This window comes from Clostridium brassicae (assembly GCF_026738875.1).
Classification (GTDB): domain Bacteria; phylum Bacillota; class Clostridia; order Clostridiales; family Clostridiaceae; genus Clostridium_H; species Clostridium_H brassicae.
Genome location: NZ_JAPQFJ010000008.1, coordinates 1 through 57,671, shown reverse-complemented (window position 1 = coordinate 57,671; position 57,671 = coordinate 1). Strand labels below are relative to the sequence as shown.

Annotated in this window: 53 protein-coding genes and 1 pseudogene; 8 read left to right on the top strand and 46 right to left on the bottom strand. The window is 28.7% G+C overall.

Annotated elements, in window-relative coordinates:
* Positions 1 to 13 precede the first annotated feature (13 nt).
* From prmC to OW729_RS09110, 3 genes are all read right to left on the bottom strand, one after another.
* Positions 14 to 871, bottom strand: a complete 858-nt coding sequence (prmC, locus tag OW729_RS09120; RefSeq protein ID WP_268061184.1) for a peptide chain release factor N(5)-glutamine methyltransferase — start codon at positions 869 to 871, stop codon at positions 14 to 16.
* A 15-nt stretch (positions 872 to 886) separates the two neighbouring features.
* Positions 887 to 1,882 (bottom strand): DUF1385 domain-containing protein, encoded by a 996-nt coding sequence (locus OW729_RS09115; protein ID WP_268061183.1) that lies wholly within the window; start codon positions 1,880 to 1,882, stop codon positions 887 to 889.
* Positions 1,883 to 2,079: 197 nt separating this feature from the next.
* On the bottom strand, positions 2,080 to 2,688 hold the full coding sequence (locus tag OW729_RS09110) for a thymidine kinase (protein ID WP_268061182.1): 609 nt from the start codon (positions 2,686 to 2,688) through the stop codon (positions 2,080 to 2,082).
* 220 nt (positions 2,689 to 2,908) lie between these two features.
* Between OW729_RS09110 and rpmE the strand changes: the two genes are divergently transcribed.
* Complete coding sequence (gene rpmE, locus OW729_RS09105) at positions 2,909 to 3,115, top strand: 50S ribosomal protein L31 (RefSeq protein WP_268061181.1); 207 nt, start codon at positions 2,909 to 2,911, stop codon at positions 3,113 to 3,115.
* Positions 3,116 to 3,145: 30 nt separating this feature from the next.
* Here the strand turns inward: rpmE and rho are convergent, their stop codons facing one another.
* The 10 genes from rho to ilvA form a co-directional block, all read right to left on the bottom strand.
* Positions 3,146 to 4,546, bottom strand: a complete 1,401-nt coding sequence (gene rho, locus OW729_RS09100) for a transcription termination factor Rho (RefSeq protein WP_268061180.1) — start codon at positions 4,544 to 4,546, stop codon at positions 3,146 to 3,148.
* A gap of 170 nt (positions 4,547 to 4,716) precedes the next feature.
* Complete coding sequence (locus OW729_RS09095; RefSeq protein WP_268061179.1) at positions 4,717 to 5,061, bottom strand: hypothetical protein; 345 nt, start codon at positions 5,059 to 5,061, stop codon at positions 4,717 to 4,719.
* 690 nt (positions 5,062 to 5,751) lie between these two features.
* On the bottom strand, positions 5,752 to 7,365 hold the full coding sequence (locus OW729_RS09090; protein WP_268061178.1) for a CTP synthase: 1,614 nt from the start codon (positions 7,363 to 7,365) through the stop codon (positions 5,752 to 5,754).
* 180 nt (positions 7,366 to 7,545) lie between these two features.
* Positions 7,546 to 7,839, bottom strand: a complete 294-nt coding sequence (locus tag OW729_RS09085) for a ribose-5-phosphate isomerase (protein ID WP_268061177.1) — start codon at positions 7,837 to 7,839, stop codon at positions 7,546 to 7,548.
* Positions 7,840 to 7,898: 59 nt separating this feature from the next.
* On the bottom strand, positions 7,899 to 8,315 hold the full coding sequence (locus OW729_RS09080) for a DUF1934 domain-containing protein (protein WP_268061176.1): 417 nt from the start codon (positions 8,313 to 8,315) through the stop codon (positions 7,899 to 7,901).
* An 18-nt stretch (positions 8,316 to 8,333) separates the two neighbouring features.
* Complete coding sequence (locus tag OW729_RS09075) at positions 8,334 to 9,317, bottom strand: tRNA 4-thiouridine(8) synthase ThiI (protein WP_268061175.1); 984 nt, start codon at positions 9,315 to 9,317, stop codon at positions 8,334 to 8,336.
* Positions 9,318 to 9,347: 30 nt separating this feature from the next.
* Positions 9,348 to 10,379 carry a D-alanine--D-alanine ligase family protein gene (locus tag OW729_RS09070; RefSeq protein ID WP_268061174.1) on the bottom strand — a complete coding sequence of 344 codons (1,032 nt, stop codon included), beginning with the start codon at positions 10,377 to 10,379 and terminating at the stop codon, positions 9,348 to 9,350.
* A 1,189-nt stretch (positions 10,380 to 11,568) separates the two neighbouring features.
* Positions 11,569 to 12,930: a germination protein YpeB gene (gene ypeB / locus OW729_RS09065; RefSeq protein WP_268061323.1), complete on the bottom strand. Its 1,362-nt coding sequence runs from the start codon at positions 12,928 to 12,930 to the stop codon at positions 11,569 to 11,571.
* 96 nt (positions 12,931 to 13,026) lie between these two features.
* Positions 13,027 to 13,674, bottom strand: a complete 648-nt coding sequence (gene spoIIR, locus OW729_RS09060; protein ID WP_407647657.1) for a stage II sporulation protein R — start codon at positions 13,672 to 13,674, stop codon at positions 13,027 to 13,029.
* A 282-nt stretch (positions 13,675 to 13,956) separates the two neighbouring features.
* Positions 13,957 to 15,174: a threonine ammonia-lyase gene (ilvA, locus tag OW729_RS09055; protein ID WP_268061173.1), complete on the bottom strand. Its 1,218-nt coding sequence runs from the start codon at positions 15,172 to 15,174 to the stop codon at positions 13,957 to 13,959.
* Positions 15,175 to 15,819: 645 nt separating this feature from the next.
* Here ilvA and OW729_RS09050 point away from each other — a divergent pair.
* Positions 15,820 to 16,992 carry a dicarboxylate/amino acid:cation symporter gene (locus OW729_RS09050; protein WP_268061172.1) on the top strand — a complete coding sequence of 391 codons (1,173 nt, stop codon included), beginning with the start codon at positions 15,820 to 15,822 and terminating at the stop codon, positions 16,990 to 16,992.
* Positions 16,993 to 17,053: 61 nt separating this feature from the next.
* Here OW729_RS09050 and OW729_RS09045 read toward each other — a convergent pair whose 3' ends face one another.
* The 10 genes from OW729_RS09045 to OW729_RS09000 all read right to left on the bottom strand — a co-directional run bounded on the left by OW729_RS09045 (position 17,054) and on the right by OW729_RS09000 (position 27,646).
* Complete coding sequence (locus OW729_RS09045) at positions 17,054 to 18,247, bottom strand: Ger(x)C family spore germination protein (protein ID WP_268061171.1); 1,194 nt, start codon at positions 18,245 to 18,247, stop codon at positions 17,054 to 17,056.
* Positions 18,237 to 19,337, bottom strand: coding sequence for a GerAB/ArcD/ProY family transporter (locus OW729_RS09040; RefSeq protein WP_268061170.1), 1,101 nt, complete (start codon positions 19,335 to 19,337; stop codon positions 18,237 to 18,239). Before OW729_RS09040 ends, OW729_RS09045 begins: the two co-directional genes overlap by 11 nt.
* A 25-nt stretch (positions 19,338 to 19,362) precedes the next feature.
* Positions 19,363 to 20,823, bottom strand: a complete 1,461-nt coding sequence (locus OW729_RS09035; protein ID WP_268061169.1) for a spore germination protein — start codon at positions 20,821 to 20,823, stop codon at positions 19,363 to 19,365.
* Positions 20,824 to 20,998: 175 nt separating this feature from the next.
* On the bottom strand, positions 20,999 to 21,190 hold the full coding sequence (locus tag OW729_RS09030; protein WP_268061168.1) for a CLC_0170 family protein: 192 nt from the start codon (positions 21,188 to 21,190) through the stop codon (positions 20,999 to 21,001).
* Between the two features lie 244 nt (positions 21,191 to 21,434).
* The gene (ispE, locus tag OW729_RS09025) at positions 21,435 to 22,277 is read right to left on the bottom strand and encodes a 4-(cytidine 5'-diphospho)-2-C-methyl-D-erythritol kinase (RefSeq protein WP_268061167.1); all 843 of its coding nucleotides are present in this window, start codon (positions 22,275 to 22,277) and stop codon (positions 21,435 to 21,437) included.
* A gap of 104 nt (positions 22,278 to 22,381) precedes the next feature.
* Complete coding sequence (locus OW729_RS09020) at positions 22,382 to 23,944, bottom strand: DUF3794 and LysM peptidoglycan-binding domain-containing protein (protein WP_268061321.1); 1,563 nt, start codon at positions 23,942 to 23,944, stop codon at positions 22,382 to 22,384.
* A 124-nt stretch (positions 23,945 to 24,068) separates the two neighbouring features.
* Positions 24,069 to 24,305 carry a Veg family protein gene (locus OW729_RS09015; protein ID WP_268061166.1) on the bottom strand — a complete coding sequence of 79 codons (237 nt, stop codon included), beginning with the start codon at positions 24,303 to 24,305 and terminating at the stop codon, positions 24,069 to 24,071.
* A 252-nt stretch (positions 24,306 to 24,557) separates the two neighbouring features.
* The gene (gene yabG / locus OW729_RS09010; RefSeq protein WP_268061165.1) at positions 24,558 to 25,466 is read right to left on the bottom strand and encodes a sporulation peptidase YabG; all 909 of its coding nucleotides are present in this window, start codon (positions 25,464 to 25,466) and stop codon (positions 24,558 to 24,560) included.
* 111 nt (positions 25,467 to 25,577) lie between these two features.
* Positions 25,578 to 26,465 carry a DUF975 family protein gene (locus OW729_RS09005; protein WP_268061164.1) on the bottom strand — a complete coding sequence of 296 codons (888 nt, stop codon included), beginning with the start codon at positions 26,463 to 26,465 and terminating at the stop codon, positions 25,578 to 25,580.
* 176 nt (positions 26,466 to 26,641) lie between these two features.
* The gene (locus OW729_RS09000; protein ID WP_268061163.1) at positions 26,642 to 27,646 is read right to left on the bottom strand and encodes a CotS family spore coat protein; all 1,005 of its coding nucleotides are present in this window, start codon (positions 27,644 to 27,646) and stop codon (positions 26,642 to 26,644) included.
* Between the two features lie 141 nt (positions 27,647 to 27,787).
* On the opposite strand from OW729_RS09000, the gene OW729_RS08995 reads away from it, so the two are divergent.
* Positions 27,788 to 28,912 carry a glycosyltransferase family 4 protein gene (locus OW729_RS08995; RefSeq protein WP_268061162.1) on the top strand — a complete coding sequence of 375 codons (1,125 nt, stop codon included), beginning with the start codon at positions 27,788 to 27,790 and terminating at the stop codon, positions 28,910 to 28,912.
* A 75-nt stretch (positions 28,913 to 28,987) separates the two neighbouring features.
* Here the strand turns inward: OW729_RS08995 and mnmA are convergent, their stop codons facing one another.
* From mnmA to OW729_RS08955, 8 genes are all read right to left on the bottom strand, one after another.
* Positions 28,988 to 30,073, bottom strand: a complete 1,086-nt coding sequence (gene mnmA / locus OW729_RS08990; protein ID WP_268061161.1) for a tRNA 2-thiouridine(34) synthase MnmA — start codon at positions 30,071 to 30,073, stop codon at positions 28,988 to 28,990.
* A 20-nt stretch (positions 30,074 to 30,093) separates the two neighbouring features.
* The gene (nifS, locus tag OW729_RS08985; RefSeq protein WP_268061320.1) at positions 30,094 to 31,242 is read right to left on the bottom strand and encodes a cysteine desulfurase NifS; all 1,149 of its coding nucleotides are present in this window, start codon (positions 31,240 to 31,242) and stop codon (positions 30,094 to 30,096) included.
* Between the two features lie 72 nt (positions 31,243 to 31,314).
* Positions 31,315 to 32,244 (bottom strand): cysteine synthase A, encoded by a 930-nt coding sequence (gene cysK, locus OW729_RS08980; RefSeq protein ID WP_268061160.1) that lies wholly within the window; start codon positions 32,242 to 32,244, stop codon positions 31,315 to 31,317.
* Between the two features lie 173 nt (positions 32,245 to 32,417).
* Positions 32,418 to 32,855, bottom strand: coding sequence for an RrF2 family transcriptional regulator (locus OW729_RS08975; protein ID WP_268061159.1), 438 nt, complete (start codon positions 32,853 to 32,855; stop codon positions 32,418 to 32,420).
* A 311-nt stretch (positions 32,856 to 33,166) separates the two neighbouring features.
* Positions 33,167 to 34,195, bottom strand: a complete 1,029-nt coding sequence (locus tag OW729_RS08970) for a CotS family spore coat protein (protein WP_268061158.1) — start codon at positions 34,193 to 34,195, stop codon at positions 33,167 to 33,169.
* 4 nt (positions 34,196 to 34,199) lie between these two features.
* The gene (locus tag OW729_RS08965) at positions 34,200 to 34,970 is read right to left on the bottom strand and encodes a spore coat protein (protein WP_268061157.1); all 771 of its coding nucleotides are present in this window, start codon (positions 34,968 to 34,970) and stop codon (positions 34,200 to 34,202) included.
* A gap of 9 nt (positions 34,971 to 34,979) precedes the next feature.
* The gene (locus OW729_RS08960) at positions 34,980 to 35,177 is read right to left on the bottom strand and encodes a hypothetical protein (protein ID WP_268061156.1); all 198 of its coding nucleotides are present in this window, start codon (positions 35,175 to 35,177) and stop codon (positions 34,980 to 34,982) included.
* 1 nt (position 35,178) lies between these two features.
* Positions 35,179 to 36,180, bottom strand: a complete 1,002-nt coding sequence (locus tag OW729_RS08955; protein WP_268061155.1) for a CotS family spore coat protein — start codon at positions 36,178 to 36,180, stop codon at positions 35,179 to 35,181.
* Between the two features lie 125 nt (positions 36,181 to 36,305).
* Here OW729_RS08955 and OW729_RS08950 point away from each other — a divergent pair, with 125 nt between their 5' ends.
* On the top strand, positions 36,306 to 37,415 hold the full coding sequence (locus OW729_RS08950; RefSeq protein ID WP_268061154.1) for a glycosyltransferase family 4 protein: 1,110 nt from the start codon (positions 36,306 to 36,308) through the stop codon (positions 37,413 to 37,415).
* A 140-nt stretch (positions 37,416 to 37,555) separates the two neighbouring features.
* Here OW729_RS08950 and OW729_RS08945 read toward each other — a convergent pair whose 3' ends face one another.
* Positions 37,556 to 38,938 carry a radical SAM protein gene (locus tag OW729_RS08945; RefSeq protein ID WP_268061153.1) on the bottom strand — a complete coding sequence of 461 codons (1,383 nt, stop codon included), beginning with the start codon at positions 38,936 to 38,938 and terminating at the stop codon, positions 37,556 to 37,558.
* A gap of 284 nt (positions 38,939 to 39,222) precedes the next feature.
* Positions 39,223 to 39,969 (bottom strand): ATP-binding protein, encoded by a 747-nt coding sequence (locus tag OW729_RS08940; RefSeq protein WP_268061152.1) that lies wholly within the window; start codon positions 39,967 to 39,969, stop codon positions 39,223 to 39,225.
* A gap of 129 nt (positions 39,970 to 40,098) precedes the next feature.
* Between OW729_RS08940 and OW729_RS08935 the strand changes: the two genes are divergently transcribed.
* Both OW729_RS08935 and OW729_RS08930 read left to right on the top strand, forming a co-directional pair.
* The gene (locus tag OW729_RS08935; RefSeq protein WP_268061151.1) at positions 40,099 to 40,776 is read left to right on the top strand and encodes a Crp/Fnr family transcriptional regulator; all 678 of its coding nucleotides are present in this window, start codon (positions 40,099 to 40,101) and stop codon (positions 40,774 to 40,776) included.
* Positions 40,777 to 40,907: 131 nt separating this feature from the next.
* Positions 40,908 to 43,676: a calcium-translocating P-type ATPase, PMCA-type gene (locus OW729_RS08930; protein ID WP_268061150.1), complete on the top strand. Its 2,769-nt coding sequence runs from the start codon at positions 40,908 to 40,910 to the stop codon at positions 43,674 to 43,676.
* 1,006 nt (positions 43,677 to 44,682) lie between these two features.
* Here OW729_RS08930 and OW729_RS08925 read toward each other — a convergent pair.
* On the bottom strand, positions 44,683 to 45,531 hold the full coding sequence (locus tag OW729_RS08925; RefSeq protein ID WP_268061319.1) for a 3-hydroxybutyryl-CoA dehydrogenase: 849 nt from the start codon (positions 45,529 to 45,531) through the stop codon (positions 44,683 to 44,685).
* A 503-nt stretch (positions 45,532 to 46,034) separates the two neighbouring features.
* Between OW729_RS08925 and OW729_RS08920 the strand changes: the two genes are divergently transcribed.
* Positions 46,035 to 47,462, top strand: a complete 1,428-nt coding sequence (locus OW729_RS08920) for a hypothetical protein (protein WP_268061149.1) — start codon at positions 46,035 to 46,037, stop codon at positions 47,460 to 47,462.
* Between the two features lie 84 nt (positions 47,463 to 47,546).
* Positions 47,547 to 48,299, top strand: coding sequence for a polysaccharide deacetylase family protein (locus tag OW729_RS08915; protein WP_268061148.1), 753 nt, complete (start codon positions 47,547 to 47,549; stop codon positions 48,297 to 48,299).
* Between the two features lie 112 nt (positions 48,300 to 48,411).
* Here OW729_RS08915 and OW729_RS08910 read toward each other — a convergent pair whose 3' ends face one another.
* The 12 genes and pseudogenes from OW729_RS08910 to OW729_RS08855 form a co-directional block, all read right to left on the bottom strand.
* The gene (locus OW729_RS08910) at positions 48,412 to 48,567 is read right to left on the bottom strand and encodes a hypothetical protein (protein WP_268061147.1); all 156 of its coding nucleotides are present in this window, start codon (positions 48,565 to 48,567) and stop codon (positions 48,412 to 48,414) included.
* Positions 48,568 to 48,779: 212 nt separating this feature from the next.
* The gene (moaC, locus tag OW729_RS08905; protein WP_268061146.1) at positions 48,780 to 49,262 is read right to left on the bottom strand and encodes a cyclic pyranopterin monophosphate synthase MoaC; all 483 of its coding nucleotides are present in this window, start codon (positions 49,260 to 49,262) and stop codon (positions 48,780 to 48,782) included.
* Positions 49,263 to 49,269: 7 nt separating this feature from the next.
* Positions 49,270 to 50,232, bottom strand: a complete 963-nt coding sequence (gene moaA, locus OW729_RS08900) for a GTP 3',8-cyclase MoaA (protein ID WP_268061145.1) — start codon at positions 50,230 to 50,232, stop codon at positions 49,270 to 49,272.
* 36 nt (positions 50,233 to 50,268) lie between these two features.
* Complete coding sequence (locus OW729_RS08895; protein ID WP_268061144.1) at positions 50,269 to 50,757, bottom strand: MogA/MoaB family molybdenum cofactor biosynthesis protein; 489 nt, start codon at positions 50,755 to 50,757, stop codon at positions 50,269 to 50,271.
* 42 nt (positions 50,758 to 50,799) lie between these two features.
* Positions 50,800 to 51,534, bottom strand: a complete 735-nt coding sequence (locus tag OW729_RS08890; protein WP_268061143.1) for a Rossmann-like domain-containing protein — start codon at positions 51,532 to 51,534, stop codon at positions 50,800 to 50,802.
* Positions 51,535 to 51,590: 56 nt separating this feature from the next.
* Positions 51,591 to 52,328, bottom strand: a complete 738-nt coding sequence (locus OW729_RS08885; protein WP_268061142.1) for an ABC transporter ATP-binding protein — start codon at positions 52,326 to 52,328, stop codon at positions 51,591 to 51,593.
* Positions 52,329 to 52,359: 31 nt separating this feature from the next.
* Positions 52,360 to 53,163, bottom strand: a complete 804-nt coding sequence (locus OW729_RS08880) for an ABC transporter permease (protein ID WP_268061141.1) — start codon at positions 53,161 to 53,163, stop codon at positions 52,360 to 52,362.
* Positions 53,164 to 53,185: 22 nt separating this feature from the next.
* Entirely contained in the window at positions 53,186 to 54,016 is an 831-nt protein-coding gene (modA, locus tag OW729_RS08875; protein WP_268061139.1) for a molybdate ABC transporter substrate-binding protein, read from the bottom strand.
* A gap of 85 nt (positions 54,017 to 54,101) precedes the next feature.
* Positions 54,102 to 55,121, bottom strand: coding sequence for a molybdopterin-binding protein (locus tag OW729_RS08870; RefSeq protein ID WP_268061138.1), 1,020 nt, complete (start codon positions 55,119 to 55,121; stop codon positions 54,102 to 54,104).
* A gap of 223 nt (positions 55,122 to 55,344) precedes the next feature.
* Positions 55,345 to 56,256, bottom strand: a complete 912-nt coding sequence (locus OW729_RS08865) for a DMT family transporter (RefSeq protein WP_268061137.1) — start codon at positions 56,254 to 56,256, stop codon at positions 55,345 to 55,347.
* A gap of 190 nt (positions 56,257 to 56,446) precedes the next feature.
* Positions 56,447 to 57,397, bottom strand: a complete 951-nt coding sequence (gene arcC / locus OW729_RS08860) for a carbamate kinase (protein WP_268061136.1) — start codon at positions 57,395 to 57,397, stop codon at positions 56,447 to 56,449.
* 63 nt (positions 57,398 to 57,460) lie between these two features.
* Positions 57,461 to 57,671 (bottom strand): annotated as a pseudogene (locus tag OW729_RS08855) (ornithine carbamoyltransferase); the annotation flags it as partial.

Genomic DNA, 57,671 nt, shown 5'->3' with positions numbered 1-57,671 from the left:
TAACAGTCCTACTCTATTCAATTTTTAATTTTGCCATAATAACTCTATCAAATCCTGCTAAATCCTTACGGCATGTTATTTTTTCAAAACCATTGTTAATTAAAATATTTTCAACTGAATCTTTTTGGTCATGCCCTATTTCAAAACCTATCATTCCACCTTTTTTTAAAACATCTAAGCTCTGCTCCACAATCTTTATATAAAAATCCAAACCATTTTCTCCACCACAAAGAGCTATATATGGCTCATAGTTTTTAACATCATCCATAAGAGTTGGAATTACATCCTTTTTGATATAAGGTGGATTAGATAGTATCAAATCAAATTTTCTTTCTTCTTGTATAGCCTGTGTTAATAAATCATTCTTATATACTTCAACTCTTTTTCCAAGGTTAAACTTGTTTATATTGTCTAAAGTAACCTCATAAGCAATATCTGATATATCATAACAACATATTTTTGTATTATCTAAAATTTCCCCTATAGAAACCCCAATAGCTCCACTACCGCAACAAACATCGCATATTTCTGTATATCCATTTTCTTTTATATTCTCTATAGCCATTTCTACTAAAATTTCCGTGTCTCCTCTTGGTATAAGAACGCCTTCTTTTATGTTAAATTCTATCCCCATAAATTCACACTGCCCTAATATATATTTTACAGGCATCTTATTCTTCCTCATATCTATAAGGCTAAAATACTTATCTACTTTTTCCTTATCAACTTCAACATCTCTATTTAAAATTATATATAATTTATCTTTTTGCAAAACTTTTTGAAGCAAAAGCTGAGAATCTAGCATATAAGTATCTATATTTGCGGATTTTAAAATATCATAAGCTTTCAGCAACAATTGTCCTATTTTCAAAATAACACTCCTCTTTTAAATTTCCAGGTTTAAATCTTTATCTAAAATATCTCTATCTTCACTCTTCTTATAATTTAATTTATCTTTTATACTTTCTACCGTTTCTATACCTTCTGCCACTTTCAGAGATATTATAGCTACCTCTAGCTGCTGTAAATCAGGTTCTTCAGTAGTAAGATTTTGTAACTTTAGTCCTGGATAAGATAATATTTTAGAACATTTACCAGAATTTTTTCCCATCCATTTTATAATCTCATAGGTAACACCTGAAACAACAGGCAAAAGGACTACCCTGTACAAAACTCTTTCTCCTATAGAATTCCATGGAGTTAATGAAAATAATATTATACTAACTATCATAACTAAAAATAAAAAATTAGTACCACATCTTGGATGCAACCTCTCCTGTTTTTGAGCATTTTTAGGAATTAGCTCCATATCCCTTTCATAACAAAATATAGTCTTGTGTTCAGCTCCATGATATTGAAATACCCTTTTGATGTCTTCCATTCTTCCTATAAGATAGATATATGTTAAAAATATACTTACTCTTATAATACCTTCGAAAATGTTTAATACTAAACTGTTATATATACTTACCTTTTTAAGCGCATTAGCTACAAAGGTTGGAAGAATAAAAAATAGTAAAACTGAAAATATCAAAGATAATACAAGAGAAAAACCAATTACCACATCATTAGTCTTATCTTTAAATATTCCTTCAATAAACTCATCAAACTTAGATGTTTCTACGTCATCATCGTCTTCAAAAAATGAAGCTGAATAGTTTAATGTTTTAATTCCTATTATTAAAGAATCGACCAAATTTATAAAACCTCTTATTATAGGAAGAGAAAAAAATTTATACCTCTTAGAAAGAGGAATATTTTCTTCTAAGTTCACTTCTATTTCTCCATTAGATTTTCTTACTGCGGTAGCAGTCCCTTTACTTCCTCTCATCATTACTCCCTCAATTACAGCTTGCCCGCCTACAGAACAATTTTTTTTCATAAACCCACCTCTTTCTATTCACAAGAAAGTTAATTTATATTTTTACATATATTTTAAAATCATATAGCCTTATAATTATATAAATTCAACAATATCTTAAAAATATATTCATATATTTATGTATCTTTTAATGATACAATAATTATTTGTATTTTTCAAAATAATTTATAAATAATATTATTAAGTAACTGTAAACTTTAAAAATCTAGTTTTTTCTTTTTATATTCCCTTTCGTATTTAAAATAACAGTTTGCGCAAAGAGATTGATATTCCACATTATCTTGTTTATCTATAGCAATTTGTTCTCCCTCAAATACAAACTCTCCATTTATCATTCTTCCATTTAAGATAGCTTTTTTACCACATTTACAAATAGTCTTTAGTTCCTCTATACTATGCGCTAAAAGTAATAATCTTGAACTTCCTTCAAAGCCATTCATCTGAAAATCCGTACGAAGGCCATAACAAATTATAGGAATATTCATTGTTACCGCTATTTTAAACAATTGATCAATTTGTTCTTTTTTCATAAATTGTGCTTCATCTACTAAAATACAGTCTATCCTCCCTTTTTTATCAACCCAATCTTTTACTGATATATAAACATTCCTTTCTTTTTCTATAAGCATGTCCACTTTTTTACTTATCCCTAGCCTAGAAATTACTTTATCTCCACCTTTGGTGTCCGTTTTTGGCTTAATTACTATAGCCTTCATTCCTCTTTCTTTATAATTGTGGGCAACTTGTAATAAATTGGTTGTTTTACCACAATTCATAGCCCCATATCTAAAATATAACTTGCTCATATTTTAATGCCTCCATTATTTTAGTTATCATATTACCTCACTAATTTATTTTACATTTAGATTAATAATAATTTCAAGTTAAATATTTTGCATATTATTTAACCAAAAGTCCCTTATATTATTGATATTTTATAAACCCTATGTTATAATCGTAAGAGTTGACAAAGCGGTTTGAATTATTCTGAATAAAAGAATAATGTTGTAAGCGAGGTGAAATGAAATGAAGGAAGGTTTACATCCAGAATATTATCATGATGCAGTAGTTAAATGCGCATGTGGAAATACTTTCACTACAGGTTCTACTAAAAAAGAACTTAAAGTAGATGTATGCTCTCAATGCCACCCATTCTATACAGGAAAACAAAAAATGTTAGATACAGGCGGAAGAGTAGAAAAATTCATGAAGAAATACAACTTAAAGAAATAGTAATTTTCTTTATAAGAAATGGGAAAGATTTTATCTTTCCCATTTTTCTTTACTAAACAAATCTAAAAACTCTCTGTTGTTCTTTGTTTTATTCATTAATGTGATTAGCTTTTCAGTTACATTAGCCACATTTCCTTCATTATATAATACTTTTCTTATTCTGAAGGAAGCTTCTAACTCTTCTTTAGAAAGTAATAGATCCTCTCTTCTTGTTCCAGACTTATATATATCTATAGCTGGGAAAATTCTTCTTTCTTCAAGTTTTCTATTTAAATGAACTTCCATGTTTCCTGTTCCTTTGAATTCTTCAAAAATCATGTCATCCATTCTACTTCCAGTATCTACTAATGCAGTTGCTAATATAGTGAGGCTACCACCTTCTTCAATATTTCTCGCTGCTCCAAAAAACTTTTTAGGCATTATTAACGCCCCTGGATCAAGTCCTCCAGATAAAGTTCTTCCTGTAGGATTAATAGTTAAATTATATGCTCTTGCCAATCTTGTTAAACTATCTAATAATACTATTACATCTTGACCTTGCTCAACCATTCTCTTAGCTCTTTCTAGAACCATGTATGCAACTTTAGTATGATGTTCTGGCTCTTCATCAAAGGTTGAGTATATAACCTCACCATTAATAGACCTTTGCATATCCGTTACTTCCTCAGGTCGTTCATCTATTAATAATACTATTAATTTTGATTCTGGATGATTTCTTTCTATACTATGTGCTACTTTTTTAAGAAGTGTAGTTTTACCCGCTTTAGGTGGAGCAACTATTATACCTCTCTGTCCCTTACCTATTGGTGAAATTATATCCATCAATCTCGAAGATAAGTCTAATTGATCAGTTTCTAATCTAATCCTTTGTGTTGGATAGATAGGCGTCAAAGTTTCAAATTTTTTTCTTCTTACAGCCTTTTCAGGATTTTCTCCATTTATTTTTTGAACATACAAAAGAGCTTGAAATTTTTCTCCTTCTTTAGCCGTTCTTACTTTACCCTCTACTTCATCCCCTGTCTTCAGATTAAATCTTCTTATCTGAGAAGGAGAAACATAAATATCCTTAGGTCCTGTTAAATAATTTTCGCCTCTTAAAAAACCATAATTATTATTTTCTATTATTTCCAAAACACCTTTAGCTGTTTCAGAATCATTTATCATAGTTTTTAAGTTTTTTTCTTTTTCTTCAGTATTATGTTCAAGTTCCTCGTGAGATATATTGTTTTTAACTTCTTCTTTATGTACATTTTTAGGACTAATTTTTTCTGTTAACGTAATACCGTCTTTATTTATAGATTTGGGATATTTTTCCATTATATGTTGAATTAATTCTGCTTTTTTAAGTTTAGAGCTACCTTTAATATCGAGCTCTTTAGCCATCTGCTTCAGCTCGACAACCGTCATGCTCTCTAAGTCTTTATTAGCCAAACATAGCACCTCCATATTAGTTTATATTATTTATATAAAAATTCGGGAAATAATTGACAGAGAAATATCTGAAAGGTATTGCCTCTTAAGATTATAACCTATTTTTTATTTTTTATCTACTTTTTTAATAAAAAACTACCAGTATAATACCATAACATAAAAAATATTTGTTAAAACATAGCATAAATATTTCTATTTATTTCCTTATATTTATTAACTTTTTCCTCTACTTTCTCACTTTTTCCTAAAAAAATTATAGGTAACCCAATTTTTTCACATCCCCCTATCATCATAGTTCCTTGTATTAAATCATTTATTTTATATTCATAATAATGATATTCTCCACATATAGGACATTTTATCCTTAAATGAATTTTATTATTTTCTATATATTTCATATCTATATTGTTGAACAATTTTGATATATCCTTAAGATTAAATACATATAGTCTCTTAATATCATACTGTGCCATAGAATTTTTCACCGCTATACTAACAACAGTATTTATTATCACTAGCTCCCCCCCTACCTATAGTAAATTTACTACTTTTTAAATAAATTCTATTTCTTATTTTTATTTCCTTCAAATTAAACAATAATTTTTATAAATAATACACAAATGAATAATATTACGACTTAATGGATAACGTCAGAGGAGTAGGTTTTCTAAATATATGTAGTTATCCATTAAACCTTCAGTACGCAAAGAAGTACTAAAGGCGTAGCCTTCTAAAAATCCTACACTTTAAGTACTTCTAATTGCTACTTCAAAGTTTAATCTGCTAACTACATATATAAGAAAACCTTGTCCCTCTGCCTTGATTTTTTATAATTAATATAGTTAAAAATGTATATTGGGGAAAAGAGGAAGACTAAAGGATGATTTTCCTCCTAACGTCAGAAAATCTTTAAACTAAAACGTTTTTTCACACTTTCAGTGGTAGTATATATGTTTATTCAGTATTTTATAGCAACTATCTTTTAATCTTAAGTTAAGAGATGACTCCCATAAGCTATCGCTTTTAAGAGCTTACCAGCTCTTTTGTTTAAGTCAAAAACAAAGCTCATAATGAAAAATTAAATTTTCATTATGAGCTTATTCTTTTATTTAATTTAAAGATTTTCTGACACTAGGAGGAAAATCTTCCTTTACTATTCACTATTCTCTGTTCACTCTTCTCTAAAATAATGTTGCGTCGTAATATTATTGTTTTGCGTTCTTTAATGCTGCCTTTATAAAATCTCTAAATAAAGGATGTGGCCTATTTGGTCTTGATTTAAATTCAGGATGATATTGTGTAGCAACAAACCAAGGATGATCTTTAATTTCTACTATTTCTACTAATCTTTCATCAGGACTAACTCCCGTTATACTAAGTCCCGCTTCTAATAATTGTGTTCTATACTCGTTATTAAATTCATATCTATGTCTATGTCTTTCATATATAATTGGTTGACCGTAGGCTTTAAATGCATTAGAATCTTTTTCTAATTTGCAAGGATAAATTCCAAGCCTCATTGTACCACCTTTTTCATCAACATCTTTTTGTTCTGGCATTAAATCTATTACAGGATGCAGTGTTTTTTCATTTAACTCTGAACTATGGGCATCACTATATCCTAATATATTTCTAGCATATTCAATTACTGCGCACTGCATTCCAAGGCATATTCCAAAGAAAGGCACTTTATTATTTCTAGCATACTTTATAGATTCAATCTTTCCTTCAACCCCCCTATCTCCAAATCCTCCAGGGACTAATATACCATCTACGTCTTTTAAATATCTATCTACATTTTCAGAATTTATTTCTTCCGAATTAATCCATTTAACTTCAACATTTGAATCATTTGCAAACCCTCCATGATTTAATGATTCAACTACTGATATATATGCATCATGAAGCTCAACATATTTTCCAACAAGTCCTATTGTCACACTGTTATTTATATTTTTAATTCTATGTACTAATTCTAACCACTCAGAGTTATTTATTTCCTTACATCCCAAATTCAATTTTTCACAAACCAAGGTGTCCAATCCTTCATCATGCAACTTTAATGGGATTTCATATAAATTTTCAGCATCTAAATTTTGTATAACTTCATTAGCACTAATATTGCAGAATAAACCTATCTTTTCTTTAACATCATGTGGTAACGGCTTTTCAGCACGACAAACTAGTATATCTGGTTGAATTCCTATGCTTCTTAATTCTTTAACTGAATGCTGAGTTGGTTTTGTTTTGAGTTCTCCGGCTTTTCCTAAATAAGGCACTAAAGTAACATGAATAAAACAAACATTTTCACGTCCTACTTCATATTTTATTTGTCTTATAGCTTCTAAAAATGGTAATGATTCTATGTCTCCAACAGTTCCACCAATTTCAGTAATAACAACATCTATATCTTTTTCTTTAGATACTCTGTAAACTCTATCTTTTAATTCATTAGTAATATGAGGTATTACTTGTACCGTTCCTCCCAAATAATCGCCTCTTCTTTCCTTAGATAAAACTGACCAATATACTTTTCCTGTTGTTACATTACTACTTTTACTTAAATTCTCATCTATAAATCTCTCATAATGTCCTAAATCTAAATCTGTTTCCGCACCATCATCAGTAACAAAAACTTCCCCATGTTGATATGGGCTCATTGTTCCTGGATCTACATTTAGATATGGATCAAATTTTTGAATTGACACCTTAAGTCCTCTATTTTTTAATAATCTTCCTAATGAAGCTGCTGTTATACCTTTACCTAGTGAAGAAACAACTCCACCAGTTACAAAAACATATTTAGTATTATTGCTCAAAAAAATTCCTCCTTTGAATTATAAAAAATATTTCCAAAAACTATTGACAAATTCGAAAGTTGACATTATAATAAAAATTACCCCATAAATATAATGGGATATTTGTGTCAAAAACATATTAAGTATAATATCATATTTTTTTGTATTATGCTAGTGTTTTTTTATGTTTTTTGTATATTTTTAATTTGTTTTCTCAAGTTTGCTCTTAACTTCAAAATAAATTTCTCTAAATTCTTTATTTATCATAAATTTTTCCTCACCTTTTTTTATATTATACCTAATAATTCTTTTATTATTTATAAAAAAATCTTTATTTATCTTATTAGGGTTGTCACAATTATATTTTTTCAAAAGTAAAAACAGAAGGTATTTGCAATCCCTATCTTTTAATATTTTATATAATTCTTCTTTTTCTATTCCTTTCATCCCACATATTATATCTATTATTTTTTCATATTTGTCCATTTGATACATAAAAATATCACCTCATTTAGATTATTATCCAAATAAGGTGATATTAAACCACATATGCCTTATTTCATTTTTATATCAATATTGAGTATTGTTTTTAGAGATTTCTCCCCCTCTAAATTCATATCATAATCTATATAAACTTTGCCCCCATCTTCATTTACATCTATATTAAGTTTTTTAGTATCTATATATAATTCTAATGTACCATAAGGAGTATCATACATAGACACATTTTTTACATTATTTTTAAATTTCATTTTAGCATTAGTAGTACCCATTCTTATTAAAGAGAACTCACTAGGTTTAATTTTAAGAGTAGTAGTAGTTCCCTTCATTCCAGATAACTCTGATTCTTCATAAACCGCATAATAACAATTCTCTTTTTTATAAAATTCACCTTGTGTAACAATTTCTATAGCTTCACTTTCATTACCTATCTGTTTACTTCCAACAGATATAATGGCCTTCTTACCCATATAACCTTTTCACTTCCTCTACGATATGATATACTTGCTTATTTCATCATCATCCGCTGGCTTCACTTGTAAAAATTTATCATATGGTTTTGTATAATATCCATACATAACTTTTATCATTTCTTCATCTTTACCCTTGGAATACCTACCCGCAACCTTAGAAGCAAACTCTATATCTTCTTCTGACGGGTTTCCTATTATAACAACCATAGAACCTCTGAAATCTTTCACTAAAAATCCAGTATCTTCAATTGTTAAAAACTTTTTAATTTGGTCAGCTTCTGATGCTGTTCTTGATGATATTATCTTACATTCTTTTGTAACCCTAAAATGCCTTCCAAATCTCAATAATTCAAGTTCCCTAATAGATGGATTTTCAACATGTTCTAGAAGTTCCCTTAACCTTACAGAGTAATTTGGTTCTGTTAATTTACATCCTCCTGCTGGCGATGGATAATCCTTTATACCCCATTTTTCAGCAAGTTCCATTTGAATTTTCCTACTTCTCCCCGATATTCCAAGAAGTTTTTCTCTATCTACTAACCCATTTAGCTCCATCTCTGTTGGAGGCAACACTTTGGCACATAAAGGTCTTAAAATTTTTTCTCCAATACCTGACTCTTTTTTTACAACATTTAAAGAAGATTTATTTTGAGACATAGGCCTTTGATTTAAAACCTCACCAGTTATGATGAAATCTGCATTGAACTTTTCCAAAAGATTTCCTGCTTCTTTCATCATCATAGCATGACAATCTATACATGGATTCATATTTTTTCCATGACCATGCTTTGGATTTTTAACAACTTCTAAATGTTCATCAGAGAAATCCACAACTTCCAAAGGAATACCTATCTGTTTAGTCATCTTTTCCGCATTTTTGCTACCAAAAAAATATGACTTGAAACATATTCCTATTACATCTATACCCTGGTCTTTTATAAGTTTGGAAGCCAATATACTATCTAAACCTCCTGATATCAGTGCTAACGCTCTCGTCATAAGTTTCTCCTTTCCAACAACTTTAATATATTATCTATTATTTCTCTCCATAGCTAGTTCTATAAGCTCAGTTATTAAATCTCTATAAGATACTCCTGAGGCTTCCCACATTTTTGGATACATACTTATTTTAGTAAACCCTGGCAAAGTATTTACCTCATTCAAATAAACTTCTTCTGTATCCTTATCTACAAGAAAATCAACCCTGGCCATACCTGCACAATCTAAAAACTTGTATATTCTAATAGCCTCTTGTCTTACCATCTCTAGTTTTTCTTCATTTAAAGCAGCAGGAATTAAAAGTTTTGATTCTGCATTAGAATACTTAGCCTCATAATCATAAAACTCATTAGCTGGAATTATTTCTCCTGGAATAGCAGCCCTCACCTCATCATTTCCAAGAACAGCAACTTCAACTTCTCTAGCATTAATAGTTTCTTCAACTAAAATTTTTCTATCAAATTTAATAGCAAACTCTAACCCTTTGTCCAACTCATTTTTATTATGTGCTTTACTTATTCCTACAGAAGAACCACTATTTGACGGCTTTATAAATACAGGGTATTTTAATTTTTCTTCAACACTCTTTATAGCAATATCTTTATTTTTCAAATACTCGGAGGAATTTACAATCACATAATCCGCTTGTTTTACCCCAAAATTTTCAAGTACATATTTTGTATAAACCTTATCCATACACACAGCAGAAGACATAACTCCAGGTCCTACACAAGGTAAATTCACAAGTCTACACAACCCTTGAATAGTTCCATCTTCTCCATACAATCCATGCATAACAGGGAAAACTACATCAACTTCTCTATTAAAAAGAACTGTCTCACCATTAGCTTCTTTATAAAACTCATCTTTTTCCCATTCTCCACTTTCTATCTTATCTATTGTTCCTGTATATTGAAACCAGTTACCTTCTTTATTTATAGCAATTATATATACTTCAAATTTATCTAAATCAATATTTTTCAAAACAGAGGTTGCTGAAGCACGTGACACCTCATGTTCTGTAGACTGTCCTCCAAATAATATAGCCACTTTCTTTTTCATTTCATTCTCTCCTCATCGATTATATATATTCTTCATAATTTATTATTCCATATTATATCTGTATTGTGAACTACCACTGCCTATAAAAAATAGTAGTTTCGTGGTCAATATCACTAAATAACTCCCCCTTGTTTTTCATCAATTAAAATTATATACCAACCATAAAAATATGTGAATAAAAAAATAATGTTATACAATAGAATAATATACGACGTAATATTTTTCTAGAGACTAGTGAACAGAGAAGAGAGAATAGTAGAGGATGATTTTCCTCCTAGAGTCACAAAATCTTTAAACTAAGTAAAAAAATAAGAGCATAATGAAAAATTAATTTTTCATTATGCTCTTTGTAGTTAGTCTAAATAAAAGAGCTGATAAGCTCTTAAAAGCGTTAGCTTGCGTAAATTATTAGTAAACTTTAGATTAAGAACTTTTATTCATAATATATTCTAGCCATAAAGAGAAAAATTTTTGAATGATTTTCTTTAAAAAAGAGTATGAAATACCCATAGCGATAGCTTGGGGGCTTATACGGAATTTTATCTTTATTTAACTATATAAGAACTTAGCTCATGCAAATTTTAAGCTTACTTTTATAGTTAAGCAATGTCTTATAGTTGTTAAAGCATAAGCTGTAGCACAGACTCTTTTTTACAATTATTAACGTTATAAACATTAATATTATTTGCATCAGTACAGCATTTAAAATATGCCTTATAAACCGTTTAATTTTAAGATTTTGTTTAATACTTATTTTGTAAACAATATTTTAACTTCAATCGTTGAGTGATAGCACCTTATTTTAAAGTAGCTTTTTTACTTAGTTTAAAGATTTTCTGACGTTAGGATGAAAATCATCCTTTATTGCTATCCCTTCTCAATATACATTTATAACTATATTAATCATAAAAAGACAAGGCAGAGGAATTAGTTTTTCTTATATATGTAGTTAGCTGATTAAACTTTGAAGTAGCAATTAGAAGCACTTAAGGTGTAGAATTCTAAAAATACGTAATTGCCGGAATGGACTCCGGCAGCCGAACTGGGACATGGACGTTCCATAGTGAGGGTAGTACTTTTAGAAGGCTACGCCTTTAGTACTTCTTTGCGTACTGAAGGTTTAATAGATAACTACATATATTTAGAAAAAACTTATTTCTCTGCCATTATTCATTATGTCGTAATATTATTACATTGTAAGTGCTCCATTTGGCGTATTGATTATTTGAAGTATTCTCTGCTCAAAACCTGTGTCTGCATTAATATAAACTATAAAACTATCATCTTTATAGTTTCCAATAAACTCATAACAAAGAACTTCTTTATTAGTTTCTGTTGGTATCAATGCAAGATTCATAGAAGTTATATTTAAATTTTTTCCAACTCTTTGTCTTGCTTGTTCTTGAGTTATTCTTGGCTTCTGAATTTGTCTATTTTCGATATGAGAAATAAGATACTTTTCAGATTCTATACCAACTATACTTCCATCTTCTAACGAAATTTTCAACTTTATTTGATCTGGATATACAATAACCTTATCTTGATTATACGCATAACTTATAACAGCTATATTCTCACTTTTTAATGCATATGTAGATTGCATATTCTTATATCCAATATTACTTAAATATTTACTTCCTACGTCAATAGCTTGCTTTAAATTTATTTTAGTTTCTCCAACACTTCTATTATCTAAAAGATATACAATCTTACCACCATTTTTGCTTACTTCTACAGCGATTTCTTCTCCTTTTTCTGTCCCTTTTACTGTAACCCCAAAACTATAAGATGGTATTTTAGTTTTTCCCTCTGTCTGTTTTTTCAATATATTTGATATCTTATCCTTTCCTATAGTTTTTTTCACAACTTCTATAGCTTCCGCTTCTGTAATTTTTTCTTGAGAAATTATTTTAGGTTTTATTTCTAAAATATTATCAGAAAACGGTCCATCATATATAAGAGCTGGATATTGAACAACTTGCTTCTGTATCTCCTTAAATTTATCTGACACAAGCTTACCTTCATTATCCTTTAATGCTTTAGCAGCTTTTTTCCTTACTTCCCCCCATTTTACCTTTCCTTCATTTATCTGACTTTGTACAGTATTCAACTGCACTAATAAATAATCTGCTTGATTCTTTAACTCCTCCATACTTTTGTAATCATCATCATTTAACTCTTTTCCCTGAGATGATACTTTCGCAAGGGAATAAGCAAAATCACCTACCTGGGATAAGAACTTACTAGTACCCTCAATATATTCTTGAGATATTGGTAAAGAATGTATTTTATCATTTGCTATATCCGAATATCTAAAAATATCTCCAAAAATAACTATACTTTGTTCTCTAGATCCTACTATTGCAGATTTACCTAAATCCACTTTTATATTTCTTACAGAATCAATCAATTGATACATATTTTTGCTGTATTCTCCCTGTAAATAATTTCTATAATCCATTCTTTCGAGCGTCATTAAAATAGCAAAAGTAGTTGAAAATACTACAATAAGTACTACACTAATTGTATAAACAACTCTTTTTTTAGTCATTTTCATACTCCTATCCACCTTTCATTTGTACTATAGTATTACTAGTATTCGTTACATTAATTCTTGTTATACAAAAAAAATCCAAGTAAAATAATTTTACTTAGACTTTTTACATATATTTTTCAACACTTCAACCACTTTAAACTTTACTACTAAATTATTTTTGTCTTTATTGGTATTATTCACAAATTTATATTCCTCAGGAGTTAAAACTTGTTTCATATCTCTTTCAGTTTCTGTGTATGCCACTTCCCCTTTTGTTATATCAGTGAAACACAATGGCGGAAACATCACGCACCACCAATTATGTCCCTCCCCCTTACCTATAATTATTCTATACGCTTCATAGTTTCCTTGAGGTAAAGTTATGTTACCATAGCTTTTAACAGGAAAATTCTCATGAGATAGCATAGTTGATATATTGTAGTTATATCCTTTTTCTTTTATAACCCTTTCAGCGATTTTTTTTATTTCTTTATCTTCTTGCTGTATTATACCTCTAGATTCTTCTATATTTTTAGAGTTCTTAAGTTTAGGATATATGTAATCCAAAACCTCATCTCTTACCTTTAACTTTAACGCTTGGTCTTCTGTACTATCACTATTTGCTAAAACATGAAATCTTATAAGCTTTTTAGAGATTTCTTTTTGGCTAATATTATTCTTATCAATACCCATACCACACAAAATACCTACACATAATAATATAGAGAATAAAATAATGGCAATAAATTTATTTTTCAAATGCTTGTCCTCCTGTTATATAAGATTTAAACAACCCTCAATAAATATATTTGCCATTATTTTGAATTTTATACTTACATCTCATTTTTTATAATTTTAAAGTTATACTTTAATCTACATAAAACATAACTATCCAATTGATATAAACATCATTACGTAGCATGTAAAAATATTATTAAAAATAGAAAAACAATAAGACTACTATTATATATTTGTTATACTTAATATATAATAGTAGCCTATATTAAACTGAATTAATTATTCCCCAAATCGCAATTTTATCTAGAATAATTTTATTCCTTCTATACTATATCCACTTTCCTTTAATGTTTTAATTATTTCTCTTGAATGTTCTTTTGATTGAGATTCGATCTCAAAATTTACATTTGCAAATTCAAGTCCTTTTTCATCCCAGTTTTGCTCTTGTCTTACTTTTACAATATTTGCACCTAAAACACTTATTTTAGTGATTAATTTGCCTAATTCTCCCACTTTATCTTGTAACTCTACATTAAAACCTATTCTTCTCTTTTGCATTATTAATTCTCTATTGATTATCTTAGAAACCATTGCTATATCTATATTTCCACCACTTATTAATACTGCTACTTTTTTACCATCAACCTTTATTTTATCTGCTAAAACAGCTGCTAATGGTGTAGCACCAGCTCCTTCAGCAATTAATTTGCTTGTTTCCATAAGCTTAAATTCAGCATATGATATCTCATCTTCTGAAACGGTTACAACTTCATCAACATACTGTTGAATATATTTAAAGCTAATATCTCCTGGTGTTTTTACAGATATTCCATCCGCTAAAGATTTAACTCCATCTACTGTTACAACTTTACCTGCTTTTAAAGATGCTTTTGTTGAAGCTATGATTTCTGCTTGAACTCCTATTACTTTTATATTAGGATTAATTGACTTTGCAGCTACAGCTATTCCAGCTATTAATCCACCTCCACCTATAGGAACAAGTATAGCATCCATATCTGGTATATCTTCTAAAATTTCGAGAGCTATAGTTCCTTGACCAGCCATTACATCTTCATCATTGAATGGATGTACAAAAGTTGCTCCTGTTTCTTTTTGAATTTCTACAGCCTTAGTATAACATTCATCATAAACTTCTCCAAATTGAACTACTTCTGCTCCATATCCTTTTGTTGCATTAACTTTGGACATAGGTGCGGTAGCTGGCATAACTATTGTAGATTTTATACCAAAAGCAGTAGCTGCATAAGCAACTCCTTGAGCGTGATTTCCAGCTGATGATGCGATTACTCCTCTTTCTTTTTCTTCTTGTGTCAAGTTTGCTATTTTATTGTAAGCACCTCTTATTTTGAAAGCACCTGTTTTTTGTTTATTTTCACATTTTAAATAAATTTCATATCCACTTTGTTTTGAAAAAGTACTTGAATAAAATAATGGTGTTCTTCTAGCTACTCCCTTAATATTTTCTTGTGCCTTTTTAACTTTGTTTAAATCAAGACTCATTTTTCTTCCTCCCTCTATCAATTGCATTTTTTTATTCTTTTTAATAATCATTTCAAAGTTTACCTTCAATTAAGTGATAATTGAATTTTAGGTAAATTTATCAACTCAAATTATTCGACTTTTTATAATCTTCAAGAAACAACTCTTTTATCTTTATTATAAGACAAATTTCAAAATTGTCACTACTATTTCTTGAAAAAAAAGTATAAATTTCAACATTTTTTCGCTAGCAATCATCTGTTTTTACAGGGCATACATCACATGTATCATTGTGTGTCGTTTTTGTTAATAGTCGTTTCAAAAGTACATGTGTATTTGATACAAAAACATTTTTAAAAAATTCACTTTTTTTTAATAAGCTAATTGCATTCCACCTATTCATATGCTATACTTTTTATGGAACATTGATTAACAATTTGTTAATTTTATTCTACTTTTGTGAACGGTTACAAAATTGGTTCAATTTTATAGGAAAATTGCAACTTTTTTATATTTTACATTCATATTAATTCTTTATACATATATATTGCCCATATTCATAAAATAATAAAGCTTGACACTATAATCTAGTTTTTAAAAATTAATACTTTTTATTAATTTTTATTATATTTTTATTATACTTTTATTATAGAAGGAGGAATATTAATGAAAAAATTAGGTTTAATTCCCAAGATCATATTAGCTATCATTTTGGGTACTCTTATCGGTAGCTATACTCCTGTACCTTTTATACGTATCTTTAGGACTTTTAGCTCCATATTCGGAGAATTCCTTGGCTTCGTAATACCTCTATTAATCTTAGGATTTATAGTTGCTGGTATTGCCGAACTAGGAGAAGGTGCTGGTAAATTACTAGGAGTTACTGTAGGTTTAGCTTACTGCTTCACATTAATTTCAGGTTTTTCAGCTTTATTTGTTGGAAGAGCATTACTACCATCTATAGTTTCTCATGCTGGAAAAGTAGAAGAAGCTAGAAAAGCTTTAAAGCCTTTCTTCGAGGTTAAGATGCCACCAATAATGGATGTTATGTCTGCACTTATATTTGCTTTTGTTTTAGGATTAGGTATAGCTAAGATACAAAATAAGACACTTAAAGATATGGCTACAGGATTTCAACAAATAATAACAAAGCTTATTGAAAATGTTGTTATTCCACTACTTCCACTTCACATACTAGGTATTTTTGCTAACTTAGCTTATACTGGTGAAGTAAGAAATGTTATTTCAGTATTCTGGAAAGTTTTCATAATAATTATTGCTATGCATTGGATAATCATGCTTATCCAATTTACAGTAGGAGGATCTATATCAGGTAAAAATCCTTTAAGATCTTTAAAAATTCAAATTAAAGGCTATCTTACAGCTTTAGGAACACAATCTTCTGCTGCAACTATACCAGTTAACTTACAATGTGCAGAAGAAATCGGAACTACAAAAGGTGTAAGAGATTTCGTTATTCCGTTATGCGCAACTGTTCACTTATCTGGAAGTACAATAACTTTAACAACTTGTGCAATGGCTGTTATGTTATTAAATGGTATGCCTATAGATATGAGTGCAATGGCTGGATTTATAGCTATGCTAGGTGTAACTATGGTTGCCGCTCCTGGAGTACCTGGAGGAGCAGTAATGGCAGCTCTTGGAATACTTAAATCAATATTAGGATTTAATGAAGCATTCCTTGGATTAATGATAGCATTATATATAGCTCAAGATAGTTTCGGAACAGCTTGTAACGTATCTGGCGACCAAGCAGTTGCTATGGTAGTTGATGCAATACAAAAAAAATGGAACAAAAAAGCAGGTAAAGTAAGTTAATTCTAAATAATTAAATAAAAAAGAGCCTATTAATTGGGATAAACCAATTAATAGGCTCTTTTTATTTAGTGATTCCGATTCTTCTTATTTTAGTATCTACCTCTACATCTATGTTAGCATTTTTATATACTTCATCCCATTTATCTTTTACTTCTTTATATAAATAGGGATGGAACTTCTCAATATATTCCCTAAAGCCTATCGGATCGATAGAAAATTTTTCTTGAGTTATCCTAGCTACTTTTTCACATTGTTTTTCAATAGAATCATTGAAATTTTTTTCCATTTCCTTTATTTTGCTATCCGAAAACACTTCCTCTTGTATCGTGTACCCTTCTAGTGACCCCTCTAATTTTAGATTAACTTTAAACTTTAATTTTTTCACATCCTTATCCACTAATGCTATTTTTCTATTAATATCACTTATTTCAAAATCCACTGGATGCCCCTCTCTAACTATAGTATATTTTCCCCCTTTTAGTTTTCCTCTCAATAATTCTAATCCAGCAGTTTCTATTTCATTCAAATATCCATCTAACTTGAATTTTTTTATCATCGCTACTCCAGATAGATTCACTTCATTTTTAGCTTTATTATAATAAATGCTTGGTATTATAGCATTTCCATTTTGATGAAGTAAACTTAACAATTCATTCAAAGTAATTGGAAGAATACTGGCATTTCTATTGCTATTTTCCATGAGTCCTGTTATATAGGTTTCTATATTTTTCTCCATTATAGGCTTATATTTCACATAATGCTCAGCTTTCCCTTTTGACACTATCACCTTCATTGTTTTGTTGATAGATGGTTTTCTTTCCAAATAATCAAGTACTTCCTTAAATGTTTCTGGATAATACAATAATTCTTCACTTAGTATTAGAAGTTTTGTATGTCCAAAGTGTATACTCCTGCTTGTTCTTGCAGTCATTTCTTCTAATGCATCATCCATAGAATAAGCACCTACAGTCACAAACTCCTCTTTAGCCGTTCCTCCTTTGCCTGGTCCGAGCTCACTTATATCCGGGAATCCATAAGTTATACTTAATTTTTTTAATTCTTCTTCCTGAATTTGCTCATTAGGCTTAATTTTTTTAAATTCCTTTTCTTTATCAATATCTTTTCCAGTATCTATCGCAATAGTAGATATAAAACTTTTTCTGTCTATTTCAACCTTATCCCAACACCCACTCATTAAACAACATATTAAACAACATATTAATAGTAAAAGTATTATTTTCTTATTAGCCTTCATTTTTAACTCTCCTTGTCTTAAAAAGAGCCATAATCAGCAAGAATATCGGAATGACTCCTACTATAAAAATATCTATGTATGGGAAAATTTTTTTCTGAATCATATAAACTTCAGCTACATTTTCAGGATACAAAGTAATTATATAAATGAGAGGTATTATAAACATTAAAGATATCTTAACATCCTCTAAATGGAAAATATCTCTTATTATTTCACTGCTAAAATAATACAGATTAATAAACGTAGTAAAATAAAATATAATCCAAAATATCATAGCCAACCCCTCCCATCTTTCAATAAATGTGCCTGGTATATCTACTACAGAAATCATGGAAATGGAGGACCATAATTGCTCAGAATTATATTCCTTAGAAAACATAATTAATGATGCCATGTTTATAATTATATAAAATACAACAATAAAAGCTAAACTTCTAAAAGTAATCTTATATATATCTTTTTTATCCTTAACATAAGGAAACAACATATAACTTATTGCTAACCCCAAAAATCCAAACAATCCCGTTTTACAAGCTTTTAAGTACTGCAAAGGTTCATGGTTAAATACAGGTAATATATTAGTATAATTTCCTCCATTTAGTACAAATGGAACCACTAATAAAAGTGGTATAAACATAAGCCAAAATGCTATTTCATTGAATCTTATAATACTTTCTAGTTCTCCTCTTATTAAAAATGTTCCCGTTAATATCATTAATATTAATATAAATTCTGTTGGAGTTTTTTCTAAAAGATACATCTTTGTAACCTCAATAAATATTCTCATCTGAAGCGAAATTGATGTAATTGCAGCACAAACAAATATAAGTGCTATAATAGCTCCAAATAAGTTTCCAAAATTATCATACAGCACATCTAATAATCTATTATAATTATTTGCTTTTAAAGCCTTATTTAATAGATAAAGAAGGATTCCTACAAAAATTGAAGTAATTAAAATTACAATCCAACCATCTGTGCCTATAACTTTGCTTAATTCTCCAGGGTATGAAAAAATAGATGTTCCTATAACAGTAACTACCATACTAACAAATAAATCATAACTACTTATAATTCTTCTATTGTCCATATAAAACTCGGCTCCTTCCTAATTCCTACTTTTGTCTTATTTTATCTTTAGTATTCATATATTTAGGTCTTTCTTTAAAAAACATAAATGGTAATCTTACAAACATATCTTTAAAATCTTTAATATTAGGATTAACAATAGGAGCTAAATACGGTATACCAAAACTTTTTAATCTAATTAGATGTATTAGAAATAATAATACTACAATCATTATGCCATAGAGTCCCATAATTGCCGAAGCGATAATCGCCATAAATCTTGCTATTCTCAATGCAAACGATAAGGAATAGTTAGGTGTAATAAACTCTGTAATAGCTGTAATTCCAACTATTATAATCATAATAGGACTTACTATTCCAGCACTCACAGCAGCCTGCCCTATAATAAGTCCACCTACAATTCCTATAGTTGCCCCTACAGGCTTAGGAAGGCGCACAATAGCCTCTAACAGTAATGCTAGACTAATATCCATAATCAATGCCTCTACATAAGCAGGAAAAGGTACTCCTTCTCTTGACCCCGCTATAGAATACGCAAGTTCAGTAGGAATAATAGATGTATGAAAAGATGTTACCGCAACATATAATGCCGGAAGTAAAACAGCTAAAAAAATAGCAATAAACCTTATACATCTAACAACAGACGAATTTAACCATCTTTGATAATAATCATCTGGAGATTGAAGTAAATTAGGTAATGTTGCAGGTACTATGATAGCAAAAGGAGAATTATCTACAAGCATAGCAATTCTACCTTCATATAATGCAGCAGCTACAACATCAGGTCTTTCTGTACTTTGAATTTGTGGGAAAGGAGATAGCTTATTATCCTCTATCATTTGTTCTATATATCCACTATCTAATATCGCATCTATTTCTATTCTCTCTAGACGAGTCTTTAATTCATTAAGTACCTCTTGATTTACAATGTCATTTATATACATTATTGCAGTATCTGTCTTTGACCTTTTTCCCATTGATTTTGGAATTACTTTAAGTTCTGTATCCCTTATTCTCCTTCTTATAAGAACAGTATTAAATCGTATAGTCTCTGTAAATCCTTCTCTTGCACCTCTTACAACAGTTTCTCCTGATGGCTCACCAACCCCTCTTGCTGGCCAAAATCTAGTAGCTATAACATAAGCTGCCCCCAACCCTTCAATTAACATAAGGGTATCTCCTGACAACATAGCATTTATACCCTCTGGAAATTTTTTAACTTCCCTTATATCTGACACCGCTAAAATCTTATCCTTTATTTCTTCAACCGTCTCTATTATGGAGTTCTTTTCCATTAATGGTTCCAAAACGAAATTATTTAATAGATTCTTATCTGCCATACCATCTATATATATAAATGCAGCTTTCCATTCATATACATAAAACTCTCTATAAACTACATCTGAATTATTTTTAAGTAAATTCTTAATGTATCTTACATCATCTTCCACATTAAGAGATATATCTTCCTTTATCAATTCATCCAACTAATTCACATCCCTTTTATCTTATTTAAACTATAAATTTATTCTAATAGTCAAATTAATTTGGTTATCATAAATAATTTTCTAACCTTATAAAAGCTTAAATACACTTATAATTACTTGTTTTCTATATAAATAAAATATAGTATTAAAATTGTCATATGTTATATGTAAAATTTTAAACAGCCATTTTGATTGCAAATAACACAACTCCAACTACAATCCACCCTATACCTATAGCTCTAGCCCTGTTATATAAGCCATTTAAATCTCTTTTTTTAAAGCTTGGAGCATCTAAAAAAATTAGTATAGATCCTTGTATAAGTATTAAAACCAAGAAATATTTTCCAAACAAATCTAAAATTCTCATAATTTCACCCCTACTCTACTCAATGTATTTTTTGCTTTATCTCAAAAATTATTCATATTAAATATCTCTCCTACAATTTACAAACACTTTATCTTTCTAAAGTGGATCATTGAACAAATTGTTATTAATAATTATTTTATAAAACACAAACGACGGTTAGGAAAATACATTCACTAACCGTCGCTTTTTAGTCTCTTTTTAAAAAATGTTACTTTTATATTCTTTTAAAATATTACTTAGTATATTAAATCGTTCTAGTAATAAAAACCTCATTATATTTCTCTTTAAATTGTTCGTAACACTTCTGAGCTTTTAGCATATCATCAAAAAATCCAAATATAGATGGACCACTTCCACTCATCATTGATCCTATAGCTCCCATCCTTATCATTTTTTCTTTAATATCCCTCAATACTGTATGTTTTTTTAATGTAACATTTTCAAGCACATTCTTCATATTTTCACTCACATATTTAATGTCATTTCTTTCTATCGCTTTAACCAAAGTTTCCGTACTAGGATGTTTATATATCCTCTTTATATCCAAATTCTTATAAACATCTTTAGTGGAAACACCAAAATTAGGTTTGACCAATACTAATATATGCCCTTTAAAAGGTTCTAAAGAAGTTACTCTTTCTCCTATACCTTCACACAAAGCAGTCCCCCCTATTATACAGTATGGAACATCCGAACCTATTTCTAATCCTAAAGAACATAATTCTTTAACAGAAACTTTTTTTTCATAAATTTCATTCATAGCACTTAAAACTGCTGCCGCATCAGAGCTTCCACCTGCAAGCCCAGCTGATACAGGAATATTTTTATTTATTTTTATATTTATACCCTCTTTTATGTTATAAGTATCCATAAAAAGTTTAGCTGCTTTATATGCTAAATTCCTATCATCTTTTGGAACATAAGGCTTATTACATTCTATCTTTATACCTTTTTTAATTTTTTCAAGCTCTAAACAATCATACAATTCTATATTTTGCATTATCATTTCTAATAAATGATATCCATCTTCTCTTTTACCTACTACGTCTAAAGATATGTTCACCTTAGCATATGCTTTAACTAACATAGTTTTACCCCCGTTACTATAATTTAATAATAAGTATTATAGCATATATGTAATAAAAAAAAACGGCAAAGCCGTTTAAAAAAACCTTACTTGATAATATAAAATTATATAACTGTTCGCCCTGGAATAATTAATTTTTGTCCCACACTAATGTTATCTGGGTTTTCTATATCATTAATTTTAACTAAATCATCTATTGTAGTATAGTATTTTTTAGCTATTTTCCATAAAGTGTCGCCTTCCTGAACTACATATATAGTAATACTAGCCTTCTTCTTTATAACCGTATCCTCAACGGGAACTATTCCTATTAAAAATTCTTTATGTGCCGTATAATTTACTTTACAATAAGCACTAACTATAGCTTTTACTGCAATGGTGTTAGCTTCAATAGAAGCTTCAATACTTTCTAAATGCACTTGAGCAGTGCACATCATATCAATTTTAGCTCCTGGTATATCTATAGAGCATGTAAATGGTATATCTTCTTTCATTGTAGAAACATATCTATCTTCATTATCCGTTTTATATAATATATTTACATTCAATAATCCCTCAATAACTACTTTATCTTCAACAATTCTTTTATCTGTAATACATACTTTACCTGCTGGCATAATAATTTCCATAGGTCTTATATTATTATCTTCAACTTCTATATTTTCTTTAATTATAGCCTCACTTGTATTCTGACCTAACATTATGTTTAACTCATAGTTTTTCTTATCCATTTCAAGAACTTTTGTAGGAGAATATGCATCTTCTATCATGTCCAACTCTGCTTTATACATTACTTTAGTCTCACTTCTAATTAAAGTTTCTACATCTACTATACGATTTTCTCCTAAATCATCTTCTTTAATATCATACTCTATAGCTTCAACATTAAATTCTGATGAACTATTCATAAAATAATCTACGCCTTGAAGTTCAACTTCATTGTTTATAAATACATCATCTTCTAAACAACATAGTTCTCTACTTCCTGAAGCTTTATAAAGAAGAGATATATGAGCAAAAGCTTCTATTTGCACCTTCCCCTCTAATAATCTTACGTCCTTCTTATGAGGAATAACATCACACTTCAACACTTTTCCTATCTCAGGTTTATCCATAGATACTTGCATATGAGCTTTTCCTATTAATTCACCTTGAACTACTCCAATAACTTTATCAACTGAAGAAGGATTTTTAAGAAGTTGAATGTCATCCATATAATCTATGTCTTTAACTACCTCAAAGTCATATTTCTTATATATAGATGATTTTAATTGAAGTATTCCTTCTATAGCTATTTTTCTCTCATTAACTATATTACATTCTATATGTTCAACATAACATTCTACCGAGCAGTTCATGTCTGGCTGAGCACCATAAACTTCTATATAATTAGAGAAATCCTTTGTATATATTACATTATATACTTCATTTGTATCTTCTACATTGGCCATATATAATACATTACATTTTATCTGTCCTTCTACGTAAACCTTATTTTGCATAACTTGCTTATTCATTATAATTGGCTTTGCATCTAGCATAAGTATTTTTCTTACATCGGGTTGAACATCAGGTATTACATACTCCTCTTTGACTACAGTATCCGCTGTCTTTTCCTGAAGAAGTTGTTCGTATTCTATGTTTTCTTTAAGCAATTCCATAGACATGGCTTTGACACCTCCCATAAATTCCCTACTACCTAATGTATATATAATATATTTAGAAAATATGTTATTATTTAATGATTTTTATAAAAAAAAAAAAGAGACACTGAAAAATTCAGTATCGCTTTCAACCTGCGAAGTCTATTTGAACTGTTTTTGTCAAAACATCCGAATAACTATATGTGACCTTCCTTTGGGCGTCGTCTTCTAATCTAACAACGAAGATACTAGGATATGTTTCTTCTAGCACACCATTACTTACAATTATCTTCCTTCTTCCATTGTTAGCTCTTAGCGTAACCTTTTCTCCAACATGATCATCAATCTCATTTTTGATAGCCGCTAAAACATTGATTCTTTGCATGGCAAGCACCCTCTTTCTACATAGTACATTATACTATCACATAGTACAATTGTCAAATAAACTAAATATTTTATCACCATTCTGTTAATTTTGTCAATGTAAATTTTGTGTAAACAAATGTAGCTTCAAGCGTTATTCTCCGCTTGAAGCTAAATATACTAACTTTAGCTACCGTTTATTAGTATTCTCATATATTCCAATAATATACTGATATTTTTCTCTGTTTTTTAAATATTTACAATATTTAATCTTTTATGAATACTTAGATTTAGGAAATCCCTCTCTATACTTTCCTCTAGTTTGAAGTCCACCTATACCTTCAACACCGGTAATAGTACTTGCAATAATTTCTTGTATAGAAACAATCTTACTTATATTAGTATAAGCTATTTTTTCACATATAAAAACAGGATCTAAACAATGAATTAAAACTCTATTGGGTGAACTTGCAAAGTTAGCACCTGCATCTAATATAGCTTCATAACATGATTGACATGCTCCGGCAAATATAACTAAGTCATCATAATTAGCTTCATAATTTCTGAGATTTATTACTGATTGGACAAAATTCTTAGAGTTTTTATAGTTGTCTAAATCCATATAGTTCTTCGCACCTTTAACCATAGCATCATGCCCTGTTAAGACAACAATATCTGGTTTTAACTGTTTTACAATTTCTAAAACCTTATGCGGTTGTTCCTCTTCTGGTATTACATAACCAGATGCCTCCATAGCTAATTGCTTATACGTTTTTAAACAAACATCTAAATATTCTGCATCTCCATCTATGTGCAAGATTCTCCCGGGCCTCCCAAATAGCATTGTCTCACTATTCTTCTTTTCCTCTTTTATATATTTGTTACTTCTATTATTATCTATATTTCTATTATTATCCATACTTCTATATTGTCTTCCTGCAATTCTGCTATTAAGTATACGTCTTATATTCTCATTAACTTTTTTGTTGAAAACCTCATCTTTTTTTCCTACATCTGTTTTTGTTACATATTCCAAATCACTTTCAGGCGAATCTGCAATTATTCTTAAATTGACTCCTTTAAGAACATATATGAACCCTATCTCATTTTCTTTAATATCTATTATTTTAAATGTAATGTCTTTGCCATAAGATTTTCTAACTACTTTATCACCTATCTTCAAGTTACCAACTCCATTTTTATGAATCCTTATACCATTGTATGAAAAACATAATGAATAAGTGAAAAATTTTAGCATAAAAAAACCACATTTTAAATGTGGTTTTTACGATTATTATATTTCTTTAAATTCCTCTTTTATTAGTGGACTTTCCTCTAAATGACTATCCTTATCTTTAAACATAATATCTCCACTTGAAATATCTTCATCCTTTAAATTCATATAAAAATCAGCCTTTACAGCATATTTATAGGGTCTAAGCCATAAATAACCTAATCCTAAAGTTAGTATAGATAAGATTTCCCATCCTATAAATGTTAAGTTCAATAGAAAATATCTTACACAATTTCCATCCATCATTTCTTTACTAGCCCCTACACACTCCATACAAGTCAATTCTGGATTATCATTAGCTATAAAAAATGCCATTTCATAACGAGCAACTGCTATATAAATAAGTATATATGCTGCAATAATTAAAATAATCATGATTAATACAATTGCTATCGATGAAGCTAAACTTGGCATATCTAATGTATAAAAGCCACCTCTATTTGATGCTACAATAATTAGTAAAATTATTGTAGCCGGTATGTATATCACTATACTCCACAAAAATGTAAATATATAAATTACTAATTGTATAAGAAAATTTTTACCAAAGAACTTAAATCCAGATAGTATATTTTCAACTTTGGGGTTATTTTTTCTTAATATATTTAAAAAGAATTTATATAATCCGGATGTTATACATCCACCTATCAATAATTTAATAAGTAATCCAATCTTAAACAAAGCTGTAGTACCTACATTATCATCAGCTATACTTTTATAATAAAAAGGATCTGCTATTATTTCTTTAAATTCATTAATATTTGATAAATAAAAAACCCCATCTGTAAATAATATCGCAATAAAAGATACTAAAATGGCTATACCCCAATTACCTTTTAACTGTACTAATGATTCTTTTTTTAATTTGCCTGTACTTTTTATAGACATTACACTTTCGCTCAAAATATAAAAATTTAATTTTGAACTTCCCTCCTAATCTGTTGTTATTCAAACACAAAAGTTCTACTACAAAATATACTAATACATTTTTCGTAAACAAACAATAATTAAATAATAAAACCATGTAAACTTTATTATCGTTTTACATGGTTTCACTAAAATAATTATCCTTCTTGATCATAAGCTTTCTTAAAATTTTCAATGAATTTAATATATTGCTCCTGTTCATTAATTAGTGCTTGGATTTTTTTGTTGAATGTATTTGTAGCCCAGTTTACTTCATTATAATAATACCTATTAGCTAATCTCCAAAATCTCTGAGGAAAAAGTAAAAAGGCAAATAATATTCTATATTCTTCCTTACTTAAAGGACTTATTTCATTATATGCATCAATAATTAAACTTGCACAATCCATATTCCAATCTCTTCTTTTTAAAACTTTTATCATAAAATTAGATATATCATAAGTCCTAATCTCTCTTTTACAATAATCAAAATCTATTACATTAACATCACTATTTCCGTCAATAATTATATTATGATAAGTATAATCATGGTGGCAAAAACTTTTATCCTCTTCAGCAATCTTGCATATGTTCATATAATCTGAATCATTTAAAACATTTAAGGCTCTTTTCCCAAGCTCTTTATAAAATTCAACACTTTTTATATAGGTAAAATCAAAATCTCCCTTTCTACCCTTCTTTCTAGACATATCTCTCATTTTATCCAAAGCTTTTATTCTTTTAGCCATTAGACGTGGCCATCTTCCTAAGTCACTTTTTAACTTACTATTTTCAGGTGGATCATACCCTTTAGAAGCTATATGCATTTTTGCAAGAGTTTTAGAAGCCATTACTATATCATTATCTTCATGAAAATCGCACTCTCGTCCTTCAAGCCATTCTGATAAAGTATATATATCTTCATTTACAAGAGCGTATGGCTCACCTTCAATATTTAAATCGTATTTATCTACATACTTAAACCCATTTTTAATTAAGTGCTCTTTAGCTCCATATACAAAATATAATTTTTGAATACCGTAATTTATTCTTTTTAAGCACTTCATTCCATCATTTGTTTTGAGAAAATATACACCTTTATTAGGCTTTATACTTTCAATTCTAATATTGAATTGTCTCTCTATTTCAAATTCCCTCATCATTTTTACCGCCTCCCCTATAAATTTATATGTAAATATACCTATGTTTAGAATCTATTTTTTAGTCCATTCTTAATAACATTTTTTATAACTATGTAATATAATAAATTATGGTAAACTATTTATTTTTCGAAGGGATGAATTATGAATATAGGAATAGATTCTAGAGCTGCTAAATGGTATAGAGGAACAGGCATAGGAACTTACTCATATCAATTAATTAATTCATTAAATAAAATAGACTTTCAAAACAATTACCTTCTTTTCATGCCAAATAGTAATTCTTGTGATATAAACTTTAACAAAAATTTTACTATTAGAAATATAACTCAAAATATAAAATCAAACTTTTGGGATGAAGTGAATGTACCAAACATACTAAAAAGTGAAAATATAAATTTATATCATGTTCCTCAAAACGGAATAGGATTACCTCAAGATAAAAACTGTCCCCTTATAATAACACTGCATGATATTATACCCTACAAAATGCCTGAAACAGTAGGAGAAAGATATTTAGAAATATTTCAAAAGCAAATGCCTAAAATAATCCCTATGTGTGATGGAATTATTACTGTATCATACTATTCAAAACAAGATATTATTAACTATTTTAATTTTCCTGCAGAAAAAATTTTTGTAACTCATTTAGCTAATGAAGATATCTACAAACCACTAAATAAAGTTGAATGTAAAAATTTCATTGCAAAAACTTATCATATAAAAGATGACTATATCCTATATGTGGGTGGGTTTAGTCCACGAAAAAACATTGTAGGTTTAATTGAATCATTTAGTCAACTTCTAAAAAAACTAAAAAGAACTAACATTAAATTAGTAATAGCTGGTTCTAAAGGTAAATCATATAGTATATATAAAAAAAGAGCAGAAGACTTAGGAATTGAAGATAATGTTATATTTCCAGGTTTTATTCCCATTGAACACATGCCTGCACTTTATAATGCTGCAAAAATATTTGCATATCCTTCTCTTTATGAAGGCTTTGGTTTACCTCCAATAGAAGCTATGGCTTGTGGAATACCCATTATAGCTTCAAATCTAACTTCTATACCTGAAGTTGTTGGTGATGCCGCTATACTTATAAATCCTTATAATATAGATCAGTTAAGTGAAGCCATGTATAATATACTTTTAAATGAAACTCTAGAAAATCAATTAATAAAAAAATCTTTACTAAAAAGCTACGAATTTAGTTGGATGAAAACGGCAGAAAATACCTTAAAAGCTTATGAAAACATAATTGTATAAAAAAGCTATGTTTTAAGGAATTGTTGACTTCTTGCAACTTCTTAAAACATAGCTAAAAATTATTGTATAAATTTTTTAATATAACCCCTCTATTATTGCCCCTCCAATTACATAATCATCTTTATAAAAAACAACTGATTGTCCTTTAGTTATTGCTCTTTGTTTTTCTTCAAAAACTACTTTTAGTAAACCCTTATCTATAGGATGTATTGTTGATCTAGAAGGCTTCGCTGAATATCTTATTTTAGCTTCAACTTCCATAGGCTTTTCTAATTTATCAAAAGAAATGAAATTTGCATCTTTTGCTATAAGTTCTGTCTTAAATATATCTTCTTCTTCTCCAAGAACTACTTGATTTTTCCATGGTATAATATCTATTACATACATGGGTTTTCCTAAAGAAAGTCCTAACCCTTTTCTCTGACCGATAGTATAATATACAATTCCCTTATGTTTACCGAGTATATTTCCACTTTTATCAACAAAATTTCCTTCTGTTACTTTATCTCCTAATTGCTTTTTTATATACCCACCATGATCATTATCATATATAAAGCAAATCTCTTGACTATCTTTTTTACTATGAACTGTAAGTCCTATCTGTTTTGCCATTTCTCTAATTTTAACCTTACGATATTCTCCACAGGGCATTAGAGTATGCGCTAGTTGATACTGAGTTAGGTTATACAAAGCATAAGTTTGATCTTTTGTATTATCTTCTGCTTTTTTTAATAAATACCTTCCGCAATTTTCTTCAATTTTAGCATAATGACCTGTAGCTACATAGTTTGCTCCTATAGCTTGAGCTTTTTTTAAAAAAGCATCAAATTTAATAAATTTATTACATGCTATGCATGGATTAGGAGTTCTTCCATTCATATATTCATCAATAAAATAATCTATAACATTTGTCTTAAAAACTTCTTTAAAATTCATAACATAAAAAGGTATATCAAGTTTATCTGCTACTCTTCTAGCATCATCTACAGCGCTTAATGAACAGCAACCTCCCTCTCTTACTTCTGCCTCTTCATCACTTTGCCAAATCTGCATAGTAACTCCTATAACATCATATCCTTGCTTTTTTAAAAGATATGCAGCTACAGAACTATCTACTCCTCCACTCATTCCTACTACTACTTTTTTATTAATTATTATCACCTCCTAAAGTCTGTTAGTTATCAACTAAATTTTCTTATTCTTTCTACAATTTCTCTTAAATTTTTAATTAAATAATCTATTTCTTCCTCTTCTGTTTTTTCTCCCATAGAAAATCTTATAGAACTTTTAATCATATCATTAGGAACTTTTATAGCAGTTAAAACATGAGAAGGTTCTACAGATCCTGCTGAACAAGCACTACCACTAGATGCATATATTCCCATACTATCTAATGTTATAAATAAAGCTTCTCCATCTATTCCTTTAAAACTTACGTTTACATTTCCTGGTAAACGTTTAGTTCCAACAGGCCCATTTAGTTTAGTATTTTGTATTTCCAAAAGACCTTTAATAAGTTTATCTCTTAAATAATTTAATCTATCCATTTCTGTATTTAAATTTTTTATAGATAATTCAATAGCTTCTCCAAGACCTACAATACCTGCTACATTTTCTGTTCCGCTTCTCTTTGCCCTTTGTTGGCTACCCCCGTGAATCAGATTATCAATTTTTATTCCTTTTTTTATATAAAGTGCTCCAATTCCTTTAGGTCCATAAAATTTGTGTGCAGACATAGACAATAAATCTATATTCATTTTCTGTACATCTACTGGAATATGTCCTATTGCTTGAACTGCATCTGTATGAAATAACACTCCTCTTTTTCTACATATTTCTCCTATTTTTTCTATTGGTTGAATAGTACCAATTTCATTATTTGCAAACATTATAGATACCAAAATTGTATCTTCTCTTATTGTATTGTTTAGTTCTTCTAAACTTATTATACCTTCTTCATCTACATCTAAATAAGTAATTTCAAATTCTTTACTCTCTAAATATTTACATGTATTTAAGACTGCCTCATGCTCTATCTTTGTTGTAATAATATGTTTACCCTTATGGGTATTAGCAAAAGCAATTCCCTTTATAGCCCAATTATCAGACTCTGATCCTCCTGACGTGAAAAATATTTCATCTTCCAAGGCATTTATAGAAATAGCAGTTTTAAATTTAGCATCTCTTATTGCATTTTTTTCCTTTCTAGCAATTCTGTAAATAGATGATGGATTTGCAAACTCCTCTTTTAAATATGGTAGCATAGAATCTAAAACTTCATTTTTTATATAAGTTGTAGCAGCATAGTCCACATATATATCGTTTTTCATTGTATTTATAAAAGGCTGCATTCTTCTGCAGCCTAATTTTCTCTCCTCTCCTAATTTTTTTATTATTCCCTTTTATGCTTCAAATAAATCAGTTGATAAATATCTTGCTCCTGTGTCTGGTAATAATACAACTATATTCTTATCTTTATTCTCTTCCATCTTTGCTAACTCTTTTGCTGCGTAAAGTGCTGCACCAGCAGAAATGCCAACCAATAATCCTTCTGTCTTAGCTATCTCTCTAGCCTCTTCATAAGCTTTTTCATTATCTACCTTTACAATTTTATCTATTACACTTACATCTAAAACATCGGGTATAAATCCTGCTCCTATTCCTTGTATTTTATGAGGGCCAGCTTTTTCTCCAGATAATACTGCTGAAGTTGAAGGTTCAATAGCAACTATTTTTACATTTGGATCTTTCTTTTTTAGCACTCTTCCAACTCCGGTTATAGTTCCACCAGTTCCAACCCCTGCAACAAAAATATCTACTTTTCCATCTGTATCTATCCAAATTTCTTCTGCTGTTGTTTTTTCATGAGCATAAGCATTAGCAGGATTTTTAAACTGCTGAGGAATAAATGAATTTTCTATTTCCTTATGTAACTCTTCGGCCTTTTCAATCGCTCCACTCATTCCTGTAGCTGCTGGAGTTAAAATCAATTCTGCTCCATAGGCTTTTAATAATTTTCTTCTTTCTTCACTCATAGATTCTGGCATAGTTATTAAAATTTTATATCCTTTAACAGCAGCAGCAAGTGCTAATCCAACACCCGTGTTTCCGCTTGTAGGTTCTATAATTACAGTATCTTTGTCTATTATACCCGCCTTTTCAGCTTCCTCTAACATAACTAATCCAACTCTATCTTTAACACTTCCTCCTGGATTAAAGTACTCTACTTTTGCAATAATATTAGCTTTTAATCCATTATTTTTTTTATAATTTCCTAGTTCTACCAACGGTGTATTTCCTATTAATTCAATTAAATTTTTTGCTATTTTCATACTGTTTCCTCCCTTTTATTATCTATAAATTTTATAAATTTTATTTTTGAAATTTTATATTTATTTAATTATACAAAGTCATAAGTACTTTTTCTATTAATAACTTTAAAAATGGCTAAGATTAATCTGATTATTATCTAAAATATTCAATCTTAATTACTTAAATTCAATACTTATATATAATACATATACCCTTCTATAATGGATTTTTTATACTCAAAAACTAAATCTTCTAAAGTAATATTATCTACTATTTTATCAATACTTTCATTCATCTTTTTCCATACATTATTTTTTATACAATCTTCTATTTTATCATTTATTGTATCTTGAGAATCTACTATATGTAGACTTCCTTCAAGAGCTCTCAAGATATCGCCTACTGATATTTGTCTTATTTCTTTAGAAGGTATATATCCACCTTGAGGTCCCTTTATGCTATTAACTAATCCATTTTTCTTTAAAACAGAAAATATTTGTTCAAGATACCTTTCTGATAAATTTTGCCTTTCCGATATGCTTTTTAAATTAATAAGCTCTTTCCCATCAGAATTCACAGCAAGATCTATCATTGCTCTTAACCCATATCTTCCTTTGGTAGAAATCTTCATATCCACACTCCATTTCCTACAATTCCTATCGGTTTAATATGATTATAATTTTTCATCTCCTGTTTGTCAACTATATTTATATATTATATCTTTATTGTCTCAAAAATTTTCAAAATTGTGATTAAATTTTTCTAATACAGAAGATGCTATCAAAAATGTATAAAAGACTATAATTTAATTTTTTAACTTAATATAAAAAAATTAAGGAATGTAGATTAATTTAAATAAAACAAATTTATCTATATTCCTTAATTAAAAAGATACAAAAAACTATTCGAAAATAAGATTTATTTTTTATTTTAAAACACCCTTTATATTATAATATCACTGAATTTTCTTAAGAATTCTTCTCTATCATCTTTAAAATCATTCTTTCTTATGATCTTCTGTAAAAATGTGTTATAATCCCAATTTTTAGTTCGTGTATAATAGTTTTTCGATATATCATAAAAATCATATGGAAATACTAACATACCATATAAAACCTCTAACTCATTTTTATCTAACTTATTTACCATATTATAATTTTTAATTATATTTTCAGCTTTTTCTATATCATAACCAGTCTTTTTTCCCACTTTATTTATAAAATTACATAAATCATGTACTTTAAGATCAATTATTGAATAGTCAAAATCAATAAAATAAGCTTCATCATCTTTTATTAATATATTATGGTGAGCCAAATCATGATGACATAGCACTTTCTTATCTTCCTCACTACATAACTTATAAAAAGAAGAGTTTTCTAATATACTTATACTGTTCTCCATTTGAATTTTATAGTCATCTAATTCATGTAAAAATATTTCATCAAACTCAGTTTTGTCTTGTGCTAAAAGTGCTAAATTTTTAAACAAGTCCATTTCATGAAGTTTTCTTTTAAAGTTCTCTAACAAATTTCCACAAGCATATCTATCTCTATTTTTGCATTTAAATCCTTCACATGCTCTATGAAGCTCACCTATCCCCCTAGAAGCAATGCCTACATCTATAGGATTAGTATATTCGCTTTCTCTTCCATCTATTAAATCCATCAGACAATAAACGTTTTTATTATGCTTTACATATATCTTATTATCTCTTGTTCTTACAAACCTAAATATCCTATTAAATCCATTTCTTCTTATATACTCTATACCATCATTGATAAATTTTAATTCATCAATTTCATAATTTATTTTTTTTAATATTTTATCTCCTTCACTTGTTACTAATATAAAAACGTTTCTTACAGGTATTAAATCCTCAACTTTAAGATCGTATTCTTTTAAAATATCTATATTAAGATCATACTCTACTAATGCTTTTTTATCTTTATACCTAACATTATGCAGCATAAGTTCACCTGCTTTCCAACGTATAATCTTTATAATTGAAAATTATCTTCTCTAGTTTCCTTATATATCTAGCTTCATTTAGTTCGTTACCATTCTTTTTATACTTCATATAACACTTAATAAAATCATAGGGATAGTATATTAAGGACTGTATAAATTTTTTACTTTCTTTACCTAAATTCTCTATATCACAAAATTCATCAATTAATTCAATTAAATTTAAATCCTCATTTTTCTTTTTTACCTTATTTAACAAATATACTACATCCATTTCAACCATATCATAACAACATGACTGTAGACTTGATATCTCTAGCACATCATTGCCTCTTAAATTTGTAAAGTAAGTATCTCCTAAACATACTTCTGATTTGTTCATACTTCTTTTTAATAAACCTAAATAATTGTTTTCATATATTTGTTTAATGCATTCATCAGCTTTAGATAAATAATCATTACCATACCTAATAAATATTTTTTCGAGAGAAGTTAACTCCTTCTTATTGACTAACCATTTATATTCTCTTCTTAATTTTCTTATATACATTTTATATTGTTCTACCATTCTTCCTCTTTTATCTTGTAAATTACCTCCAAGAAAATTATCATATCCCATAGCCTTATTATGAAATTCCTTAATTAAATATATCTGTTTTACTATATCATCCTTTTTTATTTTTGGAGATAATTTTGATTTTTCATCCACATTAAAAATCTTTACCCCTCTTCTTGTTATATACTCTAAAAATGTTTCTTTAGATGAGATCATAGCCACCCCCCACCTCTATTTATCTCCTTTTTTCATTTTTTTCATTAGATAATTCTTTTCTTTTTCTAATTTTTGCATTTTCTTTTGTCTCTTTTTAATCTTTTTTAAGCTTTTTACATAGTTTTTTAATTCATCTAACTCTTTGTCATATTCATCTATATCTTTTTGCCCTGAATCTAAGGTTATTGTTTCATAATTGTCTTTTTTACTCATATCAACCCCTCCACTTAAACGAATTTATAAATTCCTCTTTTTCTTCCCTATCTTCAATATATTTTTCAAGCTTATTTAAAAAGAACTCTTCACCCCAATCCTTATTTTCCCAATAATATTGTATTCCTCTTTGCCAATAGTCTTGTGGAAATTCCATAAATGCTTTCATTATTGGGATATGATTAACTTTAACAGAGTTTATAGAATTATACGTTTCTATTATTTCTATTGCATTCTCTCTAGTCCATTTTCCATATTTCATCCTCCTTATAAGAAGACTAGATAAGTCATGCATATAAGTATCTAAAATGCAGTAGTCAAAATCAATAATATTAATATTGTTATTATTATCAATTAAAACATTATGATTTGCATAATCATGGTGGCAAAATCCTCTATCCTTTATTTCCTCTTTCATTTCATATATATAATCACTCTTTATTAAATTTTCAATTGCTCTATCAGCTCTTTCTAGTTCCTCTTTCATTATGCTTAAATAAATCTCATCAAACTTTGATCTTTTTTCTTTTTTATAAATTCTATTTTTGAAATCTAATATTTCATTCTTACGTGTTTTATATGTTTGTATCCATGTAAGCCATCCTATTCTTGGATTCATTTGCTTAGTTATATAGAATCCTCTGCTCTTTTTATGGAGCTTAGCTAACTCTAAAGTGGCAATCCTTACGTCTAAAGGATTATCATAGTTACAAACTCTTGCATTAAGCCACTCAGTTAAATAGGCATAGTTTTCTCCAAATTTTACGTATTCAGAACTATCATTAGTCTTAATTAATTGCAGAACATTCTCAAATCCATTTTCTCTTAAGTGTTTTATTGCACTAATTATAAAAAGGAAGTGTCCAAAATCATATCTTATAACCTTAAGACAAAACTGATTATTTCCTGAGCTAATTTTATACACATTTTTTATTTTTTCTATAAAATCAACATCTAAATTATATTTATTTTCCACTAACCTTTTTACTTCATCCGCATTCAAGTAGCACTCCTCCAAAAACTTTTTCTCTTTTTAGTATATGAATATATTTTTAGTGTGTGAATATCACATTTTCGTATGATGCTTAATATTTATAATGTATAGGGACTTGTTAAGGAGAGGATGAAATGAAAGTTGCAATTGATGCTAGAGGTATCAATTGGTATGGTGGTACTGGAATTGGTACTTATACAGAGAATATTGTAAAGAATTTAATAGATATATATAATAATGATTATTTTAGGCTTTATTGGTCCGGACAAAAATTTCAAGCCTTTAAAAAGAAAAATTCTGATATAGTTATGACCGCTAATAAACACCATAGATTCTTTGAACAAACTTATTTTCCACATGATTTAAAAAGAGAAAATATAGATATATACCATGTACCTCAAAATGGAATAGGATTAAATGAAGAAGTTGCTTGTAAAAAAGTCATCACTATTCATGATTTAATTCCATATATAATGCCTGAAACTGTAGGCAGAGGATACTTGCTTAAATTTTTAAAAGAGGTATCTAGTTTAGTACAAAATGTAGACGGAATTATAACTGTTTCTGAATACTCCAAGAAAGATATACTTAAATTTTTTCCTATAGATGAAAAAAAAATATTTGTAACGCCTTTAGCAGCTGACAGTATATATACTCCTTTAGCTAAAGAAGTATGCTCGGATTATCTAAATAAAAACTACAACATAACAACTCCTTTTATATTATATATCGGTGGCTTTAGTTCTAGGAAAAATGTAATTTCTCTTATAAATTCCTTTGTAAAAATAAGTAATAATTTTGATAAAGACTACTCTTTAGTTATTGTTGGTGCTCAGAAAGACTTAGGAAAATCTTTATGTAATAAATATTTAGATTATTCAAAAATAATATTCACTGGGTTTGTACCTTTAAATGAACTTCCTATTTTTTATAGTGGTTGTGAAGTTTTTGTATATCCTTCACTTTATGAAGGGTTTGGACTACCACCGCTTGAAGCTATGAGTTGCGGGGCCCCTGTTATAACATCTAACATAACATCTATTCCTGAAGTTGTTAAAGATAGTGGAATATTAATTAATCCTTATGATGAAAATGAGCTATCTAATTCAATAGAAAAAGTATTATCCAATAAATCCTTTAGACAATCCTTAGCAGAAAAAGGGATTAAACGTTCTTCTTATTTCTCTTGGGAAAAAACAGCTATAGAAACCTTTAATGCTTACAAGGCGATATGCCAACTATAGATATATGTATTTGACTGATTTTATAGAATTTTTATAGATAAAAACAAAGAAACAAATGAAATATATACTTTTCATTTGTTTCTTATTTTTTATTTAATTTAAAGATTAGTAACTAATAAAGTGTATCACACTTTATTTTATCATCCTCTAGAAAATGCATCATTGCCTTTTTCATCATACATTTCTTTCCATGCCTTATCTGCATAAGGTTCCCATTCATCTGCAATTTTCTGAATATTAGTTTTAAATTTTTCATCGCAAAGCATAGTTTCTCCACCCTCATCTGTTGGCTTAGCTCCAACCTTTTTACATACTTCTCTAACTACACTCGGATTATCAATCATCATACAAGGTCTTAGCATATTTTTATTATAAGGCTGTTTATGTCTTAACTCTTTAAAGAAAGGATCTCTAAACACTTCTATTAAATGTTTATTTTTTATATTTTGAGTTGCAAAATGAGCAAATATACAAGGTTCGCAATCTCCATGAACATTTATATGGAAGAAGAATTTTCCAGCAATACATCCTCCAACAAATGGAGCATCATTAAAGAAATCCATTGTAAAGTACGGTTTTGTTTTTCTAATTTCATGGGTTCTTTTACCAAGATATATCCTTTGTTCAGGAGTCAACATTAAGTCATAATCAGGATCCTTAGTTCCACATGGCATAAATAAGAAATACCAATTCACTTTTGAACCTTTTTCTATTAATTTATCAACAAATCTATCAGATAAAACTGAATCTATGTTTAATCTAGTAACTGCTGTAGAAACTCCAAATAAAACTCCTTTTTCATTTAGTAAATCCATAGCATGCATAACCTTTTTATATGCACCTTTTCCTCTTCTTGCATCTGTTTCTTCTTCCTCACCTTCTACTGAAAGCATCGGTATTACATTTCCTAAATCTTTAATTCTATTGGCAAGTTCCTCATCTATTAATGTTCCATTAGTAAACGGTGAAAACATCATATCTGGATATTTTTCATAGATATCCAACATTTCTTTATAAAAGAAAGGCTCTCCTCCTAGAACTATAACCCAGTATATACCTAAATCTCTTGCCTCACTAATTATTCTATCAACTTCCTCTATTGGCATTCTAGGTTGATTTAACAAATCTGCCGCATAACATCCCTTACATCTTAAATTACACTGCATAGTTGGACTTATAAGCATAGTAAATGGTATCTTTGTATCTTCTTCATCTAAATATTTTGACCTCTTAGAACCTGCATACCAGTTAGCATTTGCAAAGAAATTAGTGACTAATTTCTTTAAACACTTCTTATCTGATTTTCCTAAAATATTATGAACAAGCTCCTTGGTTGCAGGTTGAGTATCATAATACTTATGAACTGCCTCTATCTGTTCCAATTGATGCTTATCTTTTGTAATCTTTTTTAGTAATTCAAAGATCCTTTCTACATTTTTTTCTGGATTTTTTTCAATAATCTCTACTACAGAATTCATAATTTTTTGCTTAACATTCTTTTCTAAGGTGTCCTTTACACTCATTATAATTCCCCCCAATAATTACTAAAATTATAAATAAAAAGTATAATACCTTCTTAAAAACTTTAATTACATTATATTCCTATATGACTTAAAGTCAACATTCTGCTATTCTTATTTACAAAGTATTAATAAACTTTTCTTTTTACAATAAAAAAAAGTAACTCAGAAGGGATTATGTAGCATTTTTTACCCTTAAGAGCTGTTTTTTTAATATAACTCAACGTTTAGAATAATATTAGAATATATCGGGCGTTTTTCTACATTTAAACTATATCTTCTACAACTTAAATTTCTTTTATAATTTTTCCATCTGTATCAATTATAACTTCACTATAAGGAACAATTACATTTGATTCTAACATTGCTCTCTTTACTGAGTTAACAATTCCTGTACAACATGGTACTGACATTCTAACAACTTTTATACTTCTTATATTATTGCTACTTAAAATCTCTATAAATTTTTCTTTGTAATATTCATTGTCGTCTAATTTAGGACATCCTACCATTGTAATACGTCCTTTTATAAAATCTTTATGGAAGTCAGCATAAGCATAAGCAGTACAATCTGCTGCAATTAATAAGTCTGCATTTTCTAAATATGATGCTCTTCCATTAATCAATTTAATTTGAACAGGCCATTGTCTTAATTCAGATTCTGTTTTATATTCATCTAGTGGATTTTCTTTTGCAACTATAATATTGCCTTCTTCATTTTGTCTACTACTTCTTTGTATCATCTTTGCCATAGTTCCAGGACATCCACAAGCTAAAGAATCTTGCTTTTTCTTACTTTCTTCTATTCTTCTTTTAACAGCCTCTTCATTATAACCTTCTGCCTCTCTTTCTATAATTTTTATAGCATCTGTAGGACATGCAGGAAGACAGTCTCCTAATCCATCACAATATTGATCTGATACAAGCTTAGCCTTTCCATTAATAAGTTCTATAGCCCCCTCATGACATGCTTTTACACAAAGTCCACATCCATTACATTTGTTTTCATCTATTGAAATTATTTTTCTCTTCATTTATATAGTCCTCCTTTAATAATATTCATTAATACACAATCATATAACCAATTGTTGATTTTATTATACTAATACTATTATAATAAATATGTAACATAAGTTACGAAATAAATTATTAAGGAGATTATTATGAATTCTTTAATAAGTAATTTAAAACTATGTCCTTTATTTTCCCAATTTAAAAAAGAAGAAATTAGTGATATATTATTAAATACAAACCACAAAATTTCTTCTTTTCACGAAAACCAAATTATAGCTTTTGAAGGAGATCCAGCTGAAAGTATCGGCATTATTTTAGATGGAGGAATTGATGTTCAAAAAACTTTTCCTTCTGGTAAAACTGTTACTATAAGTAGTATATCCATTGGAGGAATATTTGGAGAAGTCATTATCTTTTCAAATCACAAAAAATATCCATCTACTATAATTGCTACAAAAAAATCGACAATAATTTTTATATCTCAATATGAAATATTAAATTTATGTACTAATAATAAGCATTTTTTAAATAAATTTATGGGATTACTCTCTACTAAAATACTTATGCTTAATAATAAAGTTAAAAACTTATCTTATGGAACTATTAGAGAAAAATTATCTAGTTTTCTTATTGACGAGTATAAAAAACAAAAAAACCTAGTAATAAACATGAATTTTTCTAGACAAGAACTGGCAGATCAATTTGCTATAACTAGGCCCTCCCTCTCTAGAGAACTAATTAAAATGAGAGATGAAAATTTAATTAAATTTACTAAAAAAACTATAACTATCGTTGACTTAGAATCTTTGGAAGAATGTTTATTTTAATAATAACTTTTATAAAAAAGTTAATATCTTTTTTACAAAAGTTATTATATTTACACATATTATTTTATGATATAATGGATTTACTTTTATTATAGTTATATAAAATATAAATTTAGGAAAAGGTGGATGTTATGAAGTACTTTAATGAAAAAAGTTCTGAAGTACTGGATAATTTAAATGTTACTTCCAGTACAGGATTATCGACTTCTGAGGCCAAATCTAGGCTTGAAAAGTATGGTCCTAATGAATTTACACAACAAGAAAAAGGTTCTTTATGGGACAGTATTAAAGAAGCATTAACTGAACCGATGATGGTTATTCTTCTAGCAGCAGCACTAATTAGTGCTTTAATTGGAGAAGTTCACGATGCTATTGGAATTGTTTGCGCTGTAGCTATAGGTATAACTATAGGTATTATAACAGAAGGGAAATCACAAAAAGCTGCTGAGGCACTTTCAAAAATGACTGAAAATATAGAAGTAAAAGTGCTTCGTAATGGAAATGTAATGCAAATAAATAAAAGCGACTTGGTTCCAGGAGATATAGTTTTCATCGAAATGGGTGACATGGTTCCAGCTGACGGAAGATTAATTGAAAGTATTGATTTAAAAATTAGAGAAGACATGCTTACTGGAGAATCTGATGATGTAAGCAAAAACTCAGATGCTATTATTGAAATGGAAAAAATAGATTCAAAAGGAACAACAATTGTACAAGACCCTATACCAGCTAAACAAATAAATATGGTATTTGGAGGTACATTGGTTGCTTATGGTAGAGGTAAGTTAGTAGTTACAGCTACTGGAGACAACTCTGAAATGGGTAAAATAGCAAGCAACCTTCAAGAAAGTGATGTAGAAACACCTCTTCAAGTTAAACTTGGAGACCTAGGTGGAAAAATTTCCAAGATATCTAGTGCTATAGCAGCTATATTATTTATAGTTATGCTTGTTAAAATGATTTTAGCACACACATTGTCTATTGATACTTCTGGTATTTTACCATTCTTAAATTCTATAGAACCTATTAAAACAGCTTTTGTTGTCTGTGTTGCATTAATTGTTGCTGCAGTTCCTGAAGGACTTCCAACAATGATTAATATGACCCTTGCAATAACTATGCAAAAGATGGCTAAAATTAACGCCCTTGTTACAAAAAAAGAGGCTTGTGAGACTATAGGTTCAGTAAGTGTTATATGTTCAGATAAAACAGGTACGCTTACACAAAATAGAATGACGGTAGAAAAAGTTTATCTTAACGGTAAGTTTGTTGAAAGAGAAGAACTTAGTGACAGAAGTAATTACTTCATTGATAACTGTTTAATTAACTCTACTGCAGATTTAGAAATAACTGAAGGAGAAATTAAATATTTAGGTAGTGCTACAGAAGGAGCTCTTCTTCTTTACAATAACTCTTATGACTATGCTAAAGAAAGAGACAATGCAAATATAATACACCAAATCCCTTTTACTTCAAAACGTAAAAGAATGAGCACTATAATTAATGGAGCTGAAAGCTGTACAGTTCTTACAAAAGGTGCACCAGAAGTTGTATTAGACTTATGTAGATACGAGCATGTTAACAATAATATTGTTGAATTAACAGAAGAAAGAAAACAAGAAATACTTAATGATATTGAAGGACTTCAAAGAAAGTCTATGCGTGTTCTTGGATTCTCTTATAGAAGTATTAATGAAGAAGTTGCCGTGACATCAGAAGAAATTGCTATTGAGAACGACTTAGTATTTACTGGTTTTGTTGGAATAAAGGATCCATTAAGACCAGAAGTTAAAGAAGCCGTTGAAATTGCTAAAAAAGCTGGAGTATCTACAAAAATGCTTACTGGTGATAACATAAATACAGCTATTGCCATTGGAGAAGATCTTGGTCTTCTTGAAGGTGGTCTAAGAGCCGTTGAAGCTAGCTATATAGATACTTTATCTAATGATGAATTAAAGAATGAATTAAAAACCATAGCTATAGTTGCTCGTTCAAAACCAGATACTAAAATGAAAATTGTACAAGCATTACAGGAAGATGGCGAAGTTGTTGCAGTTACAGGAGATGGCATAAACGATGCCCCTGCTTTAACTAAAGCTGATGTTGGTATAGCAATGGGTATAGCAGGAACAGAAGTTAGTAAAAATGCTGCTGATATCATCTTAACTGATGATAGTTTTGGTACTATAGTTAAAGGTATTAAATGGGGCCGTGGAATCTATGAAAATTTCCAAAGATTTATTCAGTTCCAGATTACAGTTAACATTGTAGCTTTCTTAACTGCTATTTTATCTGTTATATTTGATTTTGAAATGCCTTTTACAACTATACAGTTATTATGGGTGAATATCATAATGGATGGTCCTCCTGCTTTATCTCTTGGACTTGAACCTGTTCGTAATGCAGTTTTAAATAGAAAACCAACAAATAGAAATTCAAGTATAATAACTAGTACAATGCTTAAATCTATGATATTAAATGCCGTATATATTACAGCGGTAATTATGATACAAATGGTATTCAATCCACTTGGAGCTGAAATTCCAGCAAAAGGATTTAAAGGTCCAAATGAAATGGAAACAGTACTATTTGCACTATTTGCATTCAATGCTTTATTTAATGCTTTCAATTGTAGAGAATTTGGTTCAGACAGTATTTTCCCTTACTTTAAGGATAATACTATAGCATTAAAAATAATTGGAGTTACTGCTGTAGTTCAAATATTTATTACAGAAGTATTTTCAGGATTCTTTAATGCTGTATCACTAAGCCCTATTATGTGGGTTAAAATAATAATTGCTTCCTCTTTAGTAATTATTATAAATGAAGTAATTAAACTTATACTTAGAATGTTTAAAAAAGATTCTAATATGTCATCATCACAAAACACTGCAGCGTAATAGAAAAATGTTGCGTCGCAACATTTTTCTAGGAGTTAGGTACTAGGTACTAGTAGAGGTTGATTTTCTTCCTGATGTCAGAAAATCCTTGGATTAAGTAAAAGAATAAGCTCATAATGAAAATTTAATTTTCTATTATGAGCTTTGTTTTTGCCTTAAACAAAAGAGCTGGTAAGCTCTTAAAAGCGATAGCTTATGGGAGTTATCTCTTAACTTAAGATTAAAAGATAGTTGCTATAAAATACTGAATAAACATACATACTACCGCTAAAAGTCTGAAAAAACGGTTTAGTTTAAAGATTTTCTGACGTTAGGAGGAAAATCATCCTTTATGCATGTTAAACTGTATTAATTATAAAAAATCAAGGCATAGGAATAAGATTTTCTTATATATGTAGTTAGCCGATTAAACTTTAAAGTAGCAATTAGAAGTACTTAAGGTGTAGAATTCTAAAAATCTGTAATTGCAGGAATGGACTCCTGCAGCCGAACTGCGTCATGGATGACGCATAGTGAGGGTAGGATTTTTAGAAGGCTACTCCTTTAGTACTTCTTTGCGTGCTGAAGGTTTAATGGATAACTACATATATTTAGAAAAATCTATTTCTATGCCGTTATTCATTACGTCATAACATTATTCTATTAAGTATGGATTATGCATTAATGATGTTGAGAATAAATAAAGATATTCCTTTTGTACATACTCCATATAAACAAGCCGTTCATAAGAAATTAAAGAGAATTATAAGTTCCTTATATTTCTTCAACTTTCTCCTCGTGTAATTAAATAAACTTCTAAAATTATATTATCATGTTTCAAAATATTATTTATAGTTTACTGAACTTTAAAATTTATAAAACTTCAAAATAAAAAGTCCGCAGAATTATCTGTAGACTTTTTACCGTTCTATAAAATTTCCCCAAATTTTATATTACATACTTTTGAATTAGACTATCTATATTACATTTATAAACCTTTTAATTAAATTCTTTAGCTCTTATAACATTATTTTGAATAATCAAAGAATCCTTTTCCAGTTTTTCTTCCTAGCCATCCAGCTCTAACATATTTTCTTAATAATGAATGTGCTCTATATTTTGTGTCTCCTGTTTCTTTAAATAATACATCCATTATAGCAAGACATACATCTAATCCTATAAGATCTCCTAAAGCTAATGGTCCCATTGGATGATTTGCTCCAAGTTTCATAGCCTTGTCTATATCTTCTGCTGAAGCTATTCCTTCTGCTAATATACCAACACCTTCATTAATCATAGGTATTAATATTCTATTTACAACAAATCCAGGTGCTTCTGAAACTTCTACTGGGTCTTTTCCTATCTCTTGAGATAATTCTTTAACTTTATCAAATGTTTCTTGTGAAGTTGCCATACCTCTTATAACTTCAATAAGTTTCATAACTGGTGCTGGGTTAAAGAAATGCATTCCTATTACTTTATCTGGTCTATTTGTTGCTGCCGCTATCTCTGTAATTGAAAGTGATGATGTATTTGAAGCAAGTATAGTTTCTGCTTTACAAATCTTATCTAGTTGTCCAAAAATCTCTTTTTTGATTTCCATATTTTCTATTGCTGCTTCTATAACTAAATCGCAATCAGCTGCCATATTAAGGTCAACTGTTCCTGTTAGTTTAGAAAGAATTTCTTCTTTTTTACTTTCTTCCATCTTACCCTTTGTTACTAATTTTGATAGGTTTTTATTTATTGTGTTTAAACCTTTTTCAACAAATTCATTTTTTATATCTCTTAATATAACCTCATGTCCTTTTACAGCAAACACTTGAGCTATTCCAGAACCCATAGTTCCTGCTCCTAATACATATACTTTCATTATAAATTCCTCCCCATCATTTTTGTTATTTTTTTAACGTTATTTTTTTAACTATTTAAGGTAAAAATTCCCCTTGTGCACAAGAATTAAATTTAATTATTAGATGTTTATTTGAATATATACCTTATATATAAATTTGAAATACAAATTCTATATGTTTTTTAAGGTATATTTACCAAATAAGTACTTGTTTTCTATAATTATATCACCTTCTTATAAATTTTTCAAATATTTATACAAATTTTTTTGATTTTTTATAAATAACTTTATTGATAAATTTTAAACAAATTGTTGTGCCACTAATATATATTTATTATATATTAAAGAAAAAATGCCTATTTCTGTTACCATTATGTAAATAAATTCACCACAAAATGTACTATACTCTATATTGTTGAAGAAATCATCATACCCTTCCTTAACTTTCACTAAAAAATCTATAGATTTTAGTATGAGTAGACATTAAAATAAAATAATTTTATAAATTTATAAAGGACTGATTTATTATGAAAAAAAAACTATTAACCTCATCTCTGATTGTTATTACTATATTAATAGTTTGTACATTCTTATTTAACCATAAACTAGATACCAAAACAGGTACAGTACTAAATACTAATAAAAGTAAAGTAAATAACAATAGCCCTAAAACTATACCTAAAAAACCTGAAATACATGTACCAAAAGAAGCTTTAAATCATGATAATCCATCTTTATCTAGCGAAAGTAAAGACTTAAGAAAATTTCCTTATCCTTATAAATCAATGTTATCTATCTGCTCTGATATTGATGACGCTACTATTGAAGAATTTAAACTTTATCATAAGTTTTTAAATACACAAGAAGATACTCCATATGGTAAAGGTATAGGATTAGATATAGGTGATTCTTTTTGGATGTACATGGCAGACGATATGAATTTTAAAGTAGATAAAGAAAATCATGGTGTTGATCACATTATGACCTTTTTTAAAGGGATTGATCCAACTAAAAAATATAAAGCAAACGAAATAATTAATTATATAAATTGTGGCTGGATAGACAGTATACATTCTTTTGGAGATTTTTCTACAAATACAGAGAAGAATACAAAATTCCAAAGAGATCTTGCAATAAAAGCTTTAGAAGCTCTTAAAAATTCTAATTCAAATGTATCTGTATGGATAAATCATGGCAATAGAGCTAATAAACAGAACTTCGGATCAGGTGATTTATCTGAATTTATGAGTTATCAAGAAGGCGATAAAAAAGGGTCTAATTACTATCATACTGATCTTACTTTAAAAAATAATATTAAATATGTGTGGAATTCTCTAAATGATACAACATTTGGATTTAATTATCCAATATTCCAAATCAATTTAAGAGATGGACAAAAAGTATGGGGTTTTTCTAGACATACAAATTACATAAAAGATAAAAAAATTGATTGGACTTGGACTCCTAAGCACCTTCATAGGCAACTTACTAAAAATAACTTAGATAATATAGTCAACAAAAATCAATATTCTATAGTAGCTCAACATTTCGGAGTTTCTACAGAAGATTTATTTGAAAAGAAAAATGTAAAAGCATTAAAACGTCTAAAAAATTACCAAGATAATGGTAAAATTTTAATCGCGAAAACATCTAGATTATTAAATTATGCTAATGTTCAAAAGCATCTAGTTTACAAAAAAATAAATGTAAATAATAAAACTTATATTAATATATTATCAGTAAAAGATCCTATATTTGGAACTTTCATTCCAACTTTAAATGATATTAAGGGTATAACATTTTATTGCGAAAATCCAAATAATACTATACTTCTTTTAAATGATAAAGTAATCCCCGAAGAAAACATTCAGACGAATCATAAGGACAAGCATGGTAAAGCAAGTATCTCTTTAAAATGGTTTAACTTTGATTATAAAGACTATACAAAGCAATAATATTAACAATATTTTATACAGGCATCTTGCCTGTATATTTTTTTATTAATTGTTAACAATACTACTGAAAGTTAGGTGACTATTATGCTTAAAGACTTAAAGAAAAGAAATTTTTTACTTTTTATAGTTTGTTTTATCCTATTAATTACATCCACATATATAACTACTAAATTATTTTTTAAAAGATCTATAGAAAGTTCATATATTACAAATACCTCTAACAAAAAATGTGTCTATTTAACTATAGACGATGGCCCTTGCCCTGTTGTAACTGATGCAATACTAGATGTACTAAATGAGTACGATATTAAAGGTACATTTTTTGTTGTAGGTAAAGAAATAGATGGAAGAGAAGAGATTTTAAATAGAATTTATAAGGAAGGTCACAGTATAGGACTACATACTTATAGTCATAACTTTAAAAAAATATACTCTAGTGAAAATACTTTCATAGATGAAATGTTACAAACTCAAAATAAAGTAAAAAAAATTACAGGTTATACTTCTACCATTATTAGATTTCCAGGAGGAAGTTCCGGTCACCTAAATAAAACATATCTTGAAAACCTTCATAATCATGGTTTTAAAATATATGATTGGAATGTTAATTTAGGAGATGGTGTAGATCCTAATATTCCTGTAAAAAAATTATTTGATAATGGTAAACAATATAAAGATGATTATTCCAGAATAATCATCCTTATGCATTGTAATTTTAACAACAAAAATACAGTTAAAGCATTACCTTTAATAATTGATTATTATAAAGATTTAGGATACGAATTTAAAGCTATTTCAGAAGACACTAAAGAATATCATTATAGGTTAAAAAAATAAACTCTACTTTAATAAGTTACTACATGCTTCATAAACAAAAATAATTTATAAATCAAACTAAAAAGATAGGCATAGTGCAATGCCTATCTTTTTAGTTTGATTTACTGCTCTTTTAATATCCTTTTTTCTTTGCTTCTATTCCACTTTCATTTATCCCTGGTTCTTTTACTGTTGTATTCAATTTATTTTTAGCCCATTGATTTTGAGTTTTTACTCCATTAATAAGAACATTTTCTTTATTCCATCTCTTACCATGGTTTTTTTTCATACTATCACTCCTTGAATACTATATATTCATTCTTTAATAGTATGGCTGCAACTGACTGTGAGTAATCATTGAATATACTTGATATTCAACCATTATTTCTATAGATTTTAATTTTTTCTATCATAATTTTATGTATTTATTTTAAATAAGTACATATAATATTATTAAATTTTTTTAGTAATTACAAATTTATATTTTAAATTTAATATTGTTTATTTTCTTATAAATTCTCCTGATTTACCACCAGTTTTTTTAAGAAGTTTTATATCTGAAACAACCATTTCTCTATCTATAGCCTTACACATATCATATATAGTCAGTGCTGCTACTGAAACAGCAGTAAGAGCTTCCATCTCTACTCCAGTTTGTCCAGTAGTTTTAGCTTCAGCTATTATATCTATTTTTAAATTTTCTTCGTCAAATTTAAAATTAATATCACAACCCGAGAGCATAATAGAATGGCACATCGGAATTATACTAGGAGTATTTTTTGCTCCCATTATTCCTCCTACTTGAGCTACTGAAAGAACATCTCCTTTTTTTATGCTTCCATCTTTAACCCTTTGTAAAGTTTCCTTTTTCATATATATACTTGCACAGGCTATTCCTACTCTTTTGGTTTTATCTTTATCGCTGACATCCACCATTCTGGCTCTTCCTTCTTTATTTATATGAGTAAGTTCTCTTTCGTCCATACCACTTCTAACCTCCTATTTGAAACATCATTCTTTCTGTTTCACTTCTTTTGTTTAATTCCATATTATGTTCTTCTGGCTTGCTTAATATAGCTTCTCTTATTTTTGAAGTAAGAAGAACTTCATTGTCTATATATTCTTTAATACTTATTTCTTCTTGGGAATGTAAACAAGGTTTTATCATCCCCTCTGAAGTAAGCCTTATCTTGTTACAATCTTTGCAAAACTTGCAGCTTAAAGGGCTAATGAATCCTATTCGTCCCCTAGCATTTCTTAGTTTATATGACTCAGCTGTACTGATACCTTTATTCTTAATTCTAATAAGCATAGGAAATCTTTCTAAAACTTCTTCTGATGTCATAAGTGAATTTTTATAAAATTTAACTCCCTCTCCTATAGGCATAAGTTCAATAAACCTTACATCTATAGGTAACTTCTTTGTCAAATTTATAAAATCTCCTATCTCATCATCATTTATACCTTTCAAAAGCACTACATTTATTTTTAAAGGAGTCATTCCAAGACATAAACATTTATCAATGGCTTTCAATACCTTATTTATGTCTCCATTTCTTGTTATCTTTTTAAATCTATATTCTCTTAATGTATCAAGACTTATATTCACTCTTTTAAGCCCTGCATTTTTCAATTCTCCTGCCATATCTTCAAGAAGTACTCCATTAGTAGTTATAGCTATATCCTTAATACCATGTATTCTCCCTGTATTATAAATAAGTTTATCAATATCTTTAACTATAAGAGGCTCTCCACCAGTATACCTTATTTTTTTTATTCCTAAACTTGCTGCTATTCTTACAAATTTAATTATTTCCTCATTACTCATCTTTTTTCTACAACATTTTTTTTCTACATCTTCTTTCTCAGGCATACAATAAATACATTTTAGATTACATTTATCTGTCAATGAAACCCTTAGATATTCTATTCTTCTTCCATAATTATCTACCATAATTAAAGCCCCCTTAAATAGTTTAATAATTTAATACTATCTTGCACACTCAGAAGCTTCTCCTTTTAATATTTCAATTCCATGCTTAAGTGCGGGCATTACTGCTTGAAGATTTTCAACTGCTCCTTTTGGACTTCCTGGTAAATTTATGATAAGAGTTTTATTTCTTATACCAGCTACTGCTCTCGATAACATTGCTTTAGGGGTAATCTTTAAAGAGTTTAATCTCATAGCCTCTGGTATTCCTGGCACTTGTTTTTTTATTACCTTAATTGTAGCCTCTGGCGTAATATCTCTTTTTGAAAAACCTGTTCCCCCATTTGTTAATATAAGATCAACTTTTAAATCATCACTGGCCTTTATTAACTCTTCTACAATCTCATCCATTTCATCTGGAATAATATTATAGTATTCTACTTTATATTTTTCTTTTTCTAGCAACTGTTTTAAAACTGCACCTGTTTCATCTATTCTTTCTCCTTTTGATCCTTTATCACTAATCGTTAAAATCGCTGTTCTTATCATATGTTCACCTCTCTCATATTAATAATTTTATTAAAATATTACTCAATCACTACATGGACAAAATCTATGTAAATTCATTAATTTAGCAGCCCCCGCTATGGTTGTCCCAAAAAATATAACTGGTTTTTCATTAAAAAACTTTCTAATAGTATCATTTGCAACAGTACTTCCTGTTGCCATAATAATATCGCACCAATTTAGCACATCTTCTGTTTTTTCTTCAGCATTTTCTACTTCAACTCCAAACTTTATCTTACCTATTTTTCCCTTATCAAGATCCACAACTCTAATATTAAAGTTTTGTGAAAGTCTTTCAAGCATTGCTGGTTGAAGTCCTATAAGAGCTATTTTAGGATTTCCGTAATTTTCTTTTATGTATTCCACAAGTTTCTTGGCACATCCTTCTGGTTCCTCATCTTTGCAATGTACACTTCTATCTATTATCTTCAAATATTTACAAACTGCATTTAAAGTTGCTATCAAAACTGCTCTATCAAAATTTGTATTTATAGGTTTATTTATTATTTCTAAAATCGTTCCAGAAAACCCTCCAGGCATATCCGTAAATGCTTGTCCTTTTTCTCCTTTAAATTCAGCTTGTATGAGCTTTTCCCTGCCTTTAATTATTGGATAATCTCTTCTTACTGGGTTACCTATTGCCTCTTCAGTAGTAAGAATTCTACCTTTTATATTTATTTCTTCATTTAAAAGATTATTTTTCTTTACAATATCTTTAAACTTCTCTAATAACTCCTCATAAAAATCACAACTGCTCATATTATCATCCCCCTATAAACTAAAGTAAAACTCCACCTTTTAAATCATACAATCCCTTACTTAACAAATTCCATTGTATTATTAAATATGCTTTTCATACCAATAAATTTAGCAACAAAAGTAGAATTAGGTTTTTTAAAGATTTCTTGTGGTGTGCCAACTTGTACTATAGTTCCCTCATTCATTACAGCTATCCTATCTGCTAAATATATAGCCTCATTAAAATCATGAGTCACATGTATAACTGTATTCTTCCTACTTTGATGTATATTTTTTAACATATAAATAAATTCTTCCTTTGTTTGTGGATCTAAAGAACTTAATGGTTCATCCATTAAAAGTATTTTTGGTGATGTAATAAGTGCTCTAGCTATAGCAACCCTTTGTTGTTCCCCTCCACTTAAGGTCAAAGGTCGTCTATTTATTAAATGAGCTATTTTAAACATAGAAACTACTTCATTTAATTTTTGTATAATTTCATTCTTTGGAAGCTTTTTTTGCTTTAACCCAAAAATTATATTATCTTTAACTGATAGATGAGGAAATAGAACATAATCTTGATATACAAATCCAATTTGTCTGTTTTCAGGATATTCCTTACATAAATCTACCTCATTAAAATAAATACTTCCTTCATTTGGTTTATATACTCCTGCTAACGTCTCTAAAACAATACTTTTTCCTGTCCCTGTAGGGCCTAATATTATAAAATATTCTCCTTGAGCTATTTGAAGATTTATATCTTTAAGCTCAAAGTTACCTAATTTTTTATGTAGATGTTCAATTTTTAACATTTTCTCCTCCTTTTAATATTATCTAAAAATTCTAAAGTACTTCTTTGCTTCCTAAAAGTTCAAAAATAACTAAAGATAGCACAGAAATTATTATAAGTATAGTAGCAACAGATAATGCCGCTTCTAAATCCCCACAAGATAAATTTAGATATAAAGATACTGGAAGAGTTTCTGTTTTCATTCTAGTAGCACCTGCAATCATAAGTACAGCTCCAAATGCTCCTAATGCCCTTGCCCATGTTATAACTATACTTGCAGTTAATCCATTTTTAGCTAATGGAAGGGTAACTTTAAAAAAAGATTGAGCTCTAGAACATCCTAAAGTCCTAGACACAAATTCCATTCTCGGATCTATGTCTCCTATAGTAGACTTTAAAATTCTTATCATATAAGGAACATTTATAAAAAATTGAGCCAATATTATACCTTTTTGGGTGAAAACAAAACTTAATCCTAAATTATCAAGATATTCTCCAAATGCTGTACTACTAAAGAGAATAAGTAAAGCAATCCCGGCAACATTAGGAGGAAGAGCCATGGGTATGTCTATTATAGTATTAATTATTCTCTTTCCCCAAAAATCAAACCGAACTAAACAATATGCTATTGGAACTGCAAACAATATACAAAATACTGTAGAAATAATAGAGGTGTATATACTTAACCTCAATGCAAACCTAATTTCTGGACTTTCAAAACTTGTTCTTAAATTTGGAAACCCTTTAATTAAAACTATACCTATAGATGATATTATCAATCCTAGCAAAAAAGCTGTAAGCACAGAAATGATTCCTACAAATATTATGTTGCATGAATTATTAAGCTTTTTTCTCATGTTAACAGTCCCCTTAGTTGTTTCATTCTATAGTTTTTAATCCATATTTCTTAAAAATATCTTTTCCTTCACTAGACACAACAAAATCAACAAACTTTTTAGACAGTTCCTTATCTTGAGAACTATTAAGGACACAAGCTGGTATAGTACTTATAGCACTTTTAGCTTTTGGGATTTGAATAGCTTTTATATCTTTTGCATTAAAAGCATTCTCCTCCCATATAACAGATGCATCTCCTTTTTTCATTTTTAAATCAACTACAATTTCATTGGCTGTAGCTGTTGTAACCACTACATTTTTCTTAACCTTGTCGTATAATTTATTTTTTCCTAATACTTTTTTTGAAATTTTCCCTACAGCTGTTGATTCATTGCCTAGTATAACCTTAACTCCTTCTTTTCCTAAATCCTCTAATTGTTTTATATTTTTAGGATTCTCTTTTGGAACTGCTATAACTGGTACGTGGTAAGCAACATCTTTTTTGTAATCTGATAATTTTTTTTCTTTTACCACTTCATAATAATTAAGTGAACCCGGAATATATACATCACCTTTTTTACTTACTTGTATTTGACTTAAATTTTGCTGGCAAGCTCCATATGTATACTTAATTTCAACTCCATATTTTTGTTGGAATTTATTTCCTAATTCATCCATAGGTTTTCTTAATGCCGCACCACAATAAACAAGTAAAGATTTATTTTCTTGTTTTGGTTTTTCTTCTTTGTTGTTTGACACCTGTTTTGTTTCAGATTGATTATTTTCTTGCTTTTGATTTCCACAACCAATCAAAGAAATAGCTCCAAAAATTATAACTAATAAAACAACAAGACATTTTTTAAGTTTAAACATTTAAACACCTCTTCTTTCCTAAATTATTAATTTTTACAATAAATTATATTACCTTAACAATTGCCAACTTAAAATTTCAAAACGTTTACTTACCAAATGAACAGATTGGGTATGTACACTTTTTACACATTAAACATAGTCCACCATGAGCTAAAGAAGTTACATCTTTCTTTTTCAACTTTTCTCCAGCTAAAACTCTTGGAAAAACCAAATCGAAAGATGTAGTCTTAAAATACATTCCAGCTCCTGGTATTCCAAATATAGCTACATCTCCACAATACGCCAACATAAGCATATTTCCTGGTAGTGCGGGTACTCCATATGAAACTACTTTATCTGAAACATTTTTTATAGCTATAGGAGTAACATCATCCGCATCTACTGACATACCTCCTGTTGCTAACACCACTTCTGCCCCATCTTTTATTAGATTTTTTATTCCCTCTTCTATTTTTTCTCTGTCATCTGGAGCATAAAGTACATCTATAAGCTTGCACCCATAATAATTAATTTTTTCCTTTAAAACTGGTGCAAACTTGTCCTCTATTCTTCCCTCATACACTTCTGTCCCTGTTATAATAACGCCTATTTTTAAGGACTTTATCTCTTTTATACTAACTACTTTTCCCATCACCTTGCATATTTCTTCTACTTTCTCAATTTTGCTTTTTTCTATAACTAAAGGTATTGCTCTTGTTGCAGCAACAGACTGATTTTTATTAACTAATGTATTATTATGAAGTGTTGCTAAAGTCAATGCCCCTATATCATTAATAGCATCTAAGGCATCTAAATTTATTTTAAGAACTCCTCTTTCTTTAGCTTTTAACTGAATTTTTCCTTCTGATGGTCCTTGTAGTTCTATTCCATGTCCTGCTGAAGCATCAGCAATTCTCTCAGCAGCCTCATTTTCATGTAATTCATTCTCTGATAACGCTATAGTATTAATGTGATTCTTTCCCATACTCTTTAAAATTTCTATATCTTCTTTTTTTATAATGTACCCTTTTCTAAAAGCAGGGCCTTTACACTCACCTGGTACAATCTTAGTTAAATCATGTACTAATACTGTACCAACTGCATCTTCTACTCTAATCTTTTTCATTTTAATATCACCTCTTCTAAAAGTATTTATTTAAAATTATAAAAATTTTATAATTTTAGACAATTTGAGATAATCATTAGATATAGTTATAAAATTTAAGGTTATTTATTACAATTTATTAGTATTATAGCCTATTTTTGTGAAATTTTCAATATACTTGTTTTTTATTGTTACTATATGTAAATTATTGTAATGTTTTTAGCTTTTCTATTTTAAAACTATTCTATTTAAATCTTATGACATAATTTTCTTTTTTATTTTTAGTAATGTACATACCCACAAAAATAATTACTGTTCCAATTATCTTTATGACACCAAAAGTTTCTCCTATAAATATATATCCTACAATTATAGTAAATACTGGAGCCATATTATTATATAAAGAAGTTCTTATGCTTCCAATTTTTTTCACACACCAAATCCATAAGACATTTCCTATTCCCATAGAAATTGCCCCTGAAAAAACATTACTTAACCATCCTGTTGTAGAAACTGATTTCCAATCAAATCCTATTATGCTATTAAAATTTATTATTAAAAAAAGTATAGTAGCTATAGATATAAATGAAGCTGTAACTTGAATATTTGAATATTTTTGTACTAATGGTTTTGAAAATATCGTATAATATCCTAACGCTAACTGACCTATTACAAGGAATATTCCACCCTTTATATCTTGATAAGAAATTCTTAATTGATTTCCTGAACCCAAAATTATAAAAAATACTCCTATAAAAGATAGAATAATACCAAAAATCATTTTTTTTGTTGCCCTCTCAATATTAAAAATTTTATTCAATAAAGCCACACTAATAGGTAACATACCAACTATTAATGATGTATTTCCTGCTGTAGTATTTTTAATACCTATAATAAATCCTACTTGATATATAAAGTATCCAAAAACACCTAGATATAATAATTCTTTTAAGTCTTTTTTATCCATCTTTTTATATGCTTTAGAAATATATAGAATTATCCAACAAGATACGCTAGCAATTACCATTCTCATTGTATTAAAGGGCAAAGGTGGTATATATCTCATCCCTATTTTAACTACAACAGGGTTCACTCCCCATAAAAAAGCAACAAATATTAATATAAAATCAACGTAAGTAATTTTTATTTTTTTCATACTCTCACCTCTACCGTCACTTCTCTGCTTGTATCATTTTAAATAAATTGGTTATTTAGTATATTTTATACATATATAAAAACAACTGTTGAAATTCAACAGTTATTTTTATATATAATTATTGAATTTTGCAACTAAAATATAATTAATTTACATTCAACCTTTTTAATACTTATAGTTTAAATTACTTTTATACATTTACTATTCTTGTACCTGTTAAACCTTTTATAGCATTCTTAGCATTTTCAAGTGAAGCTATTAATGCAATTTTGTTTTGTCCAAATTCAACAAATTTTTTAGCAGCTTCAACTTTTGGAAGCATACTTCCTGGCGCAAATTGACCTTCTTTTATATACTTTTCAACTTCTTGAAGATTAATTTCTGCTAATTCTTTTTGATCAGGTTTATTGAAATTTACACATACTCTATCTACAGCTGTTAATACCAATAACATATCTGCATTAATTATTTCTGCTAATTTTTCTGCTGCAAAATCTTTATCTATAACAGCTGATACACCTTTAATCTCAGTATCTTCATCTATTACTGGCACACCACCTCCACCACAGGATATAGTAACTATTCCTGCATCTAGCATAGACTTGATGGTATCCTTTTCAACTATATCTAATGGCTTTGGTGATGCTACAACTCTTCTATATCCTCTGCCTGCATCTTCTTTCATTACATACCCATTTTCTTCTGCAAGCTTTTCTGCTTCTTCTTTTGAATAAAATGATCCAATTGGTTTAGTTGGATTTTCAAATCCAGAATCATTTTTATCAACTAAAACTTGAGTTATAACTGTACCTACAGGTTTATTTATATTTCTTTTTCTTAATTCTCCTTCTATAGAATTTTGTAGATGATACCCTATATATCCTTGAGAATAGGCTCCACAAACGTCGAAAGGCATCAATTTATTTACCACTGAGTTGAATTTATGTCCCCCTTCTATAGAGCTTAGTATTTGTCCAACCTGTGGGCCATTTCCATGTACAACTGCTACTGTATGTCCTTCTTGTATTAAATCAACTATAGCCTTAGCCGTTTCTTTACAAGTTATTAATTGACTTTCTGCAGATGCATCTTTTGGATTTGCTTGAAGAGCATTTCCTCCTAATGCCAAAACTATTTTCATTAAATATTCCCCCTGTTATTCAAATATACTTTTTAGTAAGCAATTACCAACAACTGGTTACTCTTATTTTCCGCCCATAGTAAGAGTCATAACAGCTTTTGCTGTATGAATTCTATTTTCTGCTTCATCATAAATTACTGAATGTGATCCATCTATTACTGAATCTTCTACTTCATTATTTCTGTCTGCTGGAAGTGCATGCATGTATATTGAAGTTGGATTTGTAAGTGCCATCATTTTTTCTGTACATTTCCATCCTTTATATGATTCTAAT

Excerpts from the sequence above, each read along its gene's own strand:
- OW729_RS09070 (WP_268061174.1), bottom strand. The coding sequence starts at position 10,379 with ATGAAAAAGAAAGTGGCTATATTATTTGGAGGACAGTCTACAGAACAT.
- OW729_RS08865 (WP_268061137.1), bottom strand. The coding sequence starts at position 56,256 with ATGAAAAAAATAAAAATTACTTACGTTGATTTTATATTAATATTTGTT.
- OW729_RS08975 (WP_268061159.1), bottom strand. The coding sequence starts at position 32,855 with ATGAAGATTTCTACCAAAGGAAGATATGGGTTAAGAGCAATGATAGAT.
- ypeB (WP_268061323.1), bottom strand. The coding sequence starts at position 12,930 with ATGACTAAAAAAAGAGTTGTTTATACAATTAGTGTAGTACTTATTGTA.
- OW729_RS08945 (WP_268061153.1), bottom strand. The coding sequence starts at position 38,938 with ATGAGTGTAAAGGACACCTTAGAAAAGAATGTTAAGCAAAAAATTATG.
- OW729_RS08930 (WP_268061150.1), top strand. The coding sequence starts at position 40,908 with ATGAAGTACTTTAATGAAAAAAGTTCTGAAGTACTGGATAATTTAAAT.
- ilvA (WP_268061173.1), bottom strand. The coding sequence starts at position 15,174 with ATGAGTCTTGATTTAAACAAAGTTAAAAAGGCACAAGAAAATATTAAG.
- nifS (WP_268061320.1), bottom strand. The coding sequence starts at position 31,242 with ATGAAAAACGATATATATGTGGACTATGCTGCTACAACTTATATAAAA.
- OW729_RS08915 (WP_268061148.1), top strand. The coding sequence starts at position 47,547 with ATGCTTAAAGACTTAAAGAAAAGAAATTTTTTACTTTTTATAGTTTGT.
- ispE (WP_268061167.1), bottom strand. The coding sequence starts at position 22,277 with ATGTTAGTTAAAGCATATGCTAAGGTGAACATATCTTTAGACGTAGTA.
- OW729_RS08995 (WP_268061162.1), top strand. The coding sequence starts at position 27,788 with ATGAATATAGGAATAGATTCTAGAGCTGCTAAATGGTATAGAGGAACA.
- OW729_RS09080 (WP_268061176.1), bottom strand. The coding sequence starts at position 8,315 with ATGGGTAAGAAGGCCATTATATCTGTTGGAAGTAAACAGATAGGTAAT.
- OW729_RS09075 (WP_268061175.1), bottom strand. The coding sequence starts at position 9,317 with ATGACGAGAGCGTTAGCACTGATATCAGGAGGTTTAGATAGTATATTG.
- OW729_RS09085 (WP_268061177.1), bottom strand. The coding sequence starts at position 7,839 with ATGTATCAAATGGACAAATATGAAAAAATAATAGATATAATATGTGGG.
- OW729_RS09115 (WP_268061183.1), bottom strand. The coding sequence starts at position 1,882 with ATGAAAAAAAATTGTTCTGTAGGCGGGCAAGCTGTAATTGAGGGAGTA.
- OW729_RS09030 (WP_268061168.1), bottom strand. The coding sequence starts at position 21,190 with ATGAGAATTTTAGATTTGTTTGGAAAATATTTCTTGGTTTTAATACTT.
- modA (WP_268061139.1), bottom strand. The coding sequence starts at position 54,016 with ATGTTTAAACTTAAAAAATGTCTTGTTGTTTTATTAGTTATAATTTTT.
- OW729_RS09015 (WP_268061166.1), bottom strand. The coding sequence starts at position 24,305 with ATGCAAAGAATCAATGTTTTAGCGGCTATCAAAAATGAGATTGATGAT.
- moaC (WP_268061146.1), bottom strand. The coding sequence starts at position 49,262 with ATGGACGAAAGAGAACTTACTCATATAAATAAAGAAGGAAGAGCCAGA.
- OW729_RS09005 (WP_268061164.1), bottom strand. The coding sequence starts at position 26,465 with ATGTCTATAAAAAGTACAGGCAAATTAAAAAAAGAATCATTAGTACAG.
- OW729_RS08890 (WP_268061143.1), bottom strand. The coding sequence starts at position 51,534 with ATGAGCAGTTGTGATTTTTATGAGGAGTTATTAGAGAAGTTTAAAGAT.
- OW729_RS08970 (WP_268061158.1), bottom strand. The coding sequence starts at position 34,195 with ATGCTGCATAATGTTAGGTATAAAGATAAAAAAGCATTAGTAGAGTAT.
- OW729_RS08960 (WP_268061156.1), bottom strand. The coding sequence starts at position 35,177 with ATGAGTAAAAAAGACAATTATGAAACAATAACCTTAGATTCAGGGCAA.
- OW729_RS08910 (WP_268061147.1), bottom strand. The coding sequence starts at position 48,567 with ATGAAAAAAAACCATGGTAAGAGATGGAATAAAGAAAATGTTCTTATT.
- OW729_RS08870 (WP_268061138.1), bottom strand. The coding sequence starts at position 55,121 with ATGAAAAAGATTAGAGTAGAAGATGCAGTTGGTACAGTATTAGTACAT.
- OW729_RS09050 (WP_268061172.1), top strand. The coding sequence starts at position 15,820 with ATGAAAAAATTAGGTTTAATTCCCAAGATCATATTAGCTATCATTTTG.
- OW729_RS08895 (WP_268061144.1), bottom strand. The coding sequence starts at position 50,757 with ATGATAAGAACAGCGATTTTAACGATTAGTGATAAAGGATCAAAAGGA.
- OW729_RS08880 (WP_268061141.1), bottom strand. The coding sequence starts at position 53,163 with ATGAGAAAAAAGCTTAATAATTCATGCAACATAATATTTGTAGGAATC.
- moaA (WP_268061145.1), bottom strand. The coding sequence starts at position 50,232 with ATGGTAGATAATTATGGAAGAAGAATAGAATATCTAAGGGTTTCATTG.
- OW729_RS08885 (WP_268061142.1), bottom strand. The coding sequence starts at position 52,328 with ATGTTAAAAATTGAACATCTACATAAAAAATTAGGTAACTTTGAGCTT.
- arcC (WP_268061136.1), bottom strand. The coding sequence starts at position 57,397 with ATGAAAATAGTTTTGGCATTAGGAGGAAATGCTCTTCAAGCAAATCCA.
- OW729_RS08920 (WP_268061149.1), top strand. The coding sequence starts at position 46,035 with ATGAAAAAAAAACTATTAACCTCATCTCTGATTGTTATTACTATATTA.
- OW729_RS08950 (WP_268061154.1), top strand. The coding sequence starts at position 36,306 with ATGAAAGTTGCAATTGATGCTAGAGGTATCAATTGGTATGGTGGTACT.
- rpmE (WP_268061181.1), top strand. The coding sequence starts at position 2,909 with ATGAAGGAAGGTTTACATCCAGAATATTATCATGATGCAGTAGTTAAA.
- OW729_RS08935 (WP_268061151.1), top strand. The coding sequence starts at position 40,099 with ATGAATTCTTTAATAAGTAATTTAAAACTATGTCCTTTATTTTCCCAA.
- OW729_RS09000 (WP_268061163.1), bottom strand. The coding sequence starts at position 27,646 with ATGATGAGGGAATTTGAAATAGAGAGACAATTCAATATTAGAATTGAA.
- OW729_RS09110 (WP_268061182.1), bottom strand. The coding sequence starts at position 2,688 with ATGAGCAAGTTATATTTTAGATATGGGGCTATGAATTGTGGTAAAACA.
- cysK (WP_268061160.1), bottom strand. The coding sequence starts at position 32,244 with ATGAAAATAGCAAAAAATTTAATTGAATTAATAGGAAATACACCGTTG.
- OW729_RS08940 (WP_268061152.1), bottom strand. The coding sequence starts at position 39,969 with ATGAAGAGAAAAATAATTTCAATAGATGAAAACAAATGTAATGGATGT.
- OW729_RS09045 (WP_268061171.1), bottom strand. The coding sequence starts at position 18,247 with ATGAAGGCTAATAAGAAAATAATACTTTTACTATTAATATGTTGTTTA.
- OW729_RS09040 (WP_268061170.1), bottom strand. The coding sequence starts at position 19,337 with ATGGACAATAGAAGAATTATAAGTAGTTATGATTTATTTGTTAGTATG.
- OW729_RS09020 (WP_268061321.1), bottom strand. The coding sequence starts at position 23,944 with ATGTCTATGGAATTGCTTAAAGAAAACATAGAATACGAACAACTTCTT.